This is a genomic window from Paenibacillus sp. GM1FR (genome assembly GCF_002803315.1).
In the GTDB taxonomy this organism is placed as follows: domain Bacteria; phylum Bacillota; class Bacilli; order Paenibacillales; family Paenibacillaceae; genus Paenibacillus; species Paenibacillus amylolyticus.
On sequence record NZ_MKZL01000063.1, the window covers coordinates 115,343 to 173,013 of the forward strand.

41 protein-coding genes (1 of these 41 cut by a window edge) are annotated in these 57,671 nt (G+C 47.4%); 11 read left to right on the plus strand and 30 right to left on the minus strand.

The window, feature by feature from the left end; translation table 11 throughout:
• Positions 1 to 697, plus strand: partial view of a YheC/YheD family endospore coat-associated protein gene (locus tag PAEAM_RS28530; protein ID WP_100529746.1) — the 3' portion only. 434 nt of this gene lie to the left of the window's left edge; the window shows 697 of its 1,131 coding nt (coding positions 435-1,131); its start codon lies off the left edge, out of view; the stop codon is at positions 695 to 697.
• An 85-nt stretch (positions 698 to 782) separates the two neighbouring features.
• On the plus strand, positions 783 to 1,574 hold the full coding sequence (gene asd / locus PAEAM_RS28535; protein WP_036605808.1) for an archaetidylserine decarboxylase: 792 nt from the start codon (positions 783 to 785) through the stop codon (positions 1,572 to 1,574).
• A 347-nt stretch (positions 1,575 to 1,921) separates the two neighbouring features.
• Here the strand turns inward: asd and PAEAM_RS28540 are convergent, their stop codons facing one another.
• Together PAEAM_RS28540 and pdxR are read right to left on the minus strand one after the other, a co-directional pair.
• Positions 1,922 to 2,707: an AraC family transcriptional regulator gene (locus PAEAM_RS28540; protein ID WP_036605807.1), complete on the minus strand. Its 786-nt coding sequence runs from the start codon at positions 2,705 to 2,707 to the stop codon at positions 1,922 to 1,924.
• 178 nt (positions 2,708 to 2,885) lie between these two features.
• Positions 2,886 to 4,346, minus strand: coding sequence for a MocR-like pyridoxine biosynthesis transcription factor PdxR (pdxR, locus tag PAEAM_RS28545; RefSeq protein WP_481856145.1), 1,461 nt, complete (start codon positions 4,344 to 4,346; stop codon positions 2,886 to 2,888).
• Between the two features lie 152 nt (positions 4,347 to 4,498).
• Here pdxR and PAEAM_RS28550 point away from each other — a divergent pair, with 152 nt between their 5' ends.
• The 3 genes from PAEAM_RS28550 (at position 4,499) to PAEAM_RS32135 (ending at position 6,973) form a co-directional block, all read left to right on the plus strand.
• Positions 4,499 to 5,116, plus strand: a complete 618-nt coding sequence (locus PAEAM_RS28550; protein WP_100529748.1) for a pyridoxamine 5'-phosphate oxidase family protein — start codon at positions 4,499 to 4,501, stop codon at positions 5,114 to 5,116.
• 178 nt (positions 5,117 to 5,294) lie between these two features.
• Entirely contained in the window at positions 5,295 to 6,593 is a 1,299-nt protein-coding gene (locus PAEAM_RS28555; RefSeq protein ID WP_036673403.1) for an aminotransferase class I/II-fold pyridoxal phosphate-dependent enzyme, read from the plus strand.
• Positions 6,594 to 6,844: 251 nt separating this feature from the next.
• A complete protein-coding gene (locus PAEAM_RS32135; RefSeq protein ID WP_017692471.1) occupies positions 6,845 to 6,973 on the plus strand; it encodes a hypothetical protein in 129 nt (42 codons plus the stop codon).
• Between the two features lie 168 nt (positions 6,974 to 7,141).
• Here PAEAM_RS32135 and PAEAM_RS28560 read toward each other — a convergent pair whose 3' ends face one another.
• The 5 genes from PAEAM_RS28560 to PAEAM_RS28580 all read right to left on the minus strand — a co-directional run bounded on the left by PAEAM_RS28560 (position 7,142) and on the right by PAEAM_RS28580 (position 12,016).
• The gene (locus PAEAM_RS28560) at positions 7,142 to 8,359 is read right to left on the minus strand and encodes an ABC transporter permease (protein WP_100529749.1); all 1,218 of its coding nucleotides are present in this window, start codon (positions 8,357 to 8,359) and stop codon (positions 7,142 to 7,144) included.
• A gap of 2 nt (positions 8,360 to 8,361) precedes the next feature.
• Positions 8,362 to 9,114: an ABC transporter ATP-binding protein gene (locus tag PAEAM_RS28565; RefSeq protein WP_036605802.1), complete on the minus strand. Its 753-nt coding sequence runs from the start codon at positions 9,112 to 9,114 to the stop codon at positions 8,362 to 8,364.
• 27 nt (positions 9,115 to 9,141) lie between these two features.
• Positions 9,142 to 10,515: a DEAD/DEAH box helicase gene (locus PAEAM_RS28570; protein ID WP_076319785.1), complete on the minus strand. Its 1,374-nt coding sequence runs from the start codon at positions 10,513 to 10,515 to the stop codon at positions 9,142 to 9,144.
• A 212-nt stretch (positions 10,516 to 10,727) separates the two neighbouring features.
• A complete protein-coding gene (locus PAEAM_RS28575; RefSeq protein WP_100529750.1) occupies positions 10,728 to 11,501 on the minus strand; it encodes an SDR family NAD(P)-dependent oxidoreductase in 774 nt (257 codons plus the stop codon).
• A gap of 56 nt (positions 11,502 to 11,557) precedes the next feature.
• Positions 11,558 to 12,016 (minus strand): chemotaxis protein CheX, encoded by a 459-nt coding sequence (locus tag PAEAM_RS28580; protein WP_036605799.1) that lies wholly within the window; start codon positions 12,014 to 12,016, stop codon positions 11,558 to 11,560.
• Between the two features lie 457 nt (positions 12,017 to 12,473).
• Here PAEAM_RS28580 and PAEAM_RS28585 point away from each other — a divergent pair, with 457 nt between their 5' ends.
• The gene (locus PAEAM_RS28585) at positions 12,474 to 13,376 is read left to right on the plus strand and encodes a LysR family transcriptional regulator (RefSeq protein ID WP_036605798.1); all 903 of its coding nucleotides are present in this window, start codon (positions 12,474 to 12,476) and stop codon (positions 13,374 to 13,376) included.
• A 30-nt stretch (positions 13,377 to 13,406) separates the two neighbouring features.
• Positions 13,407 to 14,216, plus strand: coding sequence for a histidinol-phosphatase (locus tag PAEAM_RS28590; RefSeq protein WP_100529751.1), 810 nt, complete (start codon positions 13,407 to 13,409; stop codon positions 14,214 to 14,216).
• 486 nt (positions 14,217 to 14,702) lie between these two features.
• On the opposite strand, the gene PAEAM_RS28595 is transcribed toward PAEAM_RS28590, so the two are convergent.
• The 6 genes from PAEAM_RS28595 to PAEAM_RS28620 all read right to left on the minus strand — a co-directional run bounded on the left by PAEAM_RS28595 (position 14,703) and on the right by PAEAM_RS28620 (position 21,196).
• Entirely contained in the window at positions 14,703 to 15,335 is a 633-nt protein-coding gene (locus PAEAM_RS28595) for a GNAT family N-acetyltransferase (protein WP_100529752.1), read from the minus strand.
• A 168-nt stretch (positions 15,336 to 15,503) separates the two neighbouring features.
• A complete protein-coding gene (locus PAEAM_RS28600; RefSeq protein ID WP_100529753.1) occupies positions 15,504 to 16,235 on the minus strand; it encodes a metallophosphoesterase family protein in 732 nt (243 codons plus the stop codon).
• Between the two features lie 57 nt (positions 16,236 to 16,292).
• The gene (locus PAEAM_RS28605) at positions 16,293 to 17,267 is read right to left on the minus strand and encodes a metallophosphoesterase (protein WP_076253251.1); all 975 of its coding nucleotides are present in this window, start codon (positions 17,265 to 17,267) and stop codon (positions 16,293 to 16,295) included.
• Between the two features lie 175 nt (positions 17,268 to 17,442).
• Positions 17,443 to 18,207 (minus strand): succinate dehydrogenase iron-sulfur subunit, encoded by a 765-nt coding sequence (sdhB, locus tag PAEAM_RS28610; protein ID WP_036605794.1) that lies wholly within the window; start codon positions 18,205 to 18,207, stop codon positions 17,443 to 17,445.
• Between the two features lie 534 nt (positions 18,208 to 18,741).
• Positions 18,742 to 20,484, minus strand: coding sequence for a succinate dehydrogenase flavoprotein subunit (sdhA, locus tag PAEAM_RS28615; RefSeq protein ID WP_036605793.1), 1,743 nt, complete (start codon positions 20,482 to 20,484; stop codon positions 18,742 to 18,744).
• Positions 20,485 to 20,527: 43 nt separating this feature from the next.
• Complete coding sequence (locus PAEAM_RS28620; protein ID WP_036605792.1) at positions 20,528 to 21,196, minus strand: succinate dehydrogenase cytochrome b558 subunit; 669 nt, start codon at positions 21,194 to 21,196, stop codon at positions 20,528 to 20,530.
• A 295-nt stretch (positions 21,197 to 21,491) separates the two neighbouring features.
• Between PAEAM_RS28620 and PAEAM_RS28625 the strand changes: the two genes are divergently transcribed.
• Entirely contained in the window at positions 21,492 to 22,421 is a 930-nt protein-coding gene (locus PAEAM_RS28625; RefSeq protein WP_100529754.1) for a LysR family transcriptional regulator, read from the plus strand.
• Between the two features lie 54 nt (positions 22,422 to 22,475).
• On the opposite strand, the gene PAEAM_RS28630 is transcribed toward PAEAM_RS28625, so the two are convergent.
• A complete protein-coding gene (locus tag PAEAM_RS28630) occupies positions 22,476 to 23,147 on the minus strand; it encodes a potassium channel family protein (protein ID WP_017692455.1) in 672 nt (223 codons plus the stop codon).
• Positions 23,148 to 23,201: 54 nt separating this feature from the next.
• The gene (locus PAEAM_RS28635) at positions 23,202 to 24,521 is read right to left on the minus strand and encodes a TrkH family potassium uptake protein (protein ID WP_076253330.1); all 1,320 of its coding nucleotides are present in this window, start codon (positions 24,519 to 24,521) and stop codon (positions 23,202 to 23,204) included.
• A 521-nt stretch (positions 24,522 to 25,042) separates the two neighbouring features.
• On the opposite strand from PAEAM_RS28635, the gene PAEAM_RS28640 reads away from it, so the two are divergent.
• Positions 25,043 to 26,740: a CPBP family intramembrane glutamic endopeptidase gene (locus PAEAM_RS28640; RefSeq protein ID WP_100529756.1), complete on the plus strand. Its 1,698-nt coding sequence runs from the start codon at positions 25,043 to 25,045 to the stop codon at positions 26,738 to 26,740.
• Here PAEAM_RS28640 and uvrC read toward each other — a convergent pair.
• Together uvrC and trxA are read right to left on the minus strand one after the other, a co-directional pair.
• Complete coding sequence (uvrC, locus tag PAEAM_RS28645) at positions 26,709 to 28,796, minus strand: excinuclease ABC subunit UvrC (protein ID WP_100529757.1); 2,088 nt, start codon at positions 28,794 to 28,796, stop codon at positions 26,709 to 26,711. The two genes, PAEAM_RS28640 and uvrC, sit on opposite strands and share 32 nt — an antisense overlap.
• A 444-nt stretch (positions 28,797 to 29,240) precedes the next feature.
• Positions 29,241 to 29,558 (minus strand): thioredoxin, encoded by a 318-nt coding sequence (trxA, locus tag PAEAM_RS28650; protein ID WP_017692451.1) that lies wholly within the window; start codon positions 29,556 to 29,558, stop codon positions 29,241 to 29,243.
• Between the two features lie 262 nt (positions 29,559 to 29,820).
• Here trxA and PAEAM_RS28655 point away from each other — a divergent pair, with 262 nt between their 5' ends.
• Positions 29,821 to 29,976, plus strand: a complete 156-nt coding sequence (locus PAEAM_RS28655; protein ID WP_017692450.1) for a hypothetical protein — start codon at positions 29,821 to 29,823, stop codon at positions 29,974 to 29,976.
• Positions 29,977 to 30,156: 180 nt separating this feature from the next.
• On the opposite strand, the gene dnaI is transcribed toward PAEAM_RS28655, so the two are convergent.
• The 11 genes from dnaI to PAEAM_RS28710 form a co-directional block, all read right to left on the minus strand.
• The gene (dnaI, locus tag PAEAM_RS28660; RefSeq protein ID WP_036605787.1) at positions 30,157 to 31,107 is read right to left on the minus strand and encodes a primosomal protein DnaI; all 951 of its coding nucleotides are present in this window, start codon (positions 31,105 to 31,107) and stop codon (positions 30,157 to 30,159) included.
• A gap of 263 nt (positions 31,108 to 31,370) precedes the next feature.
• A complete protein-coding gene (locus tag PAEAM_RS28665) occupies positions 31,371 to 34,157 on the minus strand; it encodes an alpha-mannosidase (protein ID WP_100529758.1) in 2,787 nt (928 codons plus the stop codon).
• Complete coding sequence (locus tag PAEAM_RS28670; RefSeq protein WP_100529759.1) at positions 34,154 to 37,333, minus strand: beta-galactosidase; 3,180 nt, start codon at positions 37,331 to 37,333, stop codon at positions 34,154 to 34,156. Before PAEAM_RS28670 ends, PAEAM_RS28665 begins: the two co-directional genes overlap by 4 nt.
• Entirely contained in the window at positions 37,330 to 38,649 is a 1,320-nt protein-coding gene (locus PAEAM_RS28675; protein WP_100529760.1) for a glycoside hydrolase family 125 protein, read from the minus strand. The genes PAEAM_RS28670 and PAEAM_RS28675 overlap by 4 nt, the downstream gene beginning before the upstream one ends.
• A 254-nt stretch (positions 38,650 to 38,903) precedes the next feature.
• Positions 38,904 to 42,119: an alpha-mannosidase gene (locus PAEAM_RS28680; RefSeq protein WP_100529761.1), complete on the minus strand. Its 3,216-nt coding sequence runs from the start codon at positions 42,117 to 42,119 to the stop codon at positions 38,904 to 38,906.
• Between the two features lie 4 nt (positions 42,120 to 42,123).
• On the minus strand, positions 42,124 to 44,478 hold the full coding sequence (locus PAEAM_RS28685) for a glycoside hydrolase family 3 N-terminal domain-containing protein (protein WP_100529762.1): 2,355 nt from the start codon (positions 44,476 to 44,478) through the stop codon (positions 42,124 to 42,126).
• 36 nt (positions 44,479 to 44,514) lie between these two features.
• Positions 44,515 to 45,435 carry a carbohydrate ABC transporter permease gene (locus PAEAM_RS28690; RefSeq protein ID WP_036605781.1) on the minus strand — a complete coding sequence of 307 codons (921 nt, stop codon included), beginning with the start codon at positions 45,433 to 45,435 and terminating at the stop codon, positions 44,515 to 44,517.
• Between the two features lie 23 nt (positions 45,436 to 45,458).
• Positions 45,459 to 46,388, minus strand: a complete 930-nt coding sequence (locus PAEAM_RS28695) for an ABC transporter permease (RefSeq protein WP_036605780.1) — start codon at positions 46,386 to 46,388, stop codon at positions 45,459 to 45,461.
• A 77-nt stretch (positions 46,389 to 46,465) separates the two neighbouring features.
• Complete coding sequence (locus PAEAM_RS28700) at positions 46,466 to 47,938, minus strand: ABC transporter substrate-binding protein (RefSeq protein ID WP_036605779.1); 1,473 nt, start codon at positions 47,936 to 47,938, stop codon at positions 46,466 to 46,468.
• Positions 47,939 to 48,219: 281 nt separating this feature from the next.
• Entirely contained in the window at positions 48,220 to 49,734 is a 1,515-nt protein-coding gene (locus PAEAM_RS28705; protein WP_100529763.1) for a response regulator transcription factor, read from the minus strand.
• Between the two features lies 1 nt (position 49,735).
• Entirely contained in the window at positions 49,736 to 51,565 is a 1,830-nt protein-coding gene (locus PAEAM_RS28710; RefSeq protein WP_100529764.1) for a sensor histidine kinase, read from the minus strand.
• A 212-nt stretch (positions 51,566 to 51,777) separates the two neighbouring features.
• Between PAEAM_RS28710 and PAEAM_RS28715 the strand changes: the two genes are divergently transcribed.
• The gene (locus PAEAM_RS28715) at positions 51,778 to 54,600 is read left to right on the plus strand and encodes an endo-beta-N-acetylglucosaminidase (RefSeq protein ID WP_100529765.1); all 2,823 of its coding nucleotides are present in this window, start codon (positions 51,778 to 51,780) and stop codon (positions 54,598 to 54,600) included.
• A gap of 120 nt (positions 54,601 to 54,720) precedes the next feature.
• Here PAEAM_RS28715 and PAEAM_RS28720 read toward each other — a convergent pair whose 3' ends face one another.
• Positions 54,721 to 55,590, minus strand: coding sequence for an MORN repeat-containing protein (locus PAEAM_RS28720; RefSeq protein WP_133120497.1), 870 nt, complete (start codon positions 55,588 to 55,590; stop codon positions 54,721 to 54,723).
• A 365-nt stretch (positions 55,591 to 55,955) separates the two neighbouring features.
• Positions 55,956 to 57,491: a replication initiation and membrane attachment family protein gene (locus tag PAEAM_RS28725; protein WP_036605770.1), complete on the minus strand. Its 1,536-nt coding sequence runs from the start codon at positions 57,489 to 57,491 to the stop codon at positions 55,956 to 55,958.
• Between the last annotated feature and the right edge of the window lie 180 nt (positions 57,492 to 57,671).

Below are 57,671 nucleotides of genomic sequence, written 5' to 3' on the forward strand. Positions count from 1 at the left end.
ACAATATGATGACCTCATCATCAAACCATGCAGCGGTAGCATCGGTCATGGGATTATGCGAGTCTTCGAGCGAGATGGACAGTGGAAACTAACCTGTGAGACGAAGGCGGCACGCAAAGGGTGGGCTACCTTCCGATTGAGCAAAGGACAGCTTCCTTCCGCCACCCTAAGGCGGATCTTTCGCCATGCCTACCTCATTGAAGAGCGTATCCCACTGGTACGTTATGAGGGCAGGCCGGTAGATTTGCGGGTATCTGTACAACGGGGCAGCGATGGTCTTTGGGGAATAACAGGCATGTTTGCCAAAGCGGCTCCTGCCCATACGTTTGTCAGCAATATCGCCCAGGGCGGTAAAGTCATGAAGCTCGCAGAGGCCCTTGGATTAGGGGAATCTGGCTTCGACCTGGCCCGATTGGAATACAGAATCGGACTCGTTGCACTTCGAATTGCCCAGAACCTGGCCGCCAGTCTGCCACATCTGGCTGATCTGGGCCTTGATCTCGGGATAACGCGCAGCGGCCAGATCTATTTTATTGAATGCAATGGACGGGATCAGCGTTACGGTTTTCGCAAGGCGGGAATGTCGGAACACTGGAAGGCAACGTACAGCAAACCAATGGCTTATGGGCGTCTGCTGCTGGAACAGAATTCGAGAATTCCGAGACAACCGCAGACATACGATAGGAGACTATATTGATTTCGTGTGCATTCTGTGTCAATATTATGCAGAACGGCCGGTCTTGCCGGCCTTGAAGTTCGCATTAACCCTAAGGGGGATATTCATGGCAAAAACGCTGTTGCGATTAATGACCGAGCTTTCTTCGCGCAAATGGATCTCCCGGACCGTGGGAGCCTTCTCCAAAAGCCGGGGAAGTAAGGCATTTATCCCTTATTTTGTCCGGACCTACGACATCCCTGTTCAGGAGGCCGAGAAAGACTGGAAGGAATACCGTTCACTGAACGATTTCTTTACCCGCAAATTAAAGCCGGGCATGCGCCCGTTGGAACTTTCAGAGCATGCACTGATCAGCCCGGTAGATGCCAAGATTACGGCAGCTGGTCCAATATCTGCAGGGACACTCCTGAATGTTAAGGGACAAAATTATACACTTGCTGAATTATTAAACCATTCTCCCCATCTGGAGAAGTACAAGCACGGGTACGGGTTCGTCCTCTATCTCAGCCCTCGCGACTATCACCGCATTCATGCACCTGTCAGCGGCCGCAAAATAGAGAGCGAACACATCAAAGGCAAAGTTTATCCCGTGAATGACTTTGGCCTGACCCATATGAGATCCGTGCTTAGTCGAAACGAACGACTCATTACGTATATCGCACATGATTACGGTGAAGTGGCGGTTGTCAAAGTAGGTGCGATGAACGTGAGTAGCATACAATATGCTGATACGGACATAAGTACCTGGGCACAAGGCGATGATCTGGCCTATTTTGAATTCGGTTCCACCGTTGTTCTGCTGACGCAGAGTGGCACATTCGAACCAAACCCGGGCTTACAGCCAGGCGATTCGGTCAAAATGGGTGCATTGCTTGGTCGTTTGAAACCGAAGAACTAATGAGTCCATACGCAAATAAAGAGGATGGCGCAGCACCTGTAACCAGGTATTGCGCCATCCTCTTTATGAATTCATATTCATCCATATATACATGCAATACGAAGCTTCGCTCCGTCGTTATTGGTCTGCTGAGTTCTCCTCAAAACCACACATCTTGCAAGTCCTCTGCCGGTTTGAAGCGACGCAGACGGTTCCGGAAAATATTGCATCCCTTCGTAGAGCATCCCCGGTTGCGGACCCGACGTTTTCCGTTCATCACAAGTTCCCCCTTTTGGTCATCTGGAATGCTAGATAATTACCCTTGCGTTCCAGACTTGAAACGGTGTCCTGTTTTTCTCATTAGAATTTTAACGAATCTCGGACGGGCTTTTGCCGGTATACTGCTTGAATTGACGACTGAAGAAGAAAATATCCCGGTAGCCCAGAGCATCCGCCACTTCGGTCACATTCATGCCGGTATGCACCAGCAGATGTTCCGCCCGTTCAATACGCATGCGGATAATATAAGATTGCACCGATGATCCCACCAGTTCCTTGAACTTGATCGAGAAGTATCGGGGCGATAAGCCAGCCCGCGCAGCCAGATCTTCCACCCGATGCGTAATCCCCGGATGCTGACGCACATAATTGGCGACCTCCTGGATCACATCGGACAACTGGTTACTTACCTTTTTCTCCACAGGTTCTTCCGTATCGGCACGCAGCAGATGAATCATCAATTGTTTCAGAATCAATCGGCTCTCTTCATCACGTCCGTACACATCCGATAAGAACAGTCTTACATAACGTGCCAGCAAATGCTCAAACTCCACCGTTTCCTGTACCTCGCGATAGGACTGGGGAACGTCAGCAACAGGCACGTCCACATCAAAGTGAATATACGTAAGTACCAACGGTTTTTGCTTATTATGTGTTGCAGTAGGATGATCTCCTGGCCTGAACAAAAAACAACTCCCCTTGCCAACTTCATACGACTGGTCATTCAATACAAGCGTTCCTTCACCACTCCATACATAAAATAAATCATAGTTTTGCATCGGTTTTTCCCGTTTCTGCCACTTCCAGCCCGGTTCACAGACAATTTTGGCGACAGCGGGCAAAATAACAAATGATGACGGCGATGCCTGCAGCATGTCGCCACTCCCCCTTGATAGTTAATCTCTCTGCATATGGCATCATTCTGATCTGAATCTCACTTCTTCAATCCAGGCCATATGTATTTCAGTATCTTGCATGATTAAATACAACTTGCTCATATATAATCTCTGCCCCTACAGGAGCGAAATGTCTTATCCCATTATACAGCGGAATTCACCGAAACGAAAATGTGCACTTCTCCCAGGCTAGCCGCATTCGCCGGATTCCCTCTGTCATCTCTTCTTTCTCCAGATGTGCAAAAGCAAAACAGGCCGCCGGATGACCTGAAGTCAGCCGATATCGCTCTGCATCACGGAACAGTATGCCATCCTCCTGAGCAAGCTTTTTAAATCGCTGATAACTGTCCACATCGCCATTCCAGGTAGCGTAGATATGCAGTCCTGCATCACCAAGCTGCATCGTGAATGCCTCCGGCAACTGTAGTTCCATCTCTCGGACAAAAAAATCATGCCGTTCCCCATATAACCGGGTTAACCGTCGTAAGTGCCTCAGGTAACCTCCTCTGGTCATAAATTTTGCCAGTGCGCGCTGCTCTAACAGCGCCGGAGGTACCGGTTCATACAACGCCTTGGCGGCAAGCAGAGGTTCTACCAGACCAGGTGGCAGGACGGCGTAGCCAAGTCGAAACGAAGCAACCATCGTTTGTGAGAATGAACCAACATAGATGACGCGCTGTTCACGATCAAGCACTTTGAGGGGTTCAATAGGCCTTCCACCCCATCGGAATTCACTGTCATAATCATCTTCAATGATGACCGCATTCCGCTTCGAGGCCCAAGCAAGCAAGGCACGTCTTCTGTCCAATCCCAGCACGGCCCCTGTTGGAAACTGCCGGGTAGGGGTGACAAATAACGTCTGTGCCTCCCAAGGCTGAGGAATAATGCCTGCGGCATCCACCTCTGCCGGGATGATATGCCCACCACAGGACTTGACGGCATGGGCGATGCCTGGATAACCCGGATTCTCCAATACAACTGCTGCCCCCTCTGTGATCAACAGCTGGGATAGCAAGGTGATGCCTTGCATTGAACCGCTGAACAATACAATCTGAGATGGTTCAGCCTGAATACCACGTGTCCATCTGAGATGGGAGGCGATGGCCTCACGCAGCTCCGGATCACCGGCTACACCGCTTGATTCTCGCCAACCACTGCGATGAACCGCAGCGAGTGCACTCTTCCACTCCCCTAACGGGAAATGTTCTGCAGGCATGCGCTGCATTTGAAAATTAATGACGGACGCCTTCGGTGAAGACATCTGAGTCCGCAGGATTTCATGTTGCGTATTCAACCTCTGTACTCGTTCGCCCCAGGGAGACAACTTGAGAACGGCTTCCTGTTTTTCATTTTCCTGAGTGGATAATGTTTCGGTGACAAATGTACCTCTTCCCCGATGTGCATGGACATAACCATCCGCAAGCAGCATGTCGTATACCTGAGCTACCGAACCACGTGACATCTCATATTGCCTTGCCAACTCACGGGTGGAAGGAAGCCGCGTGCCTCCCACCAATGTGCCTGCATGAATGGCATCACGTAACGCATGGTACAGTGCCTCATACTTGTATCGATGCTGAAGTTCATAGGTATCCATCGGCAGCCACAATTCCATCATGCACCTCTCTTCATTTGTCTTCATCTGTTATCCCTGACTAATTGGCCTACTAAAGTGAATGTAAATTGGATCTATTTCATTGTCAATGTATGAACTATTGTTATCCATAAGATATGGCGTTCTATTATACATTCAATGATGGGGGAATACACATGAGACGGAAAGAATTCACAGTAGATGAAGAACAGGAAATTACCGCATTTCTGGATCAGTGCTCCTTCGGGTTTCTGGGCACGGTCAGCCCGGACGGACAACCACGGGTTACACCGCTGAATTTTGTATATATGGACGGTTGCTTTTATTTTCACGGCAGTCTGGCTGGCGAGAAGATGAAACAGATCAAACTGGATTCGTCGGTCAGTTTCACAGTAGCTGAAGAGTTCTCCCTGATTCCATCTTATTTCAGTGATCCTGAGCTTGCTTGTCCAGCGACTTCTTTCTTCAAAAGTGTCATGGCCTTTGGTCAGGCTGAACCGGTTAAAGATCTGGACATCAAAGGTAAGGTACTGCAACGATTCATGGAGAAACTCCAGCCGCAAGGCGGATATGTACCCATTGACGCTACTGACTCGCGTTACACAGGAAACCTCAAAGCTGTAGCCGTAGTCCGAATTAGTCCTGAACGGATCAGCGCCAAGTTTAAATTTGGACAAAATTGGTCTATTGAACGCCTGGATCATATCCGTGGTGAACTGGAACAGCGCAATGAAGGAAGAGATGCCGAAACTGCTGAAATGATGCAGAAATACTGTCCATTTCATCAACAATAAGTTTCATTTCTTAAGGATTACTCCAAGGTCTAATACAACGATAACCCACCCGAAAACCCTCTGCAACAACGCGGTAAAGCGATATAACTGTCATATTGCGTAATTTCCGTGACGGGGGCATGTCAAGGTGATATAATGTTAGGCAGTTGAATCACAAAGACTTGGAAGGATGAAAAGAATGAATCCACTGGCTGAACAGTTGAACGAAAGTATTCAGACAGGCAGCAGTCACGTCTACTCCATGCTGTCACAGCTTGGCAAAGAAATTTATTTTCCTAAAGAGGGGATTTTGAGTCAATCTGCTGAAGCAGCAAGCTTGGCCAAGACCCATAATGCCACGATTGGTATCGCTCTGGAGGGTGGTGTGCCGATGCATCTTCAGGTTATTCAGGAGAAGCTGTCTGCATTCCAGCCAAAGGATCTGTATCCTTACGCTCCACCTGCAGGCAAACCTGAATTGCGGACCGTCTGGAGAGACAAGATGCTGAAGGAAACACCTTCGCTTGAAGGCAAAACGTTTGGCAATCCGATTGTAACCAATGCTTTAACCCATGGACTAAGTATCGTAGCCGACCTGTTCGCCGATGAAGGGGACGCTGTCATATATCCGGATAAAAACTGGGAAAATTACGAGCTGACCTTCGGAATTCGTCGTCATGGCCAGTTGGTTCATTATCCCCTGTTCGATGATCAGTTGAACTTCAACAGTGAGGGTCTGCTTCAGGCTTTGCTTGATCAAAAGGACAAAGGTAAAGCGATCGTTCTGCTCAACTTCCCGAATAACCCTACAGGTTATACGCCTGGAGCCGAAGAAGCAGATGCCATTGTGAACACGATTCTTCAGGCAGCTGAAGCCGGCGTTAACGTGGTTGCTGTAACAGACGATGCCTACTTCGGGCTGTTCTTCGAAGATTCCATTCATGAATCCCTGTTTGGCAAACTTGCCAACATTCATCCACGTGTTTTGACCGTAAAAGTGGATGGTGCAACCAAGGAAGAATTCGTATGGGGCTTCCGCGTTGGATTCATTACGTATGCCCATGAAGATGCAGCCGTTCTGCATGCATTGGAGCAAAAAACACTCGGTATTATCCGGGCAACGATCTCCAGTGGCCCGCATCCTTCCCAGACTTTTGTACTGGATGCGCTCAAAGCACCGGAGTTTGAAGCACAGAAACAGGAGAAGTTCGAGATTATGAAAGGCCGCGCCAATAAGGTAAAAGCCATTCTCGATAGCGGCAAGTATGGAGATGCATGGGACTATTATCCGTTCAACTCCGGTTACTTCATGTGCCTGAAGCTGAAAGAAGTTGGCGCTGAAGAACTTCGAAGCCATTTGCTGCACAAATATGGTGTGGGTACAATCGCGCTGGGTGAATCGGATCTTCGAATCGCCTTCTCCTGTATTGAAGAATCCGGGTTGGAAGATCTGTATGAAACCATCTATCGTGGAGTTCAGGATCTGCGGACGACTTAGTTAACACAGACCTGTACCCTGAATGTTATAAGAACCCTTTGTATAACGGCGACGCTTCATGTCACTGAATATACGAAGGGTTTTTTTGTGTTTTACAATTCGCCTGATACTACTCCACTCACCCGGACAGCAGCCCAAAAGCTTTAATTTCTGGCTTTACCGGGCATCGGCCCAATCAGCCTACCCCCATAGTACATAATATACGATGTACGCAAGGGCGTGCCAAACAACCACTTGAAAGGGGAATGACCATGTCTGGAGTTGAAGATACAAGAGGCGGTTATGGATGCGGCGGTTACGGCGGAGGATTTACAAACACAGGTGCTATTCTCGTTCTGTTCATCTTGCTCGTAATCATCACTAAATCGTTCCTCTGTTAGTACCAATACACACTTGCGCGAGAACCAAGTGATCTGACTGCAAGATTCCATTACAGCACAAAGAAGGGTATACCGGGATACAGCCCGGCATACCCTTCTTTTGTTATCTTTTTACCTCTCACTGATGAACCCAATGTAATAATCCGAGTTGGTCCGGTGTCCGATCGTTTACTCGTCCTCTTCTTCCTTCAACCACTTGTTACCTTGCGAACGCCGCATGATCACAATCACCAGTATACCCAAAATAAGTGCTCCTCCGGTGACAGTCAGTCCGCTTGCTCCGGCAGCCAGCATAGGCAACCACATGAGCAACGCAGCCAGTGCATGTAGATGGAATATGAATCCCAACACCTGAGAACGACGACTCTCACCCGAGATTGGATAGATCATAATCCAGAACGATTCACTATGACTGCGACGCAGTGCACCTAACTGAACACCTGCAAGCAACAGGAAGAACAGATACACACCTACACCAAAGTAGCTGCCTGCTGTCCACCAGGATAGTAACATGCCCAGTACAATTAAACGTAACACGATTGAGAACACTTCGGTTCGAATAAACGTTTTGGTTATCAAGTAACGGTAAGCTTTCCCTGCATTCCAGGGAAGACCACTCCCCAATTTGCTAAGCCAGCGACGCGAACTTACTTTCTGTCCGGATGAAGGTACATCCACAAACCAGCCAAGCGTACGCATAACCCTGCCAGCCTGACCCTGCTCTACCTGGATCAGTCGTTCCCACGCTACCCGATGTTTCACCGGTATACGCAAGGCGACGATGTAGACAACAGCCAGCAACAGCAGGAACCAGACGCTGCGCTGCGGTGGCTGCCACAGCCATGCGCCAACCGCCAGCACTGCCAGAGCCCATCGCAAGAGACGATATCCTCTTGCCGCACCGACCTGAACCATTCTTAGCTCTTGCCACGCTCCATAACTGGACAACCCTTTCCACAGCAACAGGAATACGATGAACCAGCCAAATGGCCGTGCATCCAGATCTGCTCTGACATAGAGCGGCCACAGTGTAACAAATACAAGCAGCAAGCCCAGAGTTTTATAGATGATGCCCCGGGCAAAGCTGTTCTTCAAATATTCCTGCATCCGGTATTCCTGTGGTCGCAGGAACACAATATCTGCCGGAAGCAGATATGTACGATAACTGCTAAACAGCACTAACGGTGCCAGCAGCAACAATGCAACCCAGCGAATCGGAAATTCCGCGGGAATGTTCTGGACAAACGATGTATACCAGGCGGAGAAAGCAATGACGAGAAATAAAAAGACCATAGCTACACCGCTCTGGATCACATAACCCAGATAAGGAAGAATTCCGTTCCAGAATCCTGTGCGTCTTTGCTTCCATAGCAGCTTGAGATCCATGCTCAATCCCTGCCTTGTACGAGGGAATAGAACATGTGCTCCAGCGTGGCATCGGATTCCCCGAATTGGGAGCGCAGTTCATTCAGCGTACCTTGAGCAATAACCTGCCCACGGTGCAGAACGATAAAACGGTCACAGTAATTTTCAATCGTGGACAGAATGTGTGAACTGAGCAGGATGGATGATCCCGAAGCTTTCATCTCCAGCATAAAATCAAGCAAAGAGCGAATACCCAGCGGGTCCAGTCCCAGGAAAGGCTCATCAATGATGTACAGTGGTGGTCCTGCCACAAAAGCACACATGATCATGACCTTTTGTCTCATCCCCTTGGACAGGTGAGTCGACAGACTTGTACTTTTCTCATTCATACGGAACAGTTCCAGCAGTTTCTCCGTACGTTGTTTGAAATCAGCCTCCGACACATTGTACGCTCTTGCCGTAAACTCCAGGTGCTCCATCACCGTCATCTCATCATACAGTTCGGGTGATTCCGGTACAAATGCCATAGCCGATTGGTAAATCTGCGCATCCTCGTCCCGCTTCTTGCCCATCACTCGCACTTCGCCCTGTTGAGGGGTCATCAAGCCGAGGATGTGTTTCATGGTTGTGCTTTTGCCAGCACCGTTTAAGCCGATTAGTCCGACCATCTCTCCACGTCCAACTTCCAGATCGATGCCGTGAAGGACGGGCCGTTTGGCACTATAACCTCCGCTTAACCCGCTGATTTGCAGAACAGGCGATTGAACGTTTTCCATCTATCCCTGCACCCCTTTCGTCAGATTCTATTCTTCGGAGCGTGGCGTTTTATCTTTACTCCACTTGGGTGCTCCTTTGTTTTTACGATCCTGGTCGCGCTCCGTGCGGCCTGTATTACCCGTTGGTTTGCTACCTGCTGGATGCGAATTGGAGATTGTAGCTCTGGTTCCCCCATTACGATTGCCCTGACCTGGTTTGCGATCTCTGGATTGTCCTGGTTTTCTGGAGAACGAATGTCCCTCAGGCCGCGTGTCCGGACGCGGGTCAGCCTCCAGTACTTTACCGCCAAAGAGTACACGTTCTGACAGTTCGATTCCGAGTTCGCGTGCAAATTTACGCATAATAAAGATCTGTGTTTCATCCACAATGGACAAAACGATACCCGAGCGTCCCATCCGGCCTGTACGACCTGCACGGTGAACATAGTGCTCCGAGTCAAAGGCAGGGTCATAGTTAATGACCATTGGCAAACCTTCAATATCCAGTCCTCTGGCAGCCACTTCGCTGGCAATCAGCAACTGAAGTTTGCCATTACGGAAGGCAGACAATACGTTACTGCGCGTCACTTTGTCAGCATCTCCATACAGCGCAGCAGCGGACAAGCCCAGATGATTCATTTTTGCTTCAACTTCACCAATATCTTCGGTTGCATTCACAAATACGATTGCCCGATCCGGATTGTACTGTCTAACCAGACGACGCAGCATGTCAATTTTGTTACGGTTTTCTTCTACAAAATAATAATGCTCAAGGCCCGCGGCCGTAGCTCGATCCGGTTCAATTCCGATCTGCACAGGCTCTTTCATCTCACGCTTTGCGAGTCCAGCTGTATGCTCATCAATGGTTGCTGACAGGAAGATCAGCTGACGGTCCCGCAATGCGCTCTTAAGTACAAAGTTCACGTCACTTACGCCGCCAAGTTGGAACACTTGGTCTGCTTCATCGATAACAATCGTAGAGACGTTGTGCATTTTCAGTTTTTTGAGTGTAATCAATTCCTTCAGTCGTCCCGGTGTACCCACAACCAATTGTGGATGCTCACGCAGCTTCTCGATCTGACGTTTAGCCGCTGCGCCTCCAATTAGACCCAATACGCCAATCTTACGTTCTTCCGCATAACGCTGCGCTTCACGTACAATTTGCATCGCCAGCTCTTGCGTAGGTGCAATAATGAGTTTCTGCGTACCTTTGATATCCATTTTGATGGATTGTAACAGTGGCAGCAGATATGCCAGCGTTTTTCCTGTTCCCGTCTGGGATTTGGATACGACATCTCGGCCTTCCAAAATAACCGGGATCGTCTGAGCCTGTACAGGTGAAGGTTCGTTAATGCCATGTTTCGCCAAAACGGCCTCCAGATCCTGTTCCACGCCAATTGAAGCAAATGTTTGATTCGTCATGTATGTCCATCCTTTTAAATTTATTCATTTTGATGCTAGCCTTGCTTGTACGGATATAAACCGAAGCCTGTCATCACATTACCTTTCATTATATGCGAAAAAAGCCCGTGTACCAAATCTTATTCCAGAATTGTATGTATACACGCCAAAAAAAAGAAAAGCCCCTCGGCGGAGCCTTTCTTTCATTCCGTATATGATGCCTCGTATCACATTTACTTCTGATTCATTACACCGTGCGACAATCGATCTGCAAGACGAGGAAATAGCTGGTACAACCATATGCCAGCAGAAGCAAGTCTTGGCAGATTCACTTCTTCCTTGCGCTTTTTCATCGCCCGAATCATATGACCCGCAACGTCTTCCGGTTTCAACATCATCCAGCGTACATTATTCACATAATTGCCAGAAGGGTCAGCCCGATGGAAAAATGGTGTATCAATCGGACCCGGATTAATCGTTGTCACCATGACGCCAGTCTTGCGAAGCTCTTGACGCAGCGCATTACTAAATCCAAGTACAGCATGTTTCGTAGCTGTATAGGAAGCGGATTTGGCTGTACCAATTTTGCCAGCCATGGAGGCCACGTTCACAATCTGACCTTTGCCACGTTCCAGCATTTGTGGAAGCACTGCTTTGGTGCAGCGGACAATGCCCATGTAATTAACGTCCATCATCTCATCGAATTCCTGTACAGACATCTCTGTCATCGCTGCGAATTTCCCGTAACCTGCGTTGTTCAGCAAAATGTCGATTCGTCCGTATTTATGCAATATCGCATCCACAGCTGCCTGAACCTTCTCACTATCCGTAACATCAAGCGTGAGTAATTCATGCGGCCCTTTCAGCGAGGCACCAATCTCTTCCAGCTTGTCCCGTGAACGGGCAGCCAGAATTGGGATGGCTCCTTCTTTTATCAGCATCTGCGCACACAGCGCACCGATACCACTCGATGCACCTGTGATAAACACTACCTGATCTTTCAGCATCCGTGATGTCCTCCCGTATTGAACACATATTGCCTTTTGAGGCGTATGGTTCTATTCTACGAGATCATGACCTGAATATCCATCTCACCAATGCCGTCCATCAGCAAAGGAATACTCAGTGCTTTCGTTGCACTAAATGTAGTCAGATGTTCGGACTTCATCACTTGTGGAGGTGTAATATCGACAACAACACCCTGGTTTGACAGGATGGTGCTGGCATTACCACTGATCATATTACCCAGTTCCGAAATCGCACTTTTGCTCATTTCATCCATTTCTGTAATGACAAAACCACCCATCATCGCAGATACAATTTTCAATGCAACTTGTTCATTGATTCCAAATACAATGTTTCCGCTAAGTTGTCCGGTCATTCCGATCACGATCCAGACATGGTCTGCAATGTACTCTACATTTTTCACGCCAAGACTCCCGGTGGAAGGCGAAACCTGGATGAGCTGTTCGAATACGTTCCGTGCCGATTCCAGGAAAGGATTAATCACTTCCGCTTTCACTGTCTATGTCCCCCTCGCACTGGGTTATTGGTCACACACCAAAAGTCCCATATTCATTAAATTTATTATACTTTATCACGTACAAGAATTCATTAAGAATTCGTTAAACCATGTGTACTATAATTTATCGTCATCCGTGGGGCAAATGTTTATAGCTGATTCTAGCGAATAAACAGCGCTTTTCAGTTCTTTTGAAGAAAGCTTTTCGCTCGTTGTGCGTGGCATAAGGCATTTAGGACTTTATTACTGCTTTCTCACAACTGTAAAAAAAATCAAATTCTTGTATTCGCGTTTTTTTCACAGTCTCTTGAACTACTTTTGATCCTGATCATTACCTTCATTGCTCTGCTGTCCTGAATCACCTATAATTTAAGATAACGGAACAATAACCAGTTACGGGATTACATCACACTAAACACTACATAATCAAGAAATTTTGCCTGCAAGGAGGTCACCTATGAACATAAGCCAACTGGAGACACTAATTACCATTTCCAAAACGATGAGCTTCCGCAAAGCGGGAGAACTTCTGAACCTGACCCAGCCTGCCGTCTCGGCCCAGATCAAAAGTCTGGAGGACGAATTCAGCACCGTTCTTGTGGATCGTAACCAACCCGTTACCCTGACAGACCGTGGACAGGTATTCCTGGAGCACGCTGAACGGATGCTCGACATCGTTGATGAGTTGAAACAAAAATTGTCCGATCTTGATGAAACGCCTCAGGGACGTATCGTATTAGGCACAACAACTTCCATTGCTATTCAGATCTTGCCAAGGGTGTTATCCTATTTCCAAGATCAATTCCCGCTGATCAAAACCAGTATCCAATCCCTTCCGTCATCACAGATCTATACCCAGGTCGAAAATGGTCTGGTTGATATTGGTATCGGTTATCTCACGGAGCGTAATCCCAACCTGAATACATCTGTGCTGTACTATGACACATTTGAACTCGTGGTATCTCCTTCCCATCCGCTGGCGAAGAAAAAACATGCTGCAGTGGATGTGCTCCGGAGTACACCATTGATTCTGCTGTCCCCTGATACCGTAGGACGAAGGTTTACGGAAACTATCTTCAAGAAACATAATATTGAACCTAATATTGTAATGGAGTTGTCGAGCAGCGAAGAAGTGAAACGGATGGTCGAGATTGATCTCGGGGCAGCTGTCATCTCCAAACAATCTGTTGCGCATGAGTTGCGTCAAGGTACATTGCGAATGATACCCTTAAGTGAGCTGGAGGTCAGTCACCCTGTTGGTGTCATCTATAAGTCCAGTCGATACCTTAACTCAGCAATGCAACAATTCATAAGTGACCTCAAAGGTATGCCGGAAACCCAATTCATCAGTTCAGAATGACAATGAGCCATGAGAAAGGAAGGATTCCATATGAAATTTGATCTTCATACACATCATTTTCGTTGTGGTCACGCAGACGGCAACATCCGCGATTATATAGAGGCAGGTATTAAGGCAGGACTTCAGGCCATCGGTATCTCGGATCATACGCCGTACTTTGGCAGTGAGCTTGAGCAGGCATTTCCCCGGATCGCAATGGGCAAGTCGGAATTGCAGCATTATGTGGAAGAAGTCCTTGCTTTGAAAGAAGAGTACGCTGGTAAAATCGATGTGCTGCTCGGCATTGAATCCGACTACTTCCCTGTTCATGCAGAATTGTACCGTACCACACTGGGACAGTATCCTTTTGACTATATTATTGGTTCAGTTCATCATACCGAGGATGTGAGTATCTTCAACAAAACCCGGTGGAATGGACTAAGCAATGCTCGCAAAGTTGAAGTGAAAGAGAGCTATTATTCATTGATCCGGCAATCGGCTCGCAGCGGTATGTTCCAGATTCTTGGACACATTGATGCGATGAAAGGAAACTATCCACCTTTCTCCGAAATTATCGCTGATCAGGCCATTGATGAAACGTTGCAGGTCATTGCAGAATCCAACGTTGCGATCGAAATTAACACATCTGGCAAAACCAAACTCAGCGGTGGCTGGTATCCCTCGGATGCCATTCTGGAACGCGCCCATCATTATGGAGTGAAGGTGACATTTGGATCGGACGCTCATAAACCACAGCGGGTTGCAGACGAGCTGGATGACGTTCGTACACGTCTCAAGGAGATCGGATTCACCGACTGGGTATACTTCAAGCAGAAACAGATGCAGGTTGTTCCACTGTAAAAATATAGAACCACAGAGAAACCCCCACAGCGTTAACAAGCGCAGTGGGGGTTTTGGGTTTAATTCTAAATTAAAAATATTATATAAGTTAAACTTAACATTTACACGATAACGGAGAGGACAGAAATAACCAGAAGAAACGAAGTGTTCGCCTAAAAGCTTTCTGAAAGAAAGCTGCATCGGAAGCATACGCTATGACCGGATTTTACCTTCTAAAATATGGGAATCAAAAAAATCCGGGTATAACAGCGATCGGAAGGTTATTCTGTCATCGGAGTGGCCAGTGTAAATAATCCACAGTTAACTTATATGGGCAAAAAAAATGAACCCGCTCGCGCGGGTCCCAACAGCATTATCTATTATCAAAAAGGGGGTCATGAGATAAGTTTACCCCCTGTCTGTTAGAGTTCAATTGCAGCTATATTTCAATTGTGTAACAAATGATTGAAGTTCGATTCATTCACGTTTGACTACTCTTACTCTATGTCATTGCGGCTTGTCAGATACCAGGGTTTGCAGGTCTTTTTCCTGAAGAGGTCTGACGTATTGTTCCCGGTACATACTGTACACTTTAACATCCATCAGGGATTCTGATTCCTCGTCATCCTCATCATTCAGTCCGAACGAGGGAAGACTCCGCTCATAGGACATCCCTATTTTGCTTAGCACCCGTTGTGAAGATACATTGGCCTCATAACAACGTGCTTCCACCCTCCCCAGATGAAGATCGTCAAATCCAAACTGCAACAGCCGCTGTACCGCCTCGGTAGCCACACCCCTGCCCCAACAGGACCTGTTCAGGATGTAACCAATCTGTGCGGTACCATTCTGATCATTCCAGTGTTGGAATGAGGTGATCCCAATCACCTGTTCCTTGCCTCTCCAGCAGATCCCATAATGTAACGAATCCAGCTTGGCGCTGCTGCTCCGTATCTGGTTCAATAAGCGTCTCGCCCTGATTGGCGTGGGCTGGCTTCCCCTATTCACATATCTTATGACTTGAGGATCGGAAAAGAGTTCCGATAATGTGCTGTAATCACTTTGACGTAATGATCGCAGGACAAGACGCTCTGTCCACAAAGCCGGCAGACCTTGAACCAGCATTTTTCGGGTAAGCATGACAATCGCTCCTTTTGCCTAAACGGGCTCTAGTCCGGTAAGACAAGCATGCTCTGATGATGATCCGGCGTAATACCATTTGAACTGATCCACGAACTTTAGTATTCGCATTTTAGTATTAATATATTGCATCATTCAATTCATCACGCTAAAAGGTCCAGATGCTGACTACTCCTGCAGCCCGCGATAGATACCCGTACGAATCTCACGAATATAGAAATCCAATGCAGGAACATTCGCCGACTGTGCAACCTGTACTTCTCGCTCAATATCATAAGGCACCCGCACGAATTGAACATTGAACGGGGTATTGTTATCGTTGCTGTCTTCACCCTCCAGAATACAGTAGGAAGCTTGGGGAAGATCGAGTGGATTACCAACACTGCCTGCATTAAACAGTAACTTGCCGTTCATATACTGCAAGTATGCGTTATGCACATCCCCATAACCTACAACATCTGCAACACCTTGCTCAGGCTCATCAGCCGGAGGATCAAACATTGCCAACCTCTTTTCCATCGCGTCCCACGGCTGTACACGATGGTATACACTTTGAGGTGAAGCATGGACCAGACGGATGGTGCGACCGCTCAGTTGAAATTGATGACTGAAGGGCAGGCCCGCCAAGTACGCCAATCGTTCCTCACCCAGCCGTTCTGCTTGCCAGGTAAAGTTCTCGTTGTCTTGGTTAACCGCAACCAGTTCATCCCAATTGCCACGGATAACAAGTTCGCACGTTGCTCTCACCTGATCCACAACCTTTACCGGTTCTGGTCCCTTGCCCACGAGGTCACCAAGACAAAAGATTCGCTCCACGCCACGACTTCGGATATCTTCTAACACTGCTTCCCAGGCAGTCATGTTGCCATGAATGTCGGATACAATCGCAATTCTTTCCATCTGGATAACCTCCATTCATGTTAAATCCTTTATGTTTTACATTCATCTTGTATTCTTTTATGTGGTTGATCCTTTAAGCTCAAAAACCGTTAATTCTGGTCTGCACAGAAAACGAATGGGCAGTTGAGTCATGCCAAAACCACGATTCACATACACGGGCATCTGTGTCTGGGTGGTGTAATATACCCCCTGGACATCCGTGTAATACAATCCTTGAACATACTTGTGTGAACCTCGCGGAGTTGTCAGTGCCCCAATCCAGGGAAAACGTACCTGTCCACCATGGCTATGACCGGAAAGTTGTAATCCGAAACCATAGGGAGTGGCAATGTCGGCATAATCCGGTTCATGCATAAGTAACAATTTCCACACATCATGATCCAATCCCTTGATGGCTTGGACAGGATCAGGCCTGCCTGTAAGTGCGTCATCCAGACCAGCTATGGCCAGACGTTCGCCCCCTTGTTCAATCACCACATGTTCGTTCCGTAACAAAGTGAATCCCGCTTCACGGAACATGGTTGTCACTTCATTCTGCTGTCCGCCCCGATAATCATGATTCCCCAAAACAGCAAATTTGCCATACTTCGCTTGCATGGAGGCGAGTACCGGAATACATTCACGCATCGGCTCTGCTTCCCTCTCGACGATGTCTCCGGTAAAACAAATCAAGTCCGGTTGCTGCTCCTCAATCGTTGCTGCCAGCTTCTTCAGCTCTTTCACCCCGGTATGAAAACCAAGATGGGCATCGCTGAACTGAACTACACGCAAACCGTCAAATGCCTTTGGAAACTTCGGAAGTTTCAGCTCCACTTGCTTGATCTCCAGACGACGCGGTTCCCATAACCAGGCATAACCTCCTGTAAGCAAACTGGCACCCGCTGTCATCAAAACCATACGCAATAAGAAACTTCGGCGAGAGGGATCATGATCCTTTTCTTCACCAGGAAACACAGACTCTTCTGCACCTGATGCTTTGTGCGAGCGCTGGGACGGCGAGTTGTTGCTGCCCTGACGCGGTGTCTCTGCCATATCTCCCCCTCCTTCTACGCTCTTAATCCATCCCCTTAGTATATCATATTCTGCATGGGTAGCCCGGTTCCTCTGCTTCATTACAAAAAGAAGCCGGGATCTCCGGCATGTTGCTGCACGGGATCACGACTTCTTCTAAGTTGCAGATTACACTTCTGCACATGTTATGACGAGATTATACACCCAACCAGCGTTTGAACATATGCTTGGTCGTTTGTTTGTTCATTTCGGCAATGGAGGTTGTCAGTGGAATGCCTTTTGGACAGGATTGCACACAGTTCTGTGAGTTTCCACAGCCCTCAATGCCTCCGTCTTCCATCAACGCTTCCAGACGATCGTCGGCGTTCATCTCCCCTGTTGGGTGAGCGTTGAACAGGCGCACTTGGGACAGTGCTGCTGGACCGATAAAGTCTGTTTTCTCATTGACGTTCGGACATGCTTCCAGACATACACCACATGTCATGCATTTGGACAGCTCATAAGCCCACTGACGCTTCTTCTCAGGCATCCGTGGACCTGGACCGAGGTCATAGGTACCATCGATCGGAATCCATGCTTTTACGCGTTTCAGGGCGCTAAACATCCGGCTACGGTCGATGACCAAGTCACGAACCACTGGGAATGTCTTCATCGGTTCGATACGAACGGGCTGTTCGAGCTTGTCGATCAGGGCTGCACATGCTTGACGTGGCTTGCCGTTGATGACCATGGAACAGGCACCGCAGACTTCTTCGAGACAGTTGGAATCCCAGCAAACGGGTGCAATGGATTTGCCATCTGTATTGACGGGGTTCCGCTGAATCTCCATCAGGGCGCTGATCACATTCATGTTGGGACGGTACGGAAGCTCAAATTCTTCGTTGTACGAAGATGACTCCGGGCTATCCTGACGGGTGATGATAAACTTGACGGTTTTGTTGGCTGTAGCTTGTTCCGCCATATCGTAGTCCCCTCCTCTGGTGACGATGATTGTATTGCTGATGCGCAAAATGGTTTGGTGCACGGGAGACGCTTCGTCAGCGGAATGCCCCTCTGATCGCTGTTATCCCCGGATTTTTTGATCAACCCTCTCCAGGGTTAAAATCCGGTGATAAAGGCGAGCGCTTCGCTTCTTCTGGGCATTTCCGCTTCCTCCGCTACGTCGTGCACACAGGGTCACTTTGCTGGAAACTGCACTCCATTCATGCTGGATGGGCAGTATTGAAGTTCTGAAGCATCGCTAAGGCGCTTTGCTTCTTCTGGGTATTTCCGCTTCTTCCGCTATGTCGTGCACTGGGTAACTTTGCTGGAAAACTGCACTCCATTCATGCTGGAGGCAGTATTGAAGTTCTGAAGCATCGCTAGGGCTTTGCTTCTTCTGGGTCTTTCCTTCACTTTGATGGCAGTAACTTTGAAGAAGCTTTGCTTCTCCAAAGTTGTCCTGCCTCTTCGTTCAGGTGCTTAATATTTAACTTTATAAATAAATCCGTGATATTTAATCCTTGGAGTAATCCCGGATACGTGGTGGGATCAAGGATACGTCTACTGGCTCGTACGAGATTTTCGGTCCTTCCTTCGACCAGCTTGCGATAGTCGTTTTCAGGAACTCTTCATCATTACGTTCCGTGAAATCCGGTTTGTAATGCGCGCCGCGGCTTTCGTTACGCAGCAATGCGCCCAGTGTCATTGCTTCTGCCAATTCAATCATGTTCCAAAGTTGGCGAGTGAATGCTGCGCTCGGGTTATTCCAACCAGAGCTGTCATACATATTGATTTTGCCATAACGCTCTTTCAATTCCTTGATCTTGCCAATCGTGGCTTCAAGCTTGTCGTTGTAGCGCACAACCGTCATGTTGGCTGTCATCCACTCGCCAAGCTCTTTATGAATGACATAGGCATTTTCCGTGCCCTGCATTTTCAAGATGCCTTCGTACTTGTCGCTTTGTTGTTTGGTGTGTTTCTCAAATACGGAAGATGGGATATCTGCGGACGATTTTTTAAGTCCTTTGATATATTCAGCCGCTTTTGGTCCAGCCACCATACCACCATAGATCGCAGATACCAGTGAGTTTGCACCCAGACGGTTCGCACCATGGTATTGATATTCACATTCACCAGCTGCGAACAGCCCCGGAATGTTAGTCATTTGGTTGTAATCTACCCACATGCCGCCCATGGAATAATGGACTGCCGGGAAGATTTTCATTGGGATTTTACGCGGGTCATCACCCATGAACTTCTCATAGATCTCAATGATTCCGCCGAGTTTAACATCCAGTTCCTTCGGATCTTTGTGCGACAGGTCGAGATAAACCATGTTCTCGCCGTTCACACCCAGACCCATATCTACGCAGACGCTGAAGATTTCACGAGTCGCGATATCACGTGGAACCAGGTTACCGTAGGATGGATATTTTTCTTCAAGGAAGTACCAAGGTTTTCCGTCTTTGTACGTCCAGATCCGTCCACCTTCACCACGCGCGGATTCAGACATGAGACGCAGCTTGTCATCCCCTGGAATGGCTGTTGGGTGAATCTGAATGAACTCCCCGTTTGCGTAATTTACACCTTGCTGATACACCGCACTTGCCGCTGTACCTGTGTTAATTACAGAGTTGGTCGTTTTACCGAAGATGATCCCCGGACCACCACTCGCCAGAATAACCGCTTCTGCCGGGAAGGTCTGTACCTTCATCGTTTTCAGATCCTGAGCCACGATCCCGCGACATACGCCTTCATCATCCAAAACTGCCTGCAGGAACTCCCAGTTCTCATATTTCGTAACCAGGCCAGCTGCTTCCCAGCGACGTACCTGCTCGTCTAATGCATAGAGCAATTGTTGTCCTGTTGTCGCTCCGGCAAACGCCGTACGGTGATGCTTCGTTCCCCCGAAACGACGGAAATCAAGCAAACCTTCCGGTGTCCGGTTGAACATTACGCCCATACGGTCCATCAAGTGAATGATGCCAGGTGCTGCTTCGCACATCGCTTTAACAGGGGGTTGGTTCGCAAGGAAGTCACCGCCGTATACCGTATCGTCAAAGTGTACCCATGGGGAGTCACCCTCACCCTTGGTATTTACCGCTCCGTTAATGCCGCCTTGTGCGCATACAGAGTGGGATCGTTTAACAGGAACCAGTGAAAATAAATGAACATGGACTCCGGCTTCAGCCGATTTGATCGCCGCCATCAATCCCGCGAGACCGCCGCCCACAATAATTACATTCGTTGATGCCATTGCTGTTCACTCCCTTATAAGTCAGCATTTATACGCTAAATGCTTAAATTAGAACTGTTTTTACTGCGTCAATCATCGAAGTAGCTGTTTGGAAATCAATGCTCCGGAAAGCAAATAGTGAAGCAATAAACATGATGGAAACAATAGCGAACAAGCTCATACATACGTAAGAGGATACACGCTGCGCACGCGGACCAACTGTGATTCCCCAGCTAACGAGGAACGACCACAGACCATTGGCAAAGTGATATGACGCCGCAACCACACTGATCATATATATCGCAAAGGTTATCGGATTCGTCACCGCATCATGTATGACGCCGCCAATCTCTTCATGGGATACATTACCCAGCGCAATCTGTACTCGCGTCTCCCATACGTGCCAGATGACGAATACAAACGTAATAATACCGCTTACCCTCTGTAACGTGTAGCGCCAGTTGCGCTCATTACCGTAACGCCCAACGTTAGGCTTGGCCTGATAGGCAATGTAAAGACCATAAACACCGTGATAGAACAACGGCAACCAGATAAGTAATGCCTCAATTACAATAACAAGAGGCAAACCGTTCAGAAATGCAACGGCACCGTAAAAAGCTTCTTTGCCGCCTTCAACTGCCGTGAAGTTCGTCACCAAATGCTCAACAAAAAACAAACTGAGCGGAATGACGCCAAGCAAGGAGTGCAGCTTTCTGGAGTAAAACCCTTTCATAAAATGTCGATCCCCTTTCGCTAAATACAACGTTTTCATAAATGATTTCACTTATCATGACACGAATCCTTTTCCATGAAAAGGTTCGACAAATTGTTCCGTTTTCCCCAGGTGTGAACAACTTGTGTCACGGTTCATGTTACTCCTTTTTTTCTTATAAGGGAATTGCAATATAATTATTAAATGTTATAACCTATAGGTATAAGCAGTGAAACATTGGGTTTACAGGCTATACAACATGGAAAACGATTGAGCAAGGGCAAGAATCACATTCATGGAAAAGAGGTTATTGTTCATGTTTGAGGAGTTAAACGCATTTGCAGCGGTCGTGGAGCAGTCCAGCCTCAACCGTGCATCCAAGTTACTGAACTTGTCCCAACCCGCACTCTCACGCAAAATTGCCAAATTGGAGGATGAACTCGGAGTTGCCCTGTTCCACCGCCGTGGCAAACGGCTGGAGTTAACCAGTGTGGGCCAGTTCACCTACACCTACGCTGTAGAACAGAAGCAGCAGCAACAGAAGTTCCTCACCATGCTGGCCCAGTATAAAGACGAAGAACAGAGCACCATTACACTTGGAGCCAGTCTGACGACGCTTCAAACTACGTTACCACCTCTCGTCAATGCCTTTATGGAGAAACATCCGAATGCCGAACTGAAACTGTTGACGGGCAAAACACATGAGATTGTCTCGTTTGTGCGTGACAAAAAAGCCGATGTGGGCATTGTCGCCTCCTCCATCAGCGAAGTGGGGCTTAACTGTGTGCCGCTCTTTGACGATCACCTGGAACTGGTTGTGCCGCTAACACACCCCTTGTCCGGTAAGGAAGCCGGGATGGAGCATTTGCAGGATCTGCCGATGATCACATTCTCCAAAGGCACCTGGTACCGCAAATTAACGGACGATCTCTTCCAGCGCTGTGCCGTGATGCCGGATATTCGCATGGAAATTGATTCCTTTGAAGCGATCATCCGACTTCTGCCTTCCGCCAAAGCTGCCGCTCTATTGCCCAAGTCATATCTTCGTCCACAATTGCTCGCGGACAATGATCTTATTTCTGTTCATTTGCCTCAATTACAGCAGACCCGCAGAACAACCTGTATGATCTATGGGGAAAAAGAGGACCTCAGCGAGACCTCCAGACAATGGGTCAAGGAGACTGCTGCACTCTTTACAGCAAAGGCGCCATTGCCCTCACGAAGGGCTACGACGCCTTTGCCTTGATCTGAATCAGCCAGGTTCTAACGCCTGGCTTCCATATTTAACTCATGATAATTATCAGCTCTCTTGGCTGATAACCTCTTCTTCAAATCGGTCGATATCTGCATTATTACCAATAATGACCATGATATCCCCCATTTGAAGCGAATCCAGTGCCGTCGGAGCGATAATGACCCCAGCTTCCTTCTGTAACGCTACAATGCTGCAACCAAAACGTACGCGTGCATTCAGGGTGGAAAGGGTTTTGTTGTGCAGACAGGCGGGAACCTTCATCTCGACAATACTGTAATCATTGGATAATTCAATGTAATCCAGCAAGTTCGGGGTAACCAGCTGGTGGGCAACCCGAATGCCCATATCCCGCTCAGGATAAACGACACGATCAATCCCCAGTTTATCCAATGCGCGTCCGTGAAGGACGGATATGGCCTTGGCCACAACCGTCTTGACGCCCAGCTCTTTTAACAGAATCGCGGTGAGAATGCTCGTCTGAATATCATCCCCGATAGCAACGATACAGCAGTCAAAATTTCGAATACCCAGGGAGCGTAGCACTTCCTCATCTGTGGCATCGGCTACAACGGCATGGGTGACCAATTCACTAATGTCTTCGACGACTTCTTCATTTTTATCGATCCCGAGCACCTCGTAGCCGAGTTCCATTAATTCCTGTGCCAGACTGGAGCCAAATCGCCCAAGCCCAATCACCGCAAACTGCTGTGTTTTCATTGTTCTTCACGAACCCCTTATCCAAATCAATTTCAAAACTCACTAAAAATAGATTTATCCAATAATCATTTTGCCTTCCGGATACCTGTATAACTCTTTACCCTTTTTCTGCCCAAGTGCATACGCTAATGTAATCGGTCCAAGCCTTCCAGCAAACATCGTAAAACAAATCAGGAGTTTGCCCAATGTAGTCAACTTCAGCGTTAGTCCAAGCGATAATCCTACAGTACCAAAGGCCGATGTCGTTTCAAATAAGATCATCATAAAACTGGCGTCTTCTGTGGTACTTAATGCCATCGTTACAGCTATGATGAACAAAAGCGCCAGCAATGTAATGGTAAGCGCCTTGAAAATCCGTTCCTGTACGAGCCGATAGCGGAAAAACACGATATCTTCACGTCCACGCATCATGGCGATGACCGCTCCAGCCATAATCATAAATGTCGTTGTTTTGATCCCGCCTCCGGTAGAACCCGGCGAAGCACCAATGAACATCAGAATGATCATAAAGAACTGTGTTGCCTGTCTCAGCCCGGCAATATCTACCGTATTGGCTCCTGCTGTTCGCGGCGTAACGGACTGGAAGAATGAACCGAGAATTTTGCCACCCCAGTTCAGGCCACCCAGTGTCCGTGGATTGCTAAATTCAAATACGAAAATGACAAGTGCACCAAACACAATTAACAATCCAGTCATTAACAGTACAACTTTGGAGTGCAGAGACAGCTTCCGCGTTTTGCGGTAATCCACCAGGTCTGACAACACCACAAAACCGATACCGCCAGAGACAATCAGGAACATTGCTGTAAAATTAACCAACGGGTCATACACATAACCGGTCAGACTGCGGAAATCCCCAAACATATCAAAGCCCGCATTGTTGAACATCGAGATCGCATGCCAATAGCCATAATAGATCGCCTGTCCAATCGGCATGTCGAACGACCAGCGAATGGCAAACAGTGTGCCACATATGCCTTCGATAATGAGTGAGTAGATCACAACTTTACGGATCAGCCGGACGATGCCCTCCATCGTGCTCTGATTCATCGCTTCCTGTAGAATCAACCGTTCTCTAAGCGAAATCCGCCGTTTGAACGCAATGGCAACCAATGTGGACATTGTCATGAAGCCCAGTCCGCCAATCTGAATCAGAATCGCGATTACAACCTGACCCAGCACCGAGAAATGAGTCCCTGTATCCACCACAACCAAACCAGTGACACAAACAGCCGAAGTTGCTGTAAAGAGCGCATCAATAAATGCAAGACTGTCTCCGTTACGGTTGGATGCCGGAAGCATTAACAACATTGTGCCTACCAATATGATGCCAGCAAACCCTAACACAAGAATACGGGGTGGCGATAATCGCATCCATTGAACATTCAGTTTCACTTGAGTATCTTCCACCTCTTCTAAAATGAAAATAACTCCACACCCGTGGAGCCTTCTTCATTTGAAATGCTGTTGCCAAACGTTAAACAAGTATGATTCAGATTAAAACGACATATATAATGAAGTTGGAATATATCCTATTCGTTCCCTTGTTGGGCGAAAGACATGCGAATCATTGCACATTTGTTTCAAAATTATAAGCGCTGCGACGTTTGTAGACAAAACGTTTTTTGTGTAAATCGGATCGAATTCAGCCAAAAAGGGAAGAACTCAGATATGGCGACGGATGGATCAGATTCTTTCGGTCCTTTTCATGCATTTTCAAGGATTTACACCTGTTTTCGTTACATCATTGGCATTCGGTGCTTGGCCTGTGCTATGTTAACTTTAATATCCATATTAGTGCGTGTTCAAAAAGGGCGGTTTTCAGTACCAAGAAGATGGGATGAAGATAGAAACTTTTTGAACTACCTCTATCAATAAAGGAGGAACACCATTACATGAATCCCTTAGGGCAGCCTTTGCAACTCAAGGCTAACTTCAAGCGGCTGGGGTTGCTTGCGGCGATTGGCCTGATTCTATTTTTTGTATTTCAGATCTTTCCTGCTACCTCATCGCAAACGACAGAAATTTCATCCACGTCCTTCATAACCAAGGAGCAGGCGAAGCAATCCGCACGATCATTCGCAGCTTCTGTGAATGACTATACACTGCCAAATGATGATGAAAAAACCCTGGTAACCTACCAGACACATTCGGATATCTACGGGTATATGGCCAAAACCAAACAACTTGATACCTATAACCAGAAATGGGAAACAAGCTATCCTTACGATGTATTCCGCGTTCGTTTGCCTGATCAAGACAAGGGCGGTTATCTTAATGTTGACGTACATATGAAAACAGGAAAAGTCGTCGGCTTCAAACGAGAACTACCTTCTTCACTCTATACCGCCATTGAGGCGGAACAGGTTAGTGGACGAGTGACCACATCGCAAGTAATTGCTGAAGGCAATATGTCTCTGGACGAGAAACAACAGCTCGCGGCTGGCGTTCTGAACGAATTCGGTTATGAGGTGCCGACACTTCAACTGGAGACTCGCGATGGTGAAGCGGGACTGAAGTATACAGATTCTGCAAAAGCCATTGGAGACTCCAAGCTGGAACTGAACTTTACGTTTGAAGAGGGTGCGGTACGATCGTTCGATCCTGGCTTCTCGGTCCCTGAATCCCATACCGATTATGTGAAAGCTCAGACGCGTCAAGCCAACTGGATGACCTATGGCGGCTATGCGTTCCTGACCCTTGTTCTGGGCGTGCTGGCCATTATCTATAGCATTCTGACCCGAACACATACGTCTTTCAAACGCGGGATCATTCTCTCGGTGGTGTATTTCGCAGCTTCGGTGATTGGCACGCTGAACATGATTCCTCTGCTCCAGGCACAGGGATTCTCCAACTTCATGTTAGCGTTCCTGATGTTATTTCAGATAGGCATTACGCTGGTCATGAGTGCAACCATCTATCTGTCACTCGTTGCCGGTGACGGCATGTGGCGTAAAATCGGTCTGAACCCTTGGCCTCGTGCCAAAGAACCGGGATATGGAAAATATGTACTTCACAGCATGGTTGCTGGTTACCTGTGGGCATTCATTCTACTGGGTGTGCAATCCATCCTGTTCTTCATACTAGAGCGAAGCATTGGCACATGGTCAACGACGTCAGCAGATCAATCTACATTTAATATGACCTATGCCTGGCTCTTCCCGATCATGGCTTGGATGGCCGGTATTGGTGAAGAAACTGTTTATCGACTGTTCGGCATTCGCATGATGCAAAAGATTGTGCGTAACACGTTTATTGCCTGTTTGATTCCAACCATCATTTGGGCACTTGGACACACATTGTATCCGATCTATCCAGTAATCACCCGTCCCATTGAGCTGATGGTGATTGGATTGCTGTTCAGTCTGATCATGCTGCGTCACGGCTTCATTGCCGTTGTATTCGCTCATGTGATCTTCGACAGCTTACTGATGGGACTCAGCCTGATCTTTATGGGCGATGCCCTCAATATGGCTGCTGGACTCTTCTGGATTGTACTCCCGGCCATCGTTGGATATGTGGTCTACAAATTCAATCCAAAACAAAAAGAGAAGCCGTATGTTACGACTCCTCATCCCGAAGTGCTGCAATAATCTGATTTGCCAATTTGTCACCAATAGATAGAGGCCGGAAGTCTTCGACGCTGGCCTCTTTTATTTTGCGTAAAGAGCCAAAATGCTTCAACAGCAGCTTACGCCGCTTCTCTCCGATCCCCGGAATGGCATCCAAACGGGACGTCACCATCGATTTACCCCGCTGCTCGCGGTGGAACGAGATCGCAAAACGGTGGACCTCTTCTTGTATCCGCTGCAACAGGTAGAATTCCTGACTATCCCGTGGCAGGGAGATGACTTCCGGTGGATTACCGATCATCAACTGCGAAGTCTTATGCTTGGCATCCTTCACCAGACCGCATACCGGAATAAACAGCCCCAGCTCATTTTCCAAAATATCGACCGCAGCCGATATCTGTCCTTTACCACCATCAACCACAATCAGGTCAGGCTGGGTCAGGTTTTCTTTTAATACCCGCTCGTAACGGCGACGGATGACCTCTCTCATCGTTTCATAATCATCCGGCCCTTCAACCGAACGGACCTTGTACTTCCGATATTCCTTCTTATCCGGTTTACCATCGGTAAATACGATCATGGCAGATACCGGGTTCGTACCCTGAATGTTCGAGTTATCAAACGCTTCAATACGGTGAAGCTGGTCCAATCCAATAAAGCGTCCCAGTCCTTCGGCAGCTTTGGATGTACGTTCTTCATTTCGCTCAATCAAACGGAACTTCTCTTCCAATGCCACACGTGCGTTATCCACAGCCATCGTGATCATCTGGCGTTTCAATCCACGTTGCGGAATGAGCACTTTGATCTCCAACCACTCCTGTAAAGCAGCAGCAACCTGAGTTGGGTCTTCCAGTCCTGATGGAAGCTTTTCAGTTGAAGTAGTTGTATCCATTATTGATTCATCCTCTTGCATACTATCAGGTTGTTCACCTTCTGCATCTGTGGAACCTCCGTAAGCTGCACGAGTCTCAGCAACCAGTGGCTGGGAAGCGTTACTGCGCTCCACTTGTCCCATCTGCTCGAATTCTACCTTAACTGCGGCAGGCACCGATCCCTCAGCATCAGATACTGTATCCAAACTTTCGTTATCCGTTGCAAGATCCTTGGGCATTTCCGGCAACAAAATTTCTTGTGGCAATGCCGGATTATCGCTGTAATACTGTGTTACATAGGACATGAAGTCACTATACGCCTCACCGTAAAACGGGAAGGTTGATACGTGACGTTCGATCATTTTACCCTGACGCATATATAGAATCTGGACACACATCCAGCCTTTATCAATGGCAAAACCAAATACATCACGGTCTCTGGCATCGGCCATCGTAATTTTCTGTTTTTCCATCATCGCATCGATGGCGATTACCTGGTCGCGCAGTTCCTTGGCACGTTCAAAATAAAGATCCTCCGCAGCCTCTTGCATCTTACGCTGCAAATCCTTCTTAATCTCTTCATGACCACCGCTCAGAAATGAACCAATCTCTTGTGAAATCTCGTCGTACTGCTCCTTCTCCACTTCCTTCACACAAGGCGCAAGACACTGTCCCATGTGATAGTACAGGCACACTTCTTTGGGCATTACACCACATTTGCGCAGTGGATACATGCGGTCGAGCAGTTTTTTCGTTTGGTGTGCCGCATATGAGTTCGGATAAGGTCCGAAATATTTGGCTTTATCTTTCAGCACGCGCCGAGTTACTTCCAGCCGGGGGTGCTTTTCATTTGTAATTTTAAGATATGGGAATGTCTTGTCATCCTTGAGCAACACGTTGTACCGCGGCATATGTTTCTTGATCAGGTTACACTCCAGAATGAGTGCTTCCATGTTACTGCCCGTCACAATATATTCAAAATCACGGATTTCGGACACCAGACGCTGGGTCTTTCCGTTATGACTGCCGATAAAATAAGAGCGTACGCGGTTCTTCAACACTTTAGCCTTACCTACATAGATAATGGTGCCTTCACTGTTCTTCATCAGGTAACATCCAGACATGTCTGGCAGCAAAGCGAGCTTGTGGCGAATCTGCTCCAATGCTTTCTCCTGATCCTGCAAATCATTGATGAATTGATCCATAATTCGGTGAATCCTCCTTCCCGAAAAAGCTGAAATCCTCACCTTACATGAGTTACTCCGATGACAGAATGACCTTTCGATCGCCGTAATTCACACGAACACTACGATAACAGAACAACCTTCCAATCGCTGTTATCCCCAGATTTTTTGATTCCCTTTTACAAGGGGAAAATCCGGTGATAAAGGCGAACGCTTCGCTTTTTCAGGTTTTTTCTGTTCTCTCCGCTATTGTGTGAGTAATTAGTGCAATACATATTAAAAGTAAAACTCGGATAAAAATTGCAACGGCTATGCTTCTAAGGCTCATTTCTGTCCTCTCCGTTAACATGTAAATTTCCAGTTTCATTTTATATAAATAATATACTTTATATTGTCCTATATAAAGGTATTCGACGCAAAACGCCCCCGGCATGTAAACCGGAGGCGTATGTGTAAGCCTGTAAATTATTGGTGTTTTGCGATAATTCCTTTGAGCGCATCTTTCGAGTTCAGACCAACCACTTTATCTACCGGTTGACCGTCTTTGAAGAAGATCAAAGTTGGAATGCTCATTACGCCAAAGCGGGAAGCTGATTCCGGATTTTCATCCACGTTAACTTTAGCAATTTTCACTGCATCGCCAACTTCTGTGGACAGCTCTTCCAGGATTGGAGCGAGCATTTTACAAGGACCACACCAAGGCGCCCAGAAATCAACAAGAACCGTTCCTTCGCCTTCTACTTCAGCGTTGAAGGATTGATCGGATACGTTAACAATAGCCATGAAATTGTCCTCCTTATATATACTTACGGTTTATTTTAACCTGTAACGTCGTGAACGACACTTCCAGTATAACACAGGTACGTCAAACTTGTGAATTGAACGCTGCAATGTTCATCTTCCCAACATCAAATCTTCACAATTACAGGATGTAGCATACTAACTGCAAAATCTTTACAAACGCTTTCTTTTCCAAGTATACTAAAATTACTCCGGGTTTCAGCCCCCATACGGGCAAGCTGTTTCCCCATAAGGAGGCAATAACATGGATGCAAATGTGCGGATCAGCGACCCGCGTGAACATGTGAACGAGGAACCCCGCAACGATCTATTTGATCTGATCGCGGGTGTTGCCGGCATGGCCGGCCTGATGACAGTGATCTTTTTCGGTATGGTTATCTTCAAATTCCTCACCGAATAGGACACTCACAGGTCTCACGCAGGACCAGAAAAGCCCGGTTTTCGCGACAATGCGAAAGCCAGGCTTTTTTTGGGACTACTTTAGCTTTTGATTGCAATCAGCTCAGCTTCTAAATCAAAAGCTCCACCGATAATTTGAAGATTAACCTTGTCCAGAACCATTTCGTTCAATTAGATCGGTTCAACGTTTACCGCGCTGATTCTCACCCCGAACGGAGATTACATCCACAAATGGACGAATCCGGTCCATAAGACGTTGCCCTTTATTCATTTCCTCGCCGTCCCGATTGGTGAAACTAAGATGTTTTTCAAGCCCATCCAGATTGTAATTGGACGTATAGAACGTAGGTTTACGATTCATCCGATAGTTCAGAATGGACCCCATCACATGATCCCGAACCCAAGGGTTCAGATTCTCTGCCCCGATATCATCAAAAATGAGCAGATCACAACTTTTCAAAATATCCGTCATTTCCTTCAGCTTCTGCCCTTCACTAATCATGGATTTCAGATCCTCCACAAAGTCAGGCATATAAATAATGACACCCGTGTGGCCTGCAACCGCCAGTTCATGCAACAGGTAACACATCAGAAACGTCTTGCCCGTCCCGAATGTTCCTTCCAGAAACAGTCCTTGCGGAGATAATCCGTTCTCCTTGGTCTCGCTAATATACCGAAGCACCTGATTCACTGCCGGAGCACGCATCCGATCCTTGCCCATAATCTCCACATCGTTGTATCCGGCACTGAGCGCACGCTCGTCCACATAGAAACTGCGAATGCGTTGCTTAATAATATGTTCATTTTGCCGGGCGATATGTTTGGAACAAGGTGCTTTTATATCTATGATTTCGGGTTTACCGTTAAAATGTTCTACTTCCAGTTTGCAAAAGTGGCCCTGAAAATCGTTAGGGCAGTTGTCGAGTCCTGGGCAATTCGCACAGTTCTTAGAGTCTTTGGCGTACTGAAACAGCTTGCTCAGATCGGTCATGAGCTGTGCATCTTGCAGTTCAGGATGACCTGCGCGGAATTCGCGTACGTACGGATTTTCCATCAATTCCGCCGCAATCCGCCGCGATTGCTCACGAAAGGCAGGGTTCAGCTGCTGAAGCAGTCCTCCCAAGGATTCCATGGCTTCAAGCCCCCTTAATGTTTCAATATAGAATGAACAATGAAGTGTACCCCTGACCATCTTGATGGCATAGGAACTTTCGATCATTTGCAATTCTACTGTTCATTCTATAGAAAAACAACCAATAACTCAACTCATAGATCTGGTAAATAGCGTAACCCTTCTACCACCGTACGTAATGCCTAGTTTATAGTACACTTGCAGTCCTGTACCTTTTAGTGTGTGTTCAAAAGTCTGTTTTTCGACTCTTCAAACAACTTTTATCAGCGGCGCAAGCCGACAGTAACGATCTCGCATGAACCTGTCTGTATGTTCCATTCCTTGCTGGCAAATGATAATGTTGATGCCTCTTCTATGCTACGGGCATGTAGCCTTGCGCCCTCCTCCTCCAGGATGTTGCTCTTGTACGCCGTTTCGAATGGCTGTGGATTCGCTTGCGATGCAGCAAGCTTCAACGTGACGGATTCGGTGGTCATATTGAACCAGCGGAGCATCACATCACCGGAATCTTCATTCACCTTGAGTGAAGAAAAAGCCAAGCCGTCTCCTTGCCATGCAAACGGTGTGTTGTTAGGTGTCAGATAACCCGTGTGTACTTCGGTTTGTGCCAGCGTCCAAGGAACCTGGAACTGATAAGCCTCGATATATGCACCTGACGCTGCACCATTTCCATCATGCGGAATGATCTCGATCTGAAATGTATGTTCACCAAGGCATTGTGCTTCCGGTGTCGGGAACAAACCCCAGTCTCCGAGTTCGCCCACAGCACGAAGCAGCGTTACGGCGATGGTGTTACGTCCATCTTGAAGGACTTCATATTCATTCAGACCCAGATTGGCTACGACCAATCCCGCCTCTTTTTCACTCACATCCACAAAATTCTGTTGATGCTGTGTATTGCTTGGATTTTGCCACTCCGGTGCAGGCTTGTTATCACGCGTTGCAATTTCGAACATGGAATCCACATGATGAACAGCAGATACAAGATCCGTTGGGAAAAGAGCACGCACCCGATGATCCTTCGCCTGATTGTTGAAGGTTGTTTCCATTTGTACTCCTTTTCCATTACGACTCAGTGATATCACTGTACGAATCTGGAGCGGAATCATTTTAGTTGAACGCTGGGCTTTGCGATGTGGATAATAAATCAGTTCTCGCTGTTCCTGATCCAGCATCTCATCCGCTGACTCCGGTATTTCCCAATGATGAATAACTTCAAACGAGGCCAAGTATGATGTATCCTCAAGGACCCGAATCTCGGCCTGAAGCACTTGTGTTGTCAATGCAACTTCATTCTCTGGTTGTTTGAACATGTATTCATTACCGATATCACCCACATTTTCGTATACGCCAAGGTCCTTGTAAGTCCGGCCTGTCCGTTTATCTGTGAGTGTGAATGAACCGTTGTCTGCAATCGTGACGATCAAATATTGATTCTCCATGCCACGTTCACCACGCAACAAGGTATTTATTTTCGATGGAGAGCCACTCTTTGAATGATCCACAAAGTTGACCAATGCATAGGTTTTTAGTCCAAATGCAGCTACATTTTCTGTTTCAAAACGAATACGTACTCGCCGACAACTATACGGTTGGCGGAAGCGATCATCCGGCAGATCATAGCCGAATTGTAGACCCAGATCCTCCACCGTACATGGAATGTGGTTACCATTTTTTTCATCTACAAGTACGCGGTCTGACAGGTCAACGGCTTTCATCTGCGTCGCCATCTCTTCCAACGTATGTCCATCCCGGAAATACAACCGAGCCGCGTCCAGTTCCATCTGAACTACACCGCTGCGTTCCCAACCCGTTGTATTAAATACCACAACAGGTCGAGCCTGCTCGCCGTAACGCTCAAATATGGAGGTATCGACAGCTGTAGTAATCTGGCTGGTGCTCTCTTCAATTAAAGCCTCTGCTACATGACGGCTCTTATCAAACCGTGTCACCATCTCGCGATGCACCTCATCCACACTGCATCCACAGATGCTGTCATGCGGATGATTTTGCATCAGCGTTTTCCAGGCATACGTCAGTTGATCATGTGGATAGGCATGTCCAAGCAGATAGGCGTAGGATGCCAGGGGTTCAGCCACTTTTTCCAGCATAGTCTGGCCCAGCTGGTTCATCTGTTTCAGATACACACGAGCCGAGGCGGTGTTCACCAGAGTTCCCCAGCCATCGGTACGCTGACTGCGCAATTCGCCTTTGACCGTGGACAGTTCATGTTCAGACGATGCTCTCAAAGCTTCCAGATAATCCGGAAAGTTGGAGTGAATGAACTCGATATCGGGATGTAATTGTTCAGCCATGCGAATCGCTTCTGGCAGATCTCGCTGAATCGGCTGGTGATCACATCCGTTCATGTACAACAACTCATTGGTCGATGCATATTTCTCGGCATCTGCAAGCTTGGTTTCCCAGAACTTGCGGGCCGATTCCTCGTCTACAGGAACTTCATTTCCGTTGGAGTACCAGTTGGCAAACAATACACCGAGCACTTTTGATCCGTCTGGTCCTTCCCACATCAGCTCCGAGAAGCTTGATTCATATCCGGCATCCGATACCGTATTGTTAAATCCCGTCGGCTTCACACCACGTCCAAAAAACACATTATCAATGCCTGATTGCTGCATCAGCTGTGGAGTCTGCCCGACCAATCCAAATGTATCGGGAAAGTAACCAATTTTCGAAGGGGTGCCGTAACGTTTGGCGTCCTTATGTCCAACCTGCATGTTGCGCACATTGGCTTCTCCGCTCGTCAGAAACGCATCCTGCAAAATGTACCATGGTCCAATCACAATCCGCCCATTTCGGATATGTTTCTCCAGTCGTTCCTTCTGCTCCGGTCGAACCTGAAGATAGTCATCGATAATAATCGTTTGTCCATCCAAATAAAAGCTTTTATAGTCCGATCCCTCATCAAGCTGATCCAACAGTGAATCGACGAGCTGAATAAGACGCATATGATGCTTCTCATACGGCAAGTACCATTCCCGATCCCAGTGGGTATGCGAAATAATATGTGCTCTCTTTTTTTTGGTCATCGTGTTATCCCACCTCTTTCATCTTGTTGTACAATCTCAACCTCATCAGGGCGATACACCGCAGTCAGCTTTCCGGAAGCATCCGTGGCAAACAGCACCGAACGATTTTTCTCCAGTTGGAACGCATACGATACACCTGTACGTTGATCTCTCACGTGAACTTCATGGTTCAAGGCAAATTCCGATACAAATACATACATATTTCCTTTTGGAAAACTCAGCTTCCGTCCATAGATCCCTGCGATATCTCCGCCAGATATCCATTCCAACTCCTGTTCGATGCCCGAAATTTCAGTCGCATAACGATACAATTCAGCAAGTGGCTCGTCCCGTCCATTTAACTCGAGCGGCAGTGGAGTCCAGATTAATTTCCCTTTGCCCAAAGGCAGAACGTGTACTTCATCTGCTGTACCTTTATCCCCATGAAGCAACGTCTCCTTTGCCACCTCGGCGATACGACGCCGTCCATAGGTCACCCGGTGATTCACGCCATTAATATTCAGCAATTCTTCCCGTTGCACATTACCCAGACTCCGTTTGCCTACGATATGATCGGCCCGGTCAGTTGCCTTCCAGTATGCGTCCAGTCCCAGCGGCCCTGTAATGAGCAGGCTCGTGCCTTCCTTCTCCGCAAACGTGAGCAATTGTTGAAGTGCATCGCTCTCCATATTGTGCGGACTCGGTACGATAATCAGCTTCGGCGGCTGCTGCTCCAACGCTTCCAGATGATATTCGGATAACGCACGGAATGGCAATTTCAGATCATAAGACATCACGCGAGTAAGCTTTGTTGTGGCATCATAGGCGAGGGCACGGTTGGAGAAGTCATTGGAATACGGGAACACCACTGCAATATCCTCCAGATCGCGGTCTTCAAAGAGATCACGAATGCCATCCATGAATCGGCCAAAATCATAAGACACATCCGCCTCGGGTTTCTCCGTACCATCTGCACGAAGGGCCCCAATGTGGGACTCATTGGCATTATCCATATAGAAGTTGGTGTTCCAGATCCATTGCACGGCGCCAGCGCCGCCTGTCGAAAAAGCATAGGCGTACTTGCGTTCGAGAATGCCACGAAGCTCTTCTTCTGTACGCTTAGCTCGTCCATCTGGAGTTTCCACATACATGATGCCCGTCTCCTGAATGAGATTTGGCTTATGTGGCGTTTTAGCGAAAATGCCATCCCAGATCAGATCATCGTTCAACCACCAGGAATGCACGGTTGTATAATCCACTTCACGTTCATAGAAGAACGGAGAAGGACGCTGTGCACCAAGGGCTTCGTCCTGTCCCACAGTGACCAGATGATCGGGAACCAGGTCTTTGATCGTACCTACAAGCTCTCTTGCCCAAACATTGTGCATCTCCATAGAGAAGAGACAGTAATCGAGCCAGCGTGTTCCCTTTTTGGCCTTGTGCATGTCCTGTACATCAAAGTTAATCTCTTCCGCCTCCGGGATCACCGCGGCAGCAAAGTTCGGAAGCTGCTTCGGTGACATGTTCCATGCCTCCTGCAACGCCTCAATCGTCTGATGCCGTTGTTCAAGCCAAGCGATAAAAGCCTGCTGTTCATACGAATCCCTCGCCGAGCGTGGGCCAGCTGAGAAGATACGTACTGGATCGAACATCGATGGCTCATTAATCAGATCCCAGTCCACATGTGTTGTATGCGTGTGACGACTGACGATACTGCGGATGAAACGTTTCTGTGCTTCGACACTCTGCGGGTCCAAATACGGATTCGTGCCTTCCCATGTCTCTGGTGTAAAGGAGAAGAAAGTGAACGTGACCTGCAAGCCGTGGCGTTTCGCCGTTAAAATAAATGCATCAATGGCACGAAGCACATCCTCTGCCATATGTCCGTCTACCTGCATCATGTTGCGATAGGCGGTCCAGATTCCCGTCCGAATCCAGTTGATGCCGGCTTTTGCCATCTGAGCCATGTCTCGATCCCAGACATCCGCATTGGGCAGAAATAAAAATTTCCGTGCCACATCGGAGGTCATGTAGGTCATACCCACAACAGGGAGAGGACGTCCGTCTTTTACAAAATAATCCCTGCTGCGGGTAATCACTTCCCCTTCTGCCAGCAGTGCAGCATCCTGTCCCCAGAAGCCTTGACGCAAGGTCCGAACTTCACCGTCAGGAGCCTGCGCGTGGCATACGATCCGATACAGCCCACTTTTAAGGGAAACCGGGAGAAGTATACGTTCGAAACGCTGCTCACCGGAAAGTTCCATCTCCAGTCGATGGCTCCATACCTTCTCCGTCGTGCCACTTGTGCGATCTTCATGCTCGACCGTTATGTCAAACGTCCACAGCTCGGATTCGGTAAGTCTATTGCCTGCACGCTGTAAAATCTGGCCTTGAAGTGTGAGTACAGCCCGCTCATCTGGCTCATACGAAGCATAATTCGTTTTGAGGGATAACTCGGTTACACCTTGCGCACAGAATTGCGCCCACTTCACAATCTCAGCAGCGCCATCCTGCGTCCAGAATGAGGTGGTCAGTGGTAAATGCACAAACATCCAGCGTGAACCAACGAAAGTCCCGCGGGAGTTTTCCCACAGAACGACCGGAGCGGCGATGCTGCGTCCATCCTTATTCATGCCACGAAGTAACGGATAAATCTGCGTACTCATCGGTCCTGATGAACCCATCTGGTGGGGCAGATCACTTGTTTTGGTTGTATGTGGAACCAGATTCCATGTATCTGCCTTCTCGAACAGCCCCTCTTTCCCAGTGAGAAGCGGGAGCTGTTCGGATGAAGTGTACGATTGCACATTGGCAGAAGATACGTTCAGTGCCTCATGAATATAAAGTTCCTGATGATACGCAGTCTGCTCTGACTCTACAACCCATGCCCCATTCTCATATCGAACTGGACGTTTGAAGGGCGCACCACCAACACTAATCAGGCTTCCGCCCTGATGCAAGTAAGCTGCAATCTCCGTCCAGGCGGACTTGGGAAAATAGGGTGCATGCAGATTGACCAGACATCCTTCACCTGCTGTGGTCTTCAAAGCCTCTGCGAGTTCTTCGGCGTTTACAACGGTGATCTCTTCAACTGCTTTCCATGTATTCAGAGCCTCATGAGTTGGAGAAGCACCTTCCATCGGAAACGCAGGATCAGCGAAGATAATCAGCTTTTTATCATTAGGTTGGATACTCATAACAGGCCATCCTTCATGGATTTATAGACCAACTGGGAGAACAGGCTGTTGGACCATGCAAACCATTTTCGTGTAAAAATCGTTGGATCATCGGCATGGAAGCCTTCATGCATATAACCCGTATCTGCATCTGTCGCTTCGAGCATGCGAATAATCTCCAGTTTCTCCTCGGCAGACTGCGCAGTCAGACCTTGCATGGACAATCCCATATGCCAGATGTAATCTGGTGGGGTGTGAGGGCTACCAATCCCTCTGGCAACCTTGCCTTCATAATAGAACGGGTTCTCTTTGCTCAGGGCAAAACGGCGCGTATTCTGGTAGATCGGATCATCCGCTGTGACGTAACCCAGATATGGGATGGACATGAGTCCCGGTGTACCCGCATCGTCCATGAGACAGTGGTTGCCATAACCGTCCGTCTCGTACGCATAGATCGGTCCAAATTCCGGATGACGATAAATACCATACAACTGAATGCCGTGATCCACGTCCTGCTCCAGATCCTTCAATTCCTGCAAAAGTTCCATATCCCGGAACACCCACTCGGCAAACTCCTGCATCTGGCGCAGAGCTACAACCGCGAACATGTTGCCAGGGATATTGTAGTGGAAATCACACGCATCATCACTGGAACGGAAACCGGACCAGATCATCCCCGTGTAGTTGACTGGCATACCTTTTCCGTGATTGCGCAGGGAATCTGTTGGGATACCGTTATTACGAGTGAAGCGATATGGAGATTGTTCCATGTGATGCTGTTCGACTTTGAACAGGTCCACGATTTTACGCATCGCTGCCTTGAAGCTTGAATCGAAAATGTCGGTCAGCTCGGTTTCCTTCCAATATAAATACGCCAAACGTACAACAAAACATAATGAGTCAATCTCAAATTTGCGTTCCCACACCCAAGGCGATATCTCTGTTTCGTCCGTGGTGTTCCAATGCCAGTCGTTAGCAGTCTCATTGAAGGCATTGGCATATGGATCGATGTGAACATACTGGATATGACGTTTGATCAGCCCGCCAATAATGCGTTGCAGGTCCTCGTCTTCTTTTGCAAACGGAATGTAATGTACCACCTGCTCCACGGAATCACGCAACCAGGAAGCCGGAATATCTCCTGTGATAACAAAAGTCGTACCGTCCTCCATCAACTTGGTTGTTGTTTCGATAGTGTTAGGGAAGCAGTTTTTGAATAATTGAAGCAGTTTTGGTCGGTGAGCCAGTTTCTGTTCTGCTTCTTCGAGCACGGCCTGAATGGATTGTGGCAAAGCAACAGGTGGCATGGGTATTTTGGGTAATCTGAACTGTTCCATGGATGAGTGCAACTCCTTAAACAAATTGAATGGTGTAGCTATACAGGATGAAACAAAAAATTTACACGGGACCACTGCGCGGTCAGAAATATCCTCCGATCGCTGTTATCCCCAGATTTTTTTGATTCCCTTTTCTAAAGGGTAAAATCTGGGGATAAAGGCGAACGCTTCGCTTCTTCGAATTCTTTCTGTCCTCTCCGTTAACGTGTGAATTTTTAGTAGAACATATATAGCTCGAAATATTTCAAAAAGGTTTACCGCAGTAGCACGGTTTGTATTTGGTAAGGTTTAAAAGATAATGTAATCTGGCCATTGGTATGGGCCAGTGGTTTGATCGGTTCTTCCAGTGCGTTGGAGTGATACGCCTGTTCAAAGGCATGTGGCCATTGCAATGTGATGTTGTCGCGTTTGCCTGATGATTCATAGAAACGAAGGACTGTTCCGTGCCCATCCTCTGCCATTTTGACCGTATCGAGAATGACGTGATTACTATTAAAGTTAATCCAGGAGCCTGTTGCTGGACGTACAGGTGCCGCATTTGCAGTTGCATCTGCAATTGGATCGACGCCATTCCCTGTGCTTTGCTGTACTTCTTCCCTCGGCTGTACCTGCTCTATCTGTTGCACTTGTTGCGACTGTTGCACTTGTTTCACCTGCTGTACTGTCACCTCATGATTCAGCTCAGCCGCCTGACGTACAGTATGTGCGTTTCTCCAGTCTCCGTCGTGTGGATACAGGGAATAGGTGAATTCATGTTCTCCCAGATCAGCCGTGCGATCCGGCCATTTTGGTGCACGAAGTAAGGACAAACGGATGGTGCTACCTTGCACGTCGTACCCATATTTGCAATCATTGAGCAGGCTCACGCCGTATCCATATTCGGATACATCCGCGAAGCGATGTCCACAGACTTCATACTGGGCTTGCTCCCAGCTTGTGTTGCGATGTGTTGGACGTTCCAGTGCGCCAAATGGAATTTCAAATGTGGCCTTGGAGGTCACCACATCAATCGGGAAACCAACTTTCAGAAGTTTGTGATTTTCGTTCCAGTTCACCTGTGTCTGGAAATCAATTCGCCGTGAGTCATGATAAAAGACGATATCTTGTGTGATTTCCGATTGATGTAGCTTCCAGCGGAAGCGCAGGACATCTTTCGTTGAACCCGCAAGCACCAGCTTTTTCTCCAAAAGTTCCACTTCGCCAGCAATCTGTTCTTCATAACGACTGTCGATATCCCATGCATCCCAAAGCGTTGGACGATCGTGGAAGAAGTGAAGTTGATTGCCTCGTTCACCCGGCTTCAGCATCTCACGCTCTGCGGTTTTATCCCACAGACGGGTGATCTCCCCACGTTCGTTGAACTGCACATGATAAAAGGCAGTATCCCATGTATCATTAAAGGTTGTTTGTGCGGCAAGGTTCTTCATTTCCCGTACATTCGTTTCCCTTGTATTTTCCGGTACCAGCCAAATCGTCTTATATCCAAACGCCGGAATGTCTGTCACGAGAATAGACATGTTGCCATCCTCCCGATCCATCCGCAAGCGCTGGCCTTTTTCATCGATGCCGTAGCGATCCAAGCCATCCTGCACAGGAAGTTGAACGACTGCACTCCGTTTCCAGCCCAGGCTGTTGAATACAACATAGGCTACTGAACCTTCCGGTCCCTCTGTGTTGATACCCGTTGTCAATGCAGCAATGCCTTGATCCAGTCCGGTTCTGCCCAATTCAAATACCTGTACATATTCCTCATTCGAAGTGACGTAGGACTCCGTAATTGCCGAGCCCGGTATAATATCATGGAATTGATTCAGCAAAATTAATTTCCAGCCTTCATGCAGTGCTGAACGCACTTCAGCTTCTGCATCTGCCTCCATATCTGGCAGAGCGAGTGTATTCCACAGCTCAGCTTCTCGATACAGAACCTCCGCTTTCCGGTTGTTGCGCTTATTGCGCGCATGGGTCGTGTAGGTTCCCCGATGTAACTCAAGATACAGATCGCCATGCCACTTCGGAAGTACAGGTTGCTCCTTTTCAATTCCGGCAAAGAAAGCTCCAGCTGTGCTATATCGGCTCGCAGGCTGTCCAACCATCAGGTCTGCGCGATCCACATACTCCAGCATCTCGCGTGTTACACCACCGCCGCCATCTCCGTGTCCGTATAGAAGCATGTGCTCCGGATGAGCCGCTTTCTCACGGTAGGACTGCCAGTGATCATGAATGTCCTTCGGCAACGTATGCTCGTTAACACCATGATTGAGGTAGGACAGGATCGGTGTGCCGTCAATGCCCACCCAGTGGAAGAGATCGTATGGAAACACATTTGTGTCGTTCCATCCGAGCTTTGTTGTCATGAAATATTCCACATTGCCATGCTTCAAAATCTGTGGCAGGGAGGCACAATACCCAAACGTATCCGGCAACCATTCAATCTGTGATGTCTTGCCAAACTCCTCCATATAGAAACGCTGACCATATAACATCTGGCGAATCAGGGACTCCCCGCTTGGGATGTTCAGATCGGGCTCAACCCACATGCCGCCAACCAGTTCCCAGCGGCCTTCTACAATCCGCTGCTTCACCCGCGCGTAAAGCTCGGGATCATGCTCCTTCAGAAACGCATATAGTAAGGGTTGGCTCTGGGAATAAACATAGTCCGGATATTCATTCATGAGTGCATCCACGGTGGAGAAAGTACGGCTCGTTTTGCGTACCGTCTCACGTACAGGCCACAGCCAGGCAATATCAATATGGGACTGTCCCACCATATGCTCCAGACCTTCCGCGTTTCCGCCAATCTCACGCACATGATACTTCAGATTATTCTCAATCTGACGAATACCCTCACCCTGCTCAATCTCTTCTGTTGACATGCCTACAAATTGATCCATCGCACGATATACCAGTTCTAACAGGCGAACCCGCCGAAAGTCACTTTCCGGTAGCAACACAGCCGAATCACGGACAATAATGACGGTATACATCAGACTACGAACCGCTTCATTAGGTCTCACCAGCAAGCTCGTAATTGATGTGATTGGCGGCTGAATAACCGCCTGTTGATTCAACGGGTCTACAGGTTCAGGTACCGGATCAAACATCTCGATCTCCAGTTCTGGAGCGTTTCCGACTTTGGATGGATCAAGCGTGACGTAGGTATGATTGCGGTCAAGGCCCTGATAAGAGTTCCCATTTACCCGAAGCAAGCCTTCTCCGCCTGTCTCAAATACAAGCCCATAAGGTGTTTGCTGCCATGTAGCAGGAATCTCCAAACGTGTTCTAAAGAAATAAGTCGTTCCCTGTTTGCTCGGAAAACGCTCAAAATCTTGCCCTTCGGGGTACTCACCCTGATCCTCATACTGTCCTGGCACATGATAATAAGCGCGGGTAATGTCCCAGTTGCGCAGCTGTAATTGCTCCAGCCACTGATGTTCGGACAACTCGCGAATAAATCGTCTGATACGTTCCAACGTCTTACGCCTCCCTTACGGTCAGTTCGGCTATTTGCGTATCGTTTACGCTGCTGCCGATATGAATATGGAATTGTCCTGGTTCAACGACAGGCTTCAAATCACGACCAATATACTGCAGCTGCTCGGCCCCTATGTGGAATTCCACGGTCTGTGTCTCTCCCGGCTCCAGGTTCACTTTTGCAAACCCCTTCAGTTCCTTGGCCGGACGAGTTAGTGAGCTGACCACGTCAGAGATGTACATCTGTACAACTTCTGCACCTGCATAACGGCCGGTGTTGGTCACGTTCACCGATACCGTAACTGAATCATCAGTTGTCATAGATACAGCACTCAGCTGCGGTTCACTGTACTCATATGTGGTATAGCTAAGTCCGTATCCAAATGCATAACGTGGCTCCAGATCCTCTTCGAGGTAACGTTTGCCTCGGGAACGTTTGCCGTTATAATAGATCGGTAATTGGCCGACATGCTTCGGAATGGAGATCGTCAATTTGCCTGACGGATTCACATCACCGAATAAAATATCTGCAATGGCACGACCGCCCTCTTGACCCGGATACCACGCCTCCAGAATTGCATCGGCATGTTCATCCACCCAAGGTTCAGTGATGGGACGACCATTAATGTAAACAACGACAAGTTTCTTGCCGAGCTTGTGAATCTCCTGAATAAGTTCCAACTGTACTCCGGCAAGACCCAACGTCATCCGGTCGATCCCTTCGCCACACTCCATATCGTTCCATGAGTTATCCGAGACATTGGAAGCGCCCGTTTTCAGATCGATCGTTCCTTCTCCAAAGTCACGTGCACTGGAGCCGCCAACCACCATAATGACCGTATCCGCTTGACTGGCAACTTCGATCGCAAGCTCGAATCCTTCTTTCGAATCACCTTTGATCCGGCAGCCTGGTGCATAAAGAACCTGATCTGTACTGCTGTCACCAGTCAAAGCACCGACAGAACTCTTCTCCGTTTGCCCATCCACATGATTAGCCAGCTTAATGCGAATCCCATCCAGTACCGTCGCCACTTTCGACTTCGGTTGCGGAGATGTGTAATCGCCCAGTTGATTGTAGGCCTGATCCGCATTGGGGCCAATGACGGCAATCCGACCAGCTGTTGCTGTGGATAGAGGCAGAGTTTCAGCCTCATTTTTGAGAAGTACAATGCCTTCCGCAGCCAATTGTCGCGCCAACTCAACATGAGCTTCACTGCCAATCACTTCTGCTGCCCGATCGGCATCCACATAAGGCTGTTCGAATAAGCCCAGTCTGAACTTCAACGCCAGCACGCGAGAGGTAGCCTGATCCAGAACCTGCATATCAAGCTTGCCTTCTGCCACCGCCTGCACCAGATATTGCCCAAACATCTCACCGGACATTTCCATATCGATGCCTGCCTCAATCGCCTGTACAGAAGCTTCCATTCCATCTGCCGCGACATCATGCCCACTTGCCAGCATGTTGATCGCACCACAATCCGTAATGACCAGACCGTCAAAGCCCCAATCCTTACGCAAAACATCTTCCAGCAATTCCGTATTCACGGTGCAAGGCGTGCCATCAATTTCGTTATATGCTGGCATGATCGACGCAGCGCCCGCTTCCACCGCTTTGCGGAATGGATAGAGATCCACTTCCAGCAGCTCGCGCCAGCCCATATGTACAGGACCTGCATTACGTCCGCCTTCTGAGCTGCCATAACCAACAAAATGTTTCAGCGTTGCCGCTACTGTATCTCCACGGTCAAGACTTTCACCCTGAAGCCCTTCTACGGAAGCAACTGCCAGCTCTCCAATGAGAAACGGATCTTCACCGAAACATTCCTCCGTACGTCCCCAGCGCGGATCACGCACAACATCCAGTACCGGAGAATAGGTGACCGCACCACCTTGAGCACGTGTCTCCCGTGCTACTGCCCGGCACATCTCCCGATACAGATCCACATTCCAGGTGCTCCCCAGTAAAAGAGGGACAGGATAGACCGTTCCGTCAATAGCCATATGACCATGCGAGCACTCTTCCCCGATCAGAATGGGAATCCCCAGTCTGGAATGTTCTATTGCATAACGTTGAATCAGATTGACCGCCTCAGCGCCTTCTCTGGCAGATAGTCCATTTTCCAGCGTAACGCCCGTCCACGGATCTGCGCGAAGTGCACCATAGAGGGAGCCGACGCCCCCATTTTCCACTTGCTGTTTAAAGGATTCGTTTAACGTGATGTTCCCTTGATCATTCGTATAGGTCTGCCAGCCAAATGGCTGCGTAAGTTGGCCTACTTTTTCTTCCGTAGTCATCAGGCTAAGCAGGTGTTGTACCCGTTCCTCTACGGATTTGCTTTGGTCCTTATAAGTCATCAATCTGCATCTCTCCAATCCTATAACGTGATCCGGTTATTCTTTGACCGCGCCCACCGTCAGACCCTGTACGAAATAACGCTGGAAGAACGGATAAGCGAATATAATCGGCAACGTAGCAAGCACAACCATCGCCATTCGGGACGTATCCTGCGGAATGGACTGCATGGCTGCCAGACTCATCGAACTGTTAGCAGAGTTCTGCTGGATAAATTGAATACTCGACTCAATCCGCATTAACATAGATTGCAGTGGTACCAGATTCGGATTATCGATGTATAACAGCGCATTGAACCAATCATTCCAGTAACCGAGTGTACTGAACAACCCGATGGTTGCCAGTCCCGGCAAGGAGAGTGGAACCACGATTTTCATAAAGGTATAGAACTCACCGGCGCCATCAATCTTCGCCGATTCAATGACTGCATCAGGTACACTGGTGGAGTAGAATGTACGCAGGATCATAATATAGAAGGCATTCATCGCCAGCGGCAGAATCAGTGCCCATAACGTATCTTTCAACCCAAGCAGCTGGGATACGACCATATAGGTTGGAATCATCCCGCCGTTGAACAGCATGGTAAGAATTGCAAAGATGGAGAAAAATCTCCGATATCTGAAGCTCTTGCGGGAAACCGCATACGCATACAGCGACATGAGAATCAGACTGATGATGGTACCAAGTACCGTCACCAGGATGGTAACTCCATACGCCCGTAGCAGCGTGTCCCCACTCTGCCAGACAAACTGATATGCCGCGAGACTCCATTCTGCCGGAATCAGACGATACCCATCACGGGCCAGTGCTTTCTCGTCTGTAAACGAGATGATGACTACAAATATAAAAGGAAATACACAGATCAGAGCGAATAGACCTGCGATGATGTTCATGATCACGTTCCATCCGTTGGATACGTGGTGGAAGTCGCGTTTTTTAACAAGCCCTGCTTGAGCCATAGTGGTTCACTCCTTTCCCTGTCCTAGAATAGGCTACTGTCTTTATCTACTTTGCGAACAACATAGTTGGAGATAATAACAAGCACAAAGCCCACCACGGATTGATACAATCCCGCTGCTGTACTCATGCCGATCTCACCACTAGTTTTCAACCCTCGATATACATAGGTATCAATAACATTGGTCACGGAATAAAGCGTACCCGAATCCCTTGGCACCTGATAAAAGAGTCCAAAGTCGGCATAGAAAATGCGGCCTACGGCCAGCAAGGTCATAATCGTGATGATGGGCGACAGCAACGGAATCGTAATGTTACGAATCTGCTGCCATTTGCTTGCTCCATCAATCATGGCTGCTTCATAAAGTGATTTATCAATCCCCAGTATGGAAGCTAGATAGACAACGCTGCTATAACCGATGGTTTTCCATAACGCTACGAATACCAGAATATACGGCCAATATTTCGCCTCAGAGTACCACTGAATTGGTTCCATCCCAAACCAGCCGATAATCTGATTCAACATCCCGCGGTCCATGCTCAAGAAGCTGAATGCGAAGTAACCAACAATAACCCAGGAGAGAAAATACGGCAGAAACATGCCAGTTTGATACAGTTTGGCGAGTCGTTTATTCACTAGTTCCGAGAGCAGGATTGCCAATGCCACAGCAAATACCAGTCCCAGGAAGATAATGGCGATGTTATAAAAGAGGGTGTTGCGTGTAATGAGCCATGCGTCACTTGTGCTGAACAGGAATTTGAAATTGTCCCAGCCAACCCATTCACTCTTCATCAGACTTGCCCAGAACCCTTCACGGCTGAATCGATATTCTTTGAAAGCAGCCACTGTGCCCACAAGTGGCAAGTAGGAGAAAAAGAAGAACCAGATGGCGCCTGGCAACACCATGAGCAGCATGACTCGGTTTCTAATCAGGTTTTTCAAAAATGTAGTCATTGTGGATATCCTCCTTCAGGCTTGAATGAAAAAGGACCGGACGCGATAAGCAGCCGCCCGATCCTTACGATGTACTGTTACTTGTTTTCCGCTCTCCAGGCATCCAGCTGGCTTTGGGCTTCAGCCATTACTTTCTCCAGTCCGGCTTGATTGAACTTCTCAATCACTTGATCCAGATTGGCTGCCGGGTCCAGTGTACCTGTCATCAGTGCTGCCCAATATTGCTCTTTCACGTTCTGTACCGCTGTCAGTTCGGACGATACATTGCTTGCATCAAAGTTAAAGCTGAGGATCGGGGAATTGACACCTTCAGCGTTAAACTTCTTGAACTCATCCCATTTGTTATCCGGGTCATTGCTGTTCAGATAGAGCAGCATGTTGTTCCCAAGGGAGTATGAAGGCATATCGTAGTTTTTCGATTCAGGCAGATTTTCCATATGCGTGTCATCCACTTTTTTGTAGTGTGTGCCCTCAATACCGGAGTCCACCATATTACGCAGCACAGGATCTGTATTGAGCAGGTTCAGGAATTCCATCGCTTTCTCCGGATATTCCGAGTTCGCCGAGATGGCCATAATGGAGCCTTGTACAGATGTATTCGTTATAATTGCTTCACTTGCAGGTGTTGAAACGACTTGATAACCGTAACTTGCAGACCATTGATTGTCCGCGAGCGGCTGCGTCTGTGCACGATCCAGGAACCAGTTACCCGATGTTGTCAGGTCGTTCGTGGAACCTGTTGTTGCCGCTTCTGCCGATACATAACCAGCCTTGTAGTATTTGTGCATTGTGGTAAGTGCTTCTTTCATTTCAGGTGTTTCCAGTATGTTTACAAGCTTATAGTCTGTTGTATCCAGCTTGATTGCCATTGGCAGATTCTGAATGACATAGTCATAAGGCACGTAAGGAACATAGTTTTTATCCATGGCAAATGGTGTTACACTCGCCTCATTTTCCTTAATGGTTTTGAGCAGAGGCTCCAGACTGTCTAACGTACGAACGCCAGAGATGTCCAACTTGTATTTATCAACCAGCATTTGGTTAAAGCGCCATACCTCTTGTTGTGGCAGCTCTTTGTTGGCTGGAATTCCGTAATTGTGTCCATCTACTTTGGAACCGCTGAGGAATGCAGGATCAATGGTCTTGGTAAGATCCTGACCGTATTCAGCAAGCAGGTCATCCAGTTCGAGGAATGCACCTTTTCTGGCATTTTGTACATAATCGAATCCACCAGAAGAAGTGAACAGAATGTCCATTGGCTCACCGGATGCTACGTTAACCTGCATCTTCTGCGGGTAGTCACCCCAGTCAACCATCTTCATCGTTACCGTGGCATTAATTTTCTCTTTGGTATACTTGCTGACTTCTTCCATCACTTTATTAACGTCTTTCTGAGGGGTACCGATGGTATACCAGATCAACTCTACCGCATCATCTCCAGCTCCCCCGGATTCTGAAGCATCTTTGCTTCCTCCACAGGCACTAAGAACAAGTGTAACAGCCATTAACAATGCAAGAACGAGTGAGAAGCGTTTTCTTTGTTTACTCATTTCTTTGATCCTCCCTTTTCGTGTTCCCTTAGGCTCTACTTACTAACTGCTTTAACCTTATCGAATGAAAGCATTTACAAAAAGAAGATAAACTTAAGTTTTCGAGGTACAAATTAAAGAGAAATCGTCCTTGGGCAACTATTTTGTACCTATTTAAATAAATCGCTTACATGAAAGAGACATGCCGGGTAACGTATGCCATGATTTTCTACCATGCCATTCCTGTTCCCGATATGTCTCTTGGCTCTCTGTCCGCATAGTTGGATCTACCCGTCACCGAATTAACCAAACACCTTGAAATCAGTCGGTGAAATTCCCACATATTTGCGGAACTGTTTATAGAAATACCCCGTCTCCCAATACCCCACATTTCGGGCGATCTCATGTACCTTCAGATTGGAATTGCGTAGTTGCTCCTTCGCACGTTCAATCCGGTATTTGTTGATATATTCGGCAAACGTCTCCCCTGTCTCCTTATGGAACAATTGTCCCAAATAGACCGGATGCAGATGATAGTGGGCACCCAGCAGCTTCAAGGAGAGCTCTTCTGCGTAGTGTTTGTCGATATGCTGAAGCACCTGGTTCACAATTGGATTTTTCAGATCCTGCAATAGGGATTGGATCGTCTGCGACCCAACCTGCTGAAGCGCCCGCACGAGTTCATCAAAAGTACCACTGTCCAGTACAAGTTGAAGCCCTTGTTGGTATATGGCAGACTCATCCGAGTGTTTGATGCTCTCCAGTTCCATTTTGAAGCGAATCACAACTTCCAATGCGGTATTCTGTAACTCCCCAGGTGTAAGCCCATCGCGATGCTGTTCAAAATCCATGCGAATCCGGTCGGCAAGTTGTTCTGTATTGCGGGACAGAATGAGTTTGGCATACTCCCTCCATTCAATGAAAAAAGTCGCCGTTGAATTTCCGCACCTTTCCAGCATGGCATGGTCGATGACTTTAAGGTTGGGATAAATCATCACATACTGGAGTGCTTTTTTGGCCTCGGCATAACTGGTCGGCGCATGGTACAGTCCCTTCATCAACCTGCCTGCTCCAATGCGTGCCGCCGGATGGGTTACGGTTATCTCATCAGATAATGCCTGCAAGCCATCCATCAACTTCTGTTCCTCGTCACTCGTACCCTGAATATTGGCAATAATGACGATGTCTCCATCGATATCATGAAATACGTTCAGATGGCGTCTGTCTCTAAGCATCTCTTCTACACGTTCAAACATGCCGGGTACTTGTCCTTTGTCACGCAGAATGGCCACAGCAACGTCCGGTGCATCCAGCGAAAGGTTCATGAACTGGGCACGTTCTTCAAATTCAGTAGCTGCAATCTGTCCCGTAAGCCATCGATGAAGAATGTTATCTTTCAGAATCTGGATGCCATACGCATCATTGGCTTGAGGTGATACCATATGATCCAGCTTGGACGCGGTGTTGCTCAGCGTGGATTCCAATTCCTCCACATTAATCGGTTTAAGCAAATAATTTTCGATTCCCAGCTGCATGCCTTCCTTCAGATATTCGAACTCATTGAAACCACTGAGGATAATGACCTTAATCTCAGGTTGTACTCGCCTTGCTTCCCGAATCAGGTCAAGACCATTCATGAGTGGCATGGATATATCCGTAATCAGAATGTCCACAGGCTGAGAAGAGAGCGCCTGTAACGCTGCTTGCCCATTACCTGCATGGCTCACAATTTCCATACCAAATGAAGACCAATCCACAATATCGTATAAACCTTCAATGATGAATGGCTCATCGTCCACAATAAACACCTTGTACATATTACACACCTGTCCCTTCTGTATGTGGATAACGCACCCTGATTCGTGTTCCTTCTCCGAGGGTGCTCTCTATGGTGATACCGAACTCTGGCCCATACAGGAAGCGCAATCGACTATGGACACTGCGCAGCCCGAACATCTGACCAGACTCTTCAGGACGTTCCAGTTCTTCAAGGATTTCCGTCAGGCGTGCCGGATCAATGCCTTTGCCATTATCTTTGACTTCCACTTGCACCACATCATCTGTCTCTTCCACAACAATGGATAATCGGTTATCCGAACGTTCTGTCTGAATGCCGTGTACAACATAATTCTCAATGATAGGTTGCAGCGAAAGTTTGACCACAGGGTGTTGATAATATGCAGCATCGATCTGGATCGTATATATGAAAATATCCTTGTAGCGGATTCGGAATAATTCCAGATACAAGCGGCAAGCTTCCATCTCATCCTTCAGCGTATAATTTTTCTTTTGCTGTACCAGGCTCTTGAACAATACGGATAAACTATAGATCATCTCGCCAACATCTCTCGCCCCTTGGGATATCGCCCTCATCCGAATCACTTCAAGCGTATTGTAGAGAAAATGAGGGTTGATGCGCGCCTGTAATGCGACCAGCTCGGTCTCCTTCTGTTTGATCTCGGCTTTGTAGACCCGTTCAATATACAGATTCAGCTCATCCAGCATGTCGTTGAAGCTATGTGAGATCTGCCCCAGTTCATCATCTCGCGGATCGTCGATGCGAGCCGTCAAATTTCCATATTTCACTTTTTGGGTGAAGCGGATAATTCGACGGGTTCGTTTGGCAAAGTTAATAATGAAAAATGCCGGAACCAGCACGGCAAACAAAATACATACGATACTGATCGAGATAATGGTATTGCGAATGCCCGCATAGGTTTCAGCCATCTCTTCTACCGGAACGGTGCCAATGACCACATACCCCTGATCGGCGGAGACAAACTTGTTGACGTACATGTTCTGCTCCTTTTTCATTGAATCCATATCCGTCTGATCAAACAGGGAATCGGCCACATTCACGTAGGGATACTTCTTCCCGTAATAATGATTGTTGGAGTCAAATAACACTGTCCCTTTCGCCGATAACACCACGATGTCTCCCTTGAGATTACTCTCGTAGTTATCCAGCGCATTACCGATTCCTTCTGAGTCAAAGAAGACAAGAAATTGGCCCAGATTCCGAAGAGTCTGTGTATTGTTAATCGGTACGCGGATGGAGTAGAGCGCAGGGTCCCATTGATTAATCTCTTTGCGAATCCAGTAGTTGGGTGCACTGATATTGGGCGTTTCCATCGCCATCACGTCCGGAATATAGGAATGAGCTACATTGGCGTCCAGCTTGCGGAACTGCTTGTGTTGATTAAAGGTAGACAGATCCTGCTGTTCGGCGCTATACAACATGAGTTGATTAATCTGCGAATTGCGATCCATAATATTTTGAAAATGTTTCAATACATCGGCCGAATAGTCATCCTGATTGGCGTAATATCCATTGGTCATGTGCTGAACATATTCAGCGTACGAATGATTCATCAGGTACGTAATGTTAGCGGACAGCGCCTCATTCTGATGCATATCCCTCACCATGTTTTGCACCGATTCATACTGCTGATGAATGTACCGGTCCACATGTTCCATCGCCGCTTTCTGGATCGCCAGTTCCCGGCGAATCGTGGAGTCGGACACCGCCAGGAAAATGATATAAGATAACGTAATGATCGTGACAATAGATATCATCGAGAAGATCAGGAGCATTTTCATAAACATATTATTTTTGAAGAAATTATTGTAAACGCTAACAATTTTCAATTCGCATGTTCCCTCCGATGCTGTTTTCCTGACTTGAATTATACCATCAGGCTTCTGACATTAACTTGTCACCTGCAACTTTTCTTTAGTTTATATCTGTGTTTCTTTAATTTCACCCTATTTAAAAACGCTTTCATCCACTATCGTTAACCATAAGTTTAGCTTTGTGTAAAAGAATACCTTACATTCATTCCACTTGAAGGAGGAACAGCATGACACGCAAACTCAAAGCAAAAGGCATCATACCCAAGGTAACCGCCATGGTCCTGACTACGGCTCTGCTTGGACAAGTTGTTGCATCATCCGTTTATGCCGGAGACACGCTCCCTTACACAGGCGAAAGCGCCAAAGGGATGAATCAACCCTATCAACACGGGTACACCTCGGCTCAGATTCTGAACTGGACACCGGAAAGTGATATCCATGGTGATCTCCTTCGTGCTCATGTTCCCTTGCAGCCCCGTAATGAAGCGTTCGCTGCCACACAGGCTTATCCTGAGCTTAGCCCGGACACCCAACTGTTCACAATGAGTGGTGATTATGGCAATGCATTCTTCGATAGCACACCTTATACCAATGAATTCAGCCAGTATCTGTTTAATTATTGGCAATATACAGACTACTACAGCTATTGGCACGGCATGGCCTCTGCGGGAGTACCTGAGGAGCTGTACGATCCGAGTAAAGAATGGACGGAGAAATACTTCGAGTTTGGCATTTTGAACATTCCGAATCCGGCCTACACCAATGCAGCCCATAAAAATGGCGTTAAGTCCATTGCTAACATCTTTTTCTCGGACAATGACCGCGGGCCACAAACCTATAAACAAATGCTGATCCAAGATGAAAACGGTAATTTCCCTGTGGCCGAGAAACTGGCCGAGATGGCAGAATACTACAACTACGATGGATATTTCTTCAATCAGGAAGAGGTTGCCCGGGGTGTAGCCCCTGAGGATATCGCTTCCTACAAGAAATTCATGAAATATCTAAGAGATAAAGGCCTGTACGTTCAGTGGTATGATTCCACCATCAATACAACAGGCAAAATTCAATACCAGAACCAATTTAATGGGCTTAATAGCCCGTTTGTACAGGATTCCGTTCTCGGCAGAGTCTCGGATTCCATCTTCCTGAACTATGTGTGGAACCACAAGATGCTCCGCGATTCCCGTGATCATGCCCTTAGCCTGGGACTGGATCCACTGGAAACCGTATTTGCTGGTGTCGAAGGTGGACATGACAAATTCGGCCGCTGGAAGCAATCCTATGACCTGCGCCATAATCTGGATGAGAACGGTCAACCCATGAACAGCATCGCGACATTGGGTGCCGACTTCACCCACAACGCTCTGGATGAAGAGATGGGCGATGGCAGCACCAATCACCGAGCTGAGGATGAGTACCAGTGGATGACCTTTGTACGCGATCGTGCGTGGTGGTCTGGCCCAAATCAAGACCCGACAGATGCACGTCGTAATGCGTCCGCCGATCTGTCGGATGTGTATGCTTCCGGTGCAAATTGGGATGGAATCGCTGCGTATCTGACCGAACGCTCCGTTATCAACGGCTCCAATTTTGCGACCAGCTTCAATACGGGTCACGGTCTGAAATATTTTGAAGACGGCGCTGTCTCGAACGATAAAGAATGGTCTAATATCAACATTCAGGATATCCCTGTCACTTGGCAATGGTGGATGGATAGTAACGGTGACAAGCTCAGTGTTGATTTTGACTACGGTCCATCTTACGAGAAAGGCGCAAGGTACACATATGACTCCATTGGCGCGTTTAATGGCGGCAGCTCTCTCGTGGTGAACGGTACACTGAACGCGGAGAACTTCCTTCGCCTCTACAAAACCGACCTGTCCGTCAACGGGCAATCGAAACTGGAACTGACGTATAACAAACCGTCGACTAGTGACGCTTCCTCCCTGCATGTTGGGTTGATCTTCGAAGATGATCCATCCAACGTGGTCAATGTGGAAGTGCCTCAGTCAGGCCAGCATACTACAGGTTGGAAGACAACTTCGCTGGATTTGAGTGCATATCAAGGCAAAACCATTGCCGCTATGGGATTATCCTTCGACCCGAATGGCAAGGAGATTGAGAATTACCAGATGAATATAGGCGAGATCCGTATGTCCGACGGTTCAGCGGCTGTACCGGATGCACCGACCGGATTCCATATTGCCAAAGCACTGACCAATACCGATGAACTGGTTGTCGCATGGGACATGAAAGACTATTCTGAGGTCAAACAATACAATTTATATGAAAATGGCGCCTATGTAGGCGGCGTGTATGATTCCACTTTTTATATCAAATCGCTAAAACAGCCATCTGGTGAACTGTCTATCCGTGCGGTTGGTGCAGATGGTACCGAAAGTGAAGCAACCGTCCTGCCTTACGATCTGAATGCAGCCGTTCAGGATATTGATGTGAAATTCAAAAAGAATGGCGATGCTATTGTAAGCTGGAAAAACCCGAAAAAAGCGAAAGAATCAGGCAAAGACAAAGATAAGAATACGGATAAGGACAAGGATAAAAATAAAGACAAAGGAAAAGGCAACGAGTCTATTCAACTCACACTAGAAACAGAATACACAAAAGAACCTTTCACCAAGACGCTTCAGGTCAAAAAAGGAAAACAATCTGCCGTCCTGACCGGACTTCCGACCAATGGTGAACATTACGTGCTGAACATCGCCATTGGCGGGCAGAATCCGGTTACCCATACCGGACAGCTCGCAGATCTTCAGATTACACCATACGCCAAGGAAATGGTCACGGTAAAAGATGGAAAGTACACATTAGCCCTCCCGGATCTGGAGGACTGGTATAAGATCTTTGTATATGAAAATGGGGTACCACGCGAGTTCGGAGTCACTTACGTTTCGCAGAAATTCCCGTATATCATTCGGGGAAGAACAAAGCTGAGTGAACTGACTTTCACGCCAGCTTCCAGCAACAGCTCTTTGAAGCTGGTCATTGAGGATTATGCAGGCAATCAGGCCACTACGATTTTGAAGTAACACTGCAAATTATTTTTCGTGCACCCCTGTATAACATATTAGTCACTTAGAGCTATTTTAATAAAAGAGAGCCCTCTCACTTCCCTGATAGGAAGTTGAATGGGCTCTCTTTTATTAATCTCACAGCTGATTGTATAGTTTCTTGAAATTAGACATGTATGGATCAAGAAGATACAACTTCTTCTTTATAATTCTCTCTCTATATTTAGGGAGTTCTTCGGAAGTATTCACTACTTTAAAGCTTATAATTTTAGCTTTCTTCACACTTCCAATGGAAATTTTATCATTATACGGGTCAAACAGCTCCATCGTTCCATTAAATAAACGAGTTCCTCCATTAGGACCCTTTTTATACGTTCCATATTGATATACGTTTTTTTGCTCTTCCGTATATTGCATAAGAAATCCAGATTCTTTTTTAAAATTCACGGATGCGAACAAGGACATATTTTCTGCTTTTAATGGAACATTTAAATCATTGGAGTCTGCTAAACCGAAAGCGACCATCACATTATCGTTCATGTACCTAAAAACCAATTCAGTATCTAAACTCAAGTCCCTTATCACTGTGTATCCAGATACAGGCTGACCATCTTTAAAAGTACCCCGATGTGCCGTAGCTCGATCATATTCTTCACTGTACTTACTAAATTTAAAATATTCTCTTAAAGTACCTTGTCCATTCTGTTTATCATTAGCCCAAGTTCCCTCGTAAATGACTTGAGGCGTTTCTGTTTGTGGGTCTGATGTGATTAACTCTCCCTTCCCAGATCTCTTTCCATATTTCCACTCACCGGTATACGTTTTATACTTTCCCCATGTGGCAGTCCCCTTTCCATGTGGTTTCCCATATTGAACTTCACCATAGTAGACGCCTCCATTAGAAAGAGTTAAAGATACATCTTGTGTTGTTGCAGCGTAAACCCCTCCTACATTAGACCCTATAAATAACCCTAGAACCAATAGAACAATTGCAATAAATCTCTTCAAATTCAAAATCCTTTCTATTCTTATGTATTAGTAGGTACTATTATATATCGTATAAATGATAACATTTCTGTATATTCATAAGCTGATCATTGAGAACTACGCGGGCATTCAAGCAACCATGATTTTGAGGTAACCCCTCAAGATATTCAGGCATGCTATATAAAAGCAAAGAAACGTAGAGCCCAGCACTTCTAACAGGCAGTTAAAGGGCTCTATGTTTTGATCACGAAGTAGTATGACAGACATCAATTGGGAGCTACAATAATAACTCAATTTAATGGTCTGGTCAGACAAAGCGAAAACGTTGGTAATTCAAAAAAAAAGACAAGTCCCCAATCGTAGGGACCTGCCTTTAAATAAATGATCTAAGAAGTTCCTTTTTGTTTACTCGCCTGCATCTGCTGGGCAAATCGCATCATCTCTTCGAACTCTTCCTCGGATACGGCGTCTCCATCGGTGCTTATGTCTTGTACAATCGGAATTTCGGGCTTGGCTTTGGTTCCTTTGCCGTATGTACGGGTACGGGTTCCAGCTGCACCAGCAGCCTGTTTGCCTTTGACCTTGGCCTGATCACGAATATATTGAACAGCTTTCTCGTAGGAGTTCACCTGCTTGAGCAACATGTTGGAGGCGATCGCCTCAACGAAGTTACGGTTAATCCGCTGCTCTCCGCCGGATACAAGCAATGCCATCAAATAATGAATCAATACATTGATGACTTCACCAGGCAACTTATAGCTCAGATCAATTTTCTCAAATATATCGATCAGATTGTCTGGTACTGCACCTGGGAAGAACGTCTGCAACAGACGCGTATACGGCTCATTCCGCAACATCATATTGTATTGATGAATATCACACTTGGTCATAAATTGCGGAGGTACTTCGACGTAATATTCCATCTGCACTCCATGCTCAACAGGTGGTTCACCGGAGTCTTCTTTCCGCTCTGGCTCCTCCATATGCTGTCTCAGTGCCACGACCTTGGCTGCCTGTACAGTCTGTTGCTCATGGCGCTTCTTGGTCTGTCTAAACTGCATGCTCGCCTTATGCTGGAGATCATCCAAAATCAGCTGGCCCTGCGGACTGAAGATATCATCTTCGTCCAGCAGTCGGCATACATCCTGCACACTGAGGTTGAACTTGTTCACTACATAATTTACAATGCCTAGTTGTTCATGATCGAACCGCAGCTGTTCTACATGACGGCGATTGACGGACTCCCGCGGGAAACGCAAAATAATGTCGGCATAGTTCAAACTATTTTCTTCCGCTGCATCATTCGTGCCTGTCCGTTGGGCCGTAGTTGATACTTCCGACAATGCTTGCTCCAACTCATAATCAATTACGTGGGTATTCAATTCAAATATATCGTAAAAGGGAACGGAAATATTCTCTTTATTAGCTGCCGGATAAGGCGCGTCGCCATTTTCCACTGCCGAGAAACCGGAACGCAGGGAAAGGACGGCGAATTTGCCAATCTTGTCACGAAGCAGCAGTGTCAAATGCTGTGTCCGGAAAAACTCTGCCGGAGAGAGCGGCGGTTGCAGCTCATATTCGTAGATGTAATCATCATTTTCCGGTATATATAGGCGTGATGTCTGAAGTAGCCCCACTGCCTCAAGCTTGGATGTCTGCTCTAACAAATATTTGCGCCCTTTCTCACTTGGCTCCAAGCCAAGCGTCATGAACAGCCTCCGTTGCTGTTCAAGCGGCGAATAACCGACCTGTTCACCGGGAAGATGCTGAAACAACAGCCGATACAAGCCAACCGCAAAAGCACCTACCATGGGCTGATATGCTCCTGTAAGCATACGGTCATCCAGGGCGCTAAGTCCAAACTCCCTGTATACGCAGTAGCGATGATGTTCAGTATAATGGTGCAGATTCTTCATGCGCATAGCCTGATCTCCTTCTCCCCAAAAGTATGTTTATCTATTCTATCATAAATGTCTGATCCTCAAATGCTCAAAAACAGGTAAAAAGATGGCCTGTTCTCGTTCCGTTTCGTCCTAGGTCGACATCATTCACGTTTTCGCCGAATTCAGCAAATTTCTAAAATAAAATGTCGAGAGTCGCTA

Bases quoted from the DNA above. Each gene is read 5' to 3' on its own strand.
- asd (WP_036605808.1), top strand. From the start codon at position 783: ATGGCAAAAACGCTGTTGCGATTAATGACCGAGCTTTCTTCGCGCAAA.
- PAEAM_RS28540 (WP_036605807.1), bottom strand. From the start codon at position 2,707: ATGCTGCAGGCATCGCCGTCATCATTTGTTATTTTGCCCGCTGTCGCC.
- pdxR (WP_481856145.1), bottom strand. From the start codon at position 4,346: ATGATGGAATTGTGGCTGCCGATGGATACCTATGAACTTCAGCATCGA.
- PAEAM_RS28550 (WP_100529748.1), top strand. From the start codon at position 4,499: ATGAGACGGAAAGAATTCACAGTAGATGAAGAACAGGAAATTACCGCA.
- PAEAM_RS28555 (WP_036673403.1), top strand. From the start codon at position 5,295: ATGAATCCACTGGCTGAACAGTTGAACGAAAGTATTCAGACAGGCAGC.
- PAEAM_RS32135 (WP_017692471.1), top strand. From the start codon at position 6,845: ATGTCTGGAGTTGAAGATACAAGAGGCGGTTATGGATGCGGCGGTTAC.
- PAEAM_RS28560 (WP_100529749.1), bottom strand. From the start codon at position 8,359: ATGGATCTCAAGCTGCTATGGAAGCAAAGACGCACAGGATTCTGGAAC.
- PAEAM_RS28565 (WP_036605802.1), bottom strand. From the start codon at position 9,114: ATGGAAAACGTTCAATCGCCTGTTCTGCAAATCAGCGGGTTAAGCGGA.
- PAEAM_RS28570 (WP_076319785.1), bottom strand. From the start codon at position 10,515: ATGACGAATCAAACATTTGCTTCAATTGGCGTGGAACAGGATCTGGAG.
- PAEAM_RS28575 (WP_100529750.1), bottom strand. From the start codon at position 11,501: ATGCTGAAAGATCAGGTAGTGTTTATCACAGGTGCATCGAGTGGTATC.
- PAEAM_RS28585 (WP_036605798.1), top strand. From the start codon at position 12,474: ATGAACATAAGCCAACTGGAGACACTAATTACCATTTCCAAAACGATG.
- PAEAM_RS28590 (WP_100529751.1), top strand. From the start codon at position 13,407: ATGAAATTTGATCTTCATACACATCATTTTCGTTGTGGTCACGCAGAC.
- PAEAM_RS28595 (WP_100529752.1), bottom strand. From the start codon at position 15,335: ATGCTTACCCGAAAAATGCTGGTTCAAGGTCTGCCGGCTTTGTGGACA.
- PAEAM_RS28600 (WP_100529753.1), bottom strand. From the start codon at position 16,235: ATGGAAAGAATTGCGATTGTATCCGACATTCATGGCAACATGACTGCC.
- PAEAM_RS28605 (WP_076253251.1), bottom strand. From the start codon at position 17,267: ATGGCAGAGACACCGCGTCAGGGCAGCAACAACTCGCCGTCCCAGCGC.
- sdhB (WP_036605794.1), bottom strand. From the start codon at position 18,207: ATGGCGGAACAAGCTACAGCCAACAAAACCGTCAAGTTTATCATCACC.
- sdhA (WP_036605793.1), bottom strand. From the start codon at position 20,484: ATGGCATCAACGAATGTAATTATTGTGGGCGGCGGTCTCGCGGGATTG.
- PAEAM_RS28620 (WP_036605792.1), bottom strand. From the start codon at position 21,196: ATGAAAGGGTTTTACTCCAGAAAGCTGCACTCCTTGCTTGGCGTCATT.
- PAEAM_RS28625 (WP_100529754.1), top strand. From the start codon at position 21,492: ATGTTTGAGGAGTTAAACGCATTTGCAGCGGTCGTGGAGCAGTCCAGC.
- PAEAM_RS28630 (WP_017692455.1), bottom strand. From the start codon at position 23,147: ATGAAAACACAGCAGTTTGCGGTGATTGGGCTTGGGCGATTTGGCTCC.
- PAEAM_RS28635 (WP_076253330.1), bottom strand. From the start codon at position 24,521: ATGCGATTATCGCCACCCCGTATTCTTGTGTTAGGGTTTGCTGGCATC.
- PAEAM_RS28640 (WP_100529756.1), top strand. From the start codon at position 25,043: ATGAATCCCTTAGGGCAGCCTTTGCAACTCAAGGCTAACTTCAAGCGG.
- uvrC (WP_100529757.1), bottom strand. From the start codon at position 28,796: ATGGATCAATTCATCAATGATTTGCAGGATCAGGAGAAAGCATTGGAG.
- trxA (WP_017692451.1), bottom strand. From the start codon at position 29,558: ATGGCTATTGTTAACGTATCCGATCAATCCTTCAACGCTGAAGTAGAA.
- PAEAM_RS28655 (WP_017692450.1), top strand. From the start codon at position 29,821: ATGGATGCAAATGTGCGGATCAGCGACCCGCGTGAACATGTGAACGAG.
- dnaI (WP_036605787.1), bottom strand. From the start codon at position 31,107: ATGGAATCCTTGGGAGGACTGCTTCAGCAGCTGAACCCTGCCTTTCGT.
- PAEAM_RS28665 (WP_100529758.1), bottom strand. From the start codon at position 34,157: ATGACCAAAAAAAAGAGAGCACATATTATTTCGCATACCCACTGGGAT.
- PAEAM_RS28670 (WP_100529759.1), bottom strand. From the start codon at position 37,333: ATGAGTATCCAACCTAATGATAAAAAGCTGATTATCTTCGCTGATCCT.
- PAEAM_RS28675 (WP_100529760.1), bottom strand. From the start codon at position 38,649: ATGGAACAGTTCAGATTACCCAAAATACCCATGCCACCTGTTGCTTTG.
- PAEAM_RS28685 (WP_100529762.1), bottom strand. From the start codon at position 44,478: ATGACTTATAAGGACCAAAGCAAATCCGTAGAGGAACGGGTACAACAC.
- PAEAM_RS28690 (WP_036605781.1), bottom strand. From the start codon at position 45,435: ATGGCTCAAGCAGGGCTTGTTAAAAAACGCGACTTCCACCACGTATCC.
- PAEAM_RS28695 (WP_036605780.1), bottom strand. From the start codon at position 46,388: ATGACTACATTTTTGAAAAACCTGATTAGAAACCGAGTCATGCTGCTC.
- PAEAM_RS28700 (WP_036605779.1), bottom strand. From the start codon at position 47,938: ATGAGTAAACAAAGAAAACGCTTCTCACTCGTTCTTGCATTGTTAATG.
- PAEAM_RS28705 (WP_100529763.1), bottom strand. From the start codon at position 49,734: ATGTACAAGGTGTTTATTGTGGACGATGAGCCATTCATCATTGAAGGT.
- PAEAM_RS28715 (WP_100529765.1), top strand. From the start codon at position 51,778: ATGACACGCAAACTCAAAGCAAAAGGCATCATACCCAAGGTAACCGCC.
- PAEAM_RS28725 (WP_036605770.1), bottom strand. From the start codon at position 57,491: ATGCGCATGAAGAATCTGCACCATTATACTGAACATCATCGCTACTGC.